This is a genomic window from Azospirillum cavernae, from assembly GCF_003590795.1.
In the GTDB taxonomy this organism is placed as follows: Bacteria; Pseudomonadota; Alphaproteobacteria; order Azospirillales; family Azospirillaceae; genus Azospirillum; species Azospirillum cavernae.
The window spans coordinates 1000335-1057396 of record NZ_QYUL01000001.1; the positions used below are offsets into that span (position 1 = coordinate 1000335).

Below are 57062 nucleotides of genomic sequence, written 5' to 3' on the forward strand. Positions count from 1 at the left end.
CCCGGTCATCTCGCGCTCTTCGTCGGTCTGGGGAACCCAGCCGGAATCTTTGATGGCTTCCTGGGCGGCGGCGATCGCGTAGAGGATGAAATCATCCATCTTCCGCTGGTCCTTGGAGGACACGTAGGCGTCAGGGTTGAAATCCCCCTCGCCGACGCCGCGCGGAACCTGACCAGCCACCTTGGAGGCGAGGTCGGAAGCGTCGAAGCCCGTGATCGCCCGGATTCCCGATTGACCGGCAATCAACCGCTCCCAGTTCAGCGAATGACCAACGCCAAGCGGCGTGGCCAGACCGAGTCCGGTGACGACGACACGTCTCATGAGGCTGTTCCTTGACCTTTCCTCGGAAAATCTCGGCGACGGCCAGGGCGCCGCACGCGGCGCGCCTGGCCCTCGGGAAACGCGATCCCCGCCCTTAGGCGGCGGTGGCGTTCGCCTTGATGAAGTCGATGGCGTCCTTCACCGACAAAATCTTCTCAGCGGCGTCGTCCGGGATTTCCACACCGAACTCTTCCTCGAAGGCCATAACCAGCTCGACGGTGTCGAGGCTGTCGGCGCCCAGATCGTCGATGAAGGAGGCGTTCTCCACCACCTTCGACTCCTCGACACCCAGGTGGTCAACAACGATCTTCTTCACGCGCTCGGCGATGTCGCTCATTTTATTAGACCTTCCAATCCTTGAAACCGCTCGGGATAATCCGGTCGGAGCAACACGCGAAGAACGTGCCGTCCTGCCGCGAAAGCCCCGTCCGATAACATATTTCGGCAGCCTTGACCAGCGCCCAAGAGGCAACCGGGGACTCCGAAGCTTCACAAGAGGCGAAGCCGCCTCAGATCATGGCCATGCCGCCGTTGATGTGCAGCGTCTGACCCGTGACGTAAGCGGCCTCTTCGCTCGCGAGGTACACGACCCCGGCGGCGATTTCCCCCGGCTCGCCCATGCGGCCGGCCGGGATGGCGGGGAGCAGCTTTTGCTTCTGCTCGTCGTTCAGGGCGTCGGTCATCGCCGTGGTGATGAACCCCGGCGCGACGCAATTCACGGTGATGTTGCGCGAGGCCAGTTCAGCGGCCAGCGACTTCGACATGCCGATCAACCCGGCCTTGGAGGCTGCGTAGTTCGCCTGCCCCGGATTGCCGGTGACGCCGACGACCGACGTGATGTTGATGATGCGGCCCCAACGCTGCTTCATCATGCCGCGCATGACGCCGCGCGACAGACGGAAGGCGGCGGTCAGATTGACGTCGAGAACCGACTGCCAATCCTCGTCCTTCATGCGCATGGCGATCTGGTCGCGGGTCAGCCCGGCGTTGTTCACCAGGATGTCGATCTTGCCCAGCGCCGTTTCGGCGTCTTTGAGAAGCTGGGTGATCGCGGCGGCCTCCGACAGATTGCCGGGAACCACAAAGGCGCGCTCGCCCAATTCGGCGGCCAACGCCTCCAGCGGAGCGACGCGGGTGCCCGACAGGGCGACGGACGCCCCTTGAGCGTGCAAGGCCCGGGCGATCGAGGCGCCGATGCCGCCGGACGCGCCCGTGACGAGGGCCGACTTGCCAGTCAGATCGAACATGGATGGCCTCACAAAGTCTTCAGGAACGACTCGACGTCCGCCGGCGTCCCCACCGAGGTCGCGGACAGCTCCTTGTCGATGCGCTTGGTCAAACCGGCCAGCACCTTGCCGGAGCCGACCTCGACCAACGCCTCGACGCCCTGCTCCTTCATGGCCAGGACGCATTCGCGCCAGCGGACCATGCCGGTGACTTGCTCGACCAGCAGGCGGCGAATCGCGTTGGGATCGGACACCGGGGCGGCGGTCACGTTGGCGACCACCGGAACGACCGGCGCAGAAATGGTCACGGCGGCCAGAGCCTCGGCCATCGCGTCGGCGGCGGGCTGCATCAGCGCGCAATGGAAGGGCGCGCTGACCGGCAGACGAACCGAACGCTTCAACCCGCGTTCGGCGGCGAGCGCGATAGCGCGGTCGATGGCGTCGGCGCTGCCGGAAATCACCACCTGACCGGCGGAATTGTCGTTGGCGACGGAGCAGACCTCGCCCTGAGCAGCGTCGGCGGCGATGGCCTGCGCCTGGTCCAGCTCGGCGCCCAGCAGAGCGGCCATGCCGCCCTTGCCGACCGGAACCGCCTTCTGCATGGCCTGCCCGCGCAGCTTCAGCAGGCGCGCGGTGTCGCCCAACGTAAAGGCCCCGGCGGCGCAGAGCGCGGAATATTCGCCCAGGGAATGACCAGCCACGAAACGAGCGTGTTTGGCGAGATCGACCCCGCCCTCGCTGGCCAGCACCCGCAGAACGGCGACGCTGACCGCCATCAGGGCGGGCTGCGCGTTTTCGGTCAGGGTCAGGTCCGCTTCCGGGCCTTCGGCCATCAGTCGTGACAGGCGTTGATTCAGCGCGTCGTCCACCTCTTGGAAGGTGTGGCGCGCGACCTCGAACGCCTCGGCGAGTTCGCGACCCATGCCCACGGCTTGGCTGCCCTGCCCCGGAAAGACGAACGCCCTAATCATGCTGCGTCAAAACCCTGGATGAAAGCGCGCCGCCCCTGTGGCGACGCCGACGATTGGGCGACAGTCATACCCTCCCTTTTGGGCAAGTCAAGCGACGCGCGTTGTCCAAATCCCCAAAAAACCGATAAAACGCGGTCAATCCAGGCGCAGAGCCGAAAAATTCTTTGGCCCGCGACCTGTTGTTTGCTGTCGCCCCTTCGGCTTTACGCCGCGCACACTCCCTATATATAGAGTGTCGAATTTTCTTCTTTTGGCGCGATCAGAGCCGGGCGGTCACGGGATTCGCCATCCGGCAATTCCCGCCCATTTCACCAGAAATCTCATCGTTCGCCACCTCCCATTGGATTTTTCTTGCCGACCAAGCCGCTCTGTGCATACTGCGCCGCTTCTAACTCCTTGCCGACGGCGTGCCGTTGGCTAGGCCCGGGCGGCTGACCGCATCCATTGGGGGTGTTGGCGCAGCGCCGGACCATGAACAGCCATGGGGAGTGCAATGGCACTTTACGAGTGCGTGCTGATCGCGCGCCAAGACATTTCGGCCGCCCAGGCCGAAGCTCTCAGCGAACAATTCGCTCAGATCATCCGCGACAATGGCGGCACGATCGAGAAGACCGAGTATTGGGGTCTGAAGACCCTGACCTACAAGGTCAAGAAGAACCGCAAGGGTCACTACACCCTGTTCAACATTTCCGCCCCGGCCGCCGCCGTCGCGGAGATGGAGCGGAACATGAGCATCAACGAAGACGTCCTGCGCTACATGACCGTGCGCGTGGACGAACTCGACGCCAACCCGTCGGCGATGATGCAGAGCCGGAACGAGCGCAGCGATCGCGGCGACCGTGGTGATCGTGGCCCCCGTCGTTTTGACGACCGTGGCCCGCGTCCGCCGCGCCGCCAGGACAATGTGACCGCTTCGGAAGGGGAGATCGCGCAATGAGCGACAAGCAGACCACGGGCGCTCCCGCCGCCCGCACCGGCGGCGGCGCTCGTCGCCCGTTCTTCCGCCGCCGCAAGACCTGCCCGTTCTCGGGCGCGAACGCCCCGGCGATCGATTACAAGGACATCAAGCTGCTGTCCCGCTTCATCTCGGAGCGTGGCAAGATCGTCCCGAGCCGCATCACGGCGGTCTCGACGAAGAAGCAGCGCGAGCTGGCCCGCGCCATCAAGCGCGCCCGTTTCCTGGCTTTGCTTCCGTACATCGTGAAGTAAGCCCGGACGACAGGGCTGAAGGTTTTAGGCAAAGGTTGTAAGGGGTTCCCATGGCCGCCGGTCTGGCCGCTCCGCTGGTTCTCGCCGTCGGTGGCGGTTTGGTCAGCGCGTTCTTTTATCTGTCGGTTCTGTTCGGCGGGTTCGGAGCGCTGATCCTGGGCTATCTCGCCCCCCTGCCCCTCTTCCTCGTGGGGTTGTGGCTGGGGGCGCCGGCGGCGGTCATCGCCGGATTGACGGGCGGCGCTGCGGTGCTGCTCGGCACATCCGGCAGCGTCCTGGTGTCCGTCGCCTATCTGCTGACCGGAGCGATACCGGCGATGCTGGTGGTGCGACAGTCGCTGTTGGCGCGGGTGGATTCCGCTGGAACTTTGGAATGGTATCCGTCTGGTCGGGTTCTTTTGGGCTTGGTCGGAATGGGGGTCGCGGCGGTTCTCGTCGCTATGATTCTGGCGTTCGACCAGCCCGGCGGGCTGGAAGGCGTTGTGCGTCGGATGCTCGCCCAACTGGCCGAGCCTCTGTTCAGCGCGCAGGGCCTAGCGGCTCCGGGACCAGAAGCGGTGTGGATGGCGGCGGCCTTGCCGGGGTTGGTTGTGATCTCATGGATCGTCATGACGGTCATCAACGCGGCGCTGGCGCAAGGGGCGCTGATGCGGTTTGGCCGCAACCGTCGCCCGCCCATGCGGATGGGGGCGTTGGAAGTGCCGGTCTGGCTGCTTCCCGTCTTCGCCATGGCGCTGTTGGGCGCGTTGGGTTTGCCGGACGCCTTTGGGTTTCTGGCGGTCAATCTGGCGTTGATCCTGGCCGTGCCGTTCACCTTTGCCGGGCTTTCGGTGGTTCATCATGTTGTGGCTCAACGCCGGACGGCCCCTGTGCCGCTCCTCGTCGGGTTCTACATGGTGCTGTTTCTCTTCGGGTGGCCGATCCTGCTGATGGTCGGCCTGGGCATGATCGAGCAATGGATCGGGCTGCGCCGCCGGTTTGACCGCGCTGCCCCCGGTCAGGAGGACGAGTGATGGAAGTTATTCTGCTGGAACGGGTTGAGAAGCTCGGCCAGATGGGTCAGGTCGTGAACGTGCGTCCTGGCTTCGCCCGCAACTATCTGCTGCCGCAGAAGAAGGCCATGCGCGCCACCAAGGCGAACATGAGCGTCTTCGAGAAGCAGAAGGCCCACCTGGAGGCCGTCAACCTGGAGCGCCGCAAGGACGCCCAGGAAGTCGCCACCAAGATGGACGGCGTCGCGGTCATCGTGATCCGTCAGGCCGCCGAGACCGGCGTTCTGTATGGCTCCGTCAACACCCGCGACATCGCTGACGCCCTGGACGCCGCCGGTTACAAGACCGATCGCAAGCAGGTCGCCATCGAGACCCCGATCAAGACGCTCGGCCTGTTCAAGGTTCGTGTCGTCCTGCACCCGGAAGTGTCGATCAGCGTGACGGTCAACGTCGCTCGTTCGCAGGAAGAAGCGGGCCTTCAGGCCCAGCGCGGCGGCATGATCACCGCCGCTGACCTGCGTGACGATGACGAGGAAGAAGAGACCTACGTCAACGACGCCACGACCGAAGACGACGAGGCCTAACAGCCTCTTCCGCCGTTCGCCCCTGGTTCCGATCACGGGCGCGCGGCGACACGTCGCTCGTCCAGACGCCGCCCACCCCATTCGGGGTCGGGCGGCTTTCTGCGTTTTAGGGAGTCTGCGTTTTGGCAGGGCGGCTTCGTCCATAATGCCGACTCTCCTTGGTCCGATGGCCGATGGCGCGACGGGTTGGCGCGCGCCATCTCCTGTGGCGTCACGCGCCCTGTGGCGTCACGCAAGGATGCCGCCATGTTGCTCGACCGCCTGTTCGCCGCCGCCATCGGCGACGCCGCCATAGACCTTGTGACCGCCGACGGGCAACGGCGGCGCGTTGGTTCCGGCCCGCCCCGCCTGACCTTGCGCCTGCATGACGGTTCGGTTGGGCGCGATCTTCTGATGAATCCGCGTCTGCGCTTTGGCGAAGCCTATATGGACGGGCGGCTGACGGTGGAGGGCGGCACGATTTACGACGCGCTGCACCTGCTGATGGCGGGACCGGAGGTTCAGGGCGCGCTCGGTTGGCTGCGCGAGGCGCTGTCGCCGGTCCTGCGCCGGTTGCAACAACGCAACCCGCTTTGGCGGTCGCGGCGCAACGTCGCCCACCACTATGATTTGTCGCGCACTTTCTACGAGCTGATCCTCGACCCGGATCTGCAATATTCCTGCGCCTATTTCAGCGATCCGGCGATGACGTTGGAGCAGGCGCAAGAGGCGAAAAAGCGCCACATCATGGCCAAGCTGCGGCTGGAACCGGGGATGCGCGCGCTCGACATCGGCAGCGGTTGGGGCGGTCTGGCCCTGCACATGGCGCGACATTGCGACGTCCGCGTGCTGGGCGTCACCCTGTCGGCGGAGCAGTTGGCCGTGTCCCGGCAGCGCGCCGCCGAGGCCGGTCTGTCGGATCGCGTGACCTTCGAGCGGCTGGATTACCGCGAGTTGGCGGCCATCGAGGCGGGCGGCTTCGACCGCATCGTCTCGGTCGGCATGTTCGAGCATGTCGGCGCGCCGCATTACCCCGCCTTCTTCAACGCCGTCCATCAACTCTTGACCAAGGACGGCGTCGCCCTGCTGCACGCCATCGGTCGGCTGGACGGTCCCAGCGCGACCAACCCGTGGATACGGACCTACATTTTCCCCGGCGGCTATTCGCCCGCTTTGTCGGAGGTTCTCCCCGCCGTGGAATCCTCCGGCCTGCTGACCACCGACATCGAGATCCTGCGCCTGCATTACGCCGAAACCCTGCGCTGCTGGCGGCGGCGCTTTTCCGCCAACCGTCCGGCGATCCAGGCGCTGTATGACGAGCGTTTTTGCCGGATGTGGGAGTTCTACATGGCGGGCGCCGAACTCAGCTTCCGCGTTCAGGGCCACATGGTCTTTCAAATTCAGATGAGCCGGTCGCTGGAAACCGTGCCGTTGATTCGCGATTACATCACAGACGCCGACCGACAAGCCGCCGCGTCAACCGTCAAAGCGCAAACGGCGCTGGAAACGGAATCAGTGGTCTGACCAGTTGGGCCAAAGTCTTAACTCGTGCGACATCGACGCCCGACCGTCTGCGATACCTTCCTTTTCATGGCGGGGCGGTGCTATACAGCAATGATTAATTCCGCCCGGGGTATCGGGGGGCGCGCTTGCGCGCTCTCCCGGCAACAAGCGCCCGCCTGATGGCGCGCCCGGCGTCAGGAAACGACAACGCCCTTACCCGTTCGGGGAGATCTCGCACCAATGACCAAGATCAAGGTAGCCAATCCGGTCGTCGAACTCGACGGCGACGAGATGACGCGCATCATCTGGCAGTTCATCAAAGAAAAGCTGATTCTGCCCTACCTCGACATCGACCTGAAATACTACGACCTGGGCATCGAGAACCGCGATGCGACCGACGACAAGGTCACGGTCGAGTCGGCCAACGCCATTCAGAAGTACGGCGTGGGCGTGAAGTGCGCGACCATCACCCCGGATGAAGCGCGGGTGACGGAGTTCAACCTCAAGAAGATGTGGAAGTCGCCGAACGGCACCATCCGCAACATCCTGGGCGGCACCGTGTTCCGCGAGCCGATCGTCTGCCAGAACGTGCCGCGCTATGTGCCGGGCTGGACCAAGCCGATCATCATCGGCCGCCACGCCTTCGGCGACCAGTACAAGGCGACCGACTTCGTCGTTCCCGGCCCGGGCAAGATGACGATCAAGTGGGAAGCCGCCGACGGCAGCAGCCAGATCGAGCATGAGGTGTTCGACTATCCCAGCGCCGGCGTGGCGATGGGCATGTACAACCTCGACGACTCCATCGAAGGCTTCGCCCATTCCAGCCTGATGTACGGCTTGGAGCGCGGTTATTCGGTCTATCTGTCGACGAAGAACACCATCTTGAAGGCCTATGACGGGCGCTTCAAGGACATCTTCCAGAAGGTCTTTGACGAGACCTATGCCGAGCAGTTCAAGGCCAAGGGCTTGGTCTATGAACACCGCCTGATCGACGACATGGTCGCCTCGGCCCTTAAGTGGGAGGGCGGTTTCGTCTGGGCCTGCAAGAACTACGACGGCGACGTCGAGTCCGACGTGGTCGCGCAGGGCTTCGGCTCGCTGGGTCTGATGACCTCCGTGCTGGTGACGCCCGATGGCAAGACCGTTGAGGCCGAAGCCGCGCACGGCACGGTGACGCGCCACTATCGCGAGCACCAGAAGGGCAAGGAAACCTCGACGAACCCCATCGCTTCGATCTACGCCTGGACCCAGGGTCTGGCCTATCGCGGCAAGTTCGACGACACCCCCGAGGTCATCAAGTTCGCTCAGACGCTGGAGCGCGTTTGCGTCGAGACCGTTGAATCCGGCTACATGACCAAGGATTTGGCGATCCTCATCGGCCCGCAACAGCCGTGGCTGACGACCAAGCAGTTCCTCGACAAGCTGTCGGACAATCTGCAAAAGAAGATGGCCGCCTGGAGCTAACCCTGGTTGCAAAACCGGGGGTGCGACGCCGCGTCCGGGTCACGCCGGACGCAAGGTCGGCTAGAGTAAAAACGGGGGGCTTCGGCTCCCCGTTTTTTTATGGCCTGCGTTCGCACGCAACGCCGAGGGAGGACCAAAACACATGGCCAACGATCTGTTCCGCGTCGCCGTCATCGGGGCTGGCGAAACCGGCACGCCGCTGCTGCGCCAATTGCTCGACGCCCCGTTCGTTCAGCTTTTGGGCGTGGCCGATCTGGACGCCGACGCGCCCGGTATGGCGCTGGCCCGCGAACGCGGCGTCCCCACCACCACGGATTTTATGGAGTTGACCCGGCTGGGCGCCGATCTGGACATTCTGATCGACGTCACCGGGGTTCCCGCCGTGCGGGAGGCGCTGCGGCACGAGATGCAGGACAGCGGCAACCATCACACGCTGATCGTGCATGAGATGGTGGTTCAGTTGATGCTGTCGCTGCTGGCCGGAAAGCGGGTGCGTCTGAAGCACGGCGCCCAGGATTACTGACCGGCGGATTACTGACCGGCGCGCCAGAAAAAAGAAAGCCCCGGCGCTCGACCGAGCGAAGGGGCTTTCGTCTGAATCCTGCGGTCGGGAGAGTGTGCCGGATCAGGCGGCGCCGACGTTGCGCTCCCGCTCTTCCTCGCGCTTTTTGCTGCTGCCGGTGGGCTGGTAGGCCATCGCGGCGTGCTCGGCGCAATAGGGCAGACCGGCCAGGGACGGCTTGCCGCAGAAATGGAAATCCTGATGCTTGGGATCGCCGACCGGCCATTTGCACATGCGCTCGGTCAAAGCGAGGATGGTCGCCCCACGGGTCGGCTTCTTCTTGATCGGCGAGGGCCGACCGGACAAGCCCAGACGATGCGCCTTGCCAATCACCGCGTTGCGGCTGATGTCACCCAGAGTGTCAGCGATTTCACTCGCGCTCAACCCCTGGGACCACAGATCCTTGAGCTGTTGAATACGCTCATCCGTCCAACTCATCCCCGAGTACTCCCGATCCGGTGCCATTGCCAGCCTTTGGGTCACGGTCTGACGCCGTTTTCCATAAGCCGCAACATTTTGTGCCAGTCGGGGAGGAAGCTACCAGATGGACGGCGGAAACGATAGAGGGTCGCGGCAACATTCCTGTGCATAAGTCGGCACTCTGGTCAGGAGTTCAGCGCGCCATAGACCTCCTCGGCGATTCCGGACAGGGTGGCGCGGTCCAGATCGCCGGTGATCGCCAGGGCCAAACCGTTGTCCTGCCAGTACAAAGCCTGCAAACCGCCATCCTGGGCGAAGCGGAAGGCGGTTCCCGCCGGGCTGGGGGTCGGGCGGATGTACAAGGTGATGCGACGCCCCGCCGCATCTTCGTACATATAGAGCGCCACCGGCCCGTCGGAATCCGCGAGCAGACGCCCGCCGATCAACTCATAGCCGCTTTTGGTCGCCTTGGGGCAACGCATGGTCCGGCCGATCCGTTTGGACAGCCAGGACACCAGATGCGCCTCCTGGTCCACCCCGACCTCGATCGGGTGGCGGACCTCGACGGTGAAGACGCGGTGCGCCGCCACGGCGTCGGCGATGAAGGCGGCGGTCAGCGGGTCGGCCTGCCGCCCGCCGCCCGCCCGGTCCCGCGCCACCCAGCCGGTCGCCCCACCGGCGACGAACAGCAGCAGCGAGGCGGCCAGGGCCAGCCCCCAAACCCGCGCCCTCCCCGCCCAGCCCGCGCGGCCCGTCGCCACGGCGTCGCGCGCGGCAAACGGCGGTGTCAGGCGGTCCGGGAGCGGCTGGTCGATCAGCGGGCCAAAGCTGCGGGCCAGAAGCGCGCGTTGGGCGCGGTAGCGCTCGAAGCGCTGGGCGTCGTCGGGGTGGTCGGCCATGTGGCGTTCGACGGCGGCGCGGCGTTCGTCGGGCAATTCGCCGTCGATCCAGGCGTGCAGGTCGGCCTCGGTCACGGGGTGGGTCTCGCCGGTCGTCATCACTTGATCCTCCTCACCACCGCCTGCTCGGCCCCGCCATCCAGCAGGACCCGCAGACGCTCGCGCGCGCGGGCCAGACGCGACATCACCGTGCCGATGGGCAGTTCCAGCACCTCCGCCGCCTCGCGGTAGGACAGACCTTCCATGCCGGTCAGCAGCAGCACGGCGCGGTGCTCCTCGGTCAATTGGCCAAAGGCGCGGACGAAGTCCCGCACCTCCGCCCGGTCGGTCGGCGGGGCGCTGAGCGCCAGATCGTCGGCCAGCTCCTCCACCGGCACCTCGGCCCCGCGCCGCCGCCGCCCGCGCAGGACGGAGATGTGGAGGTTGTGCAGAATCGACATGAGCCAGCCGCCCAGCCGCGACGGGTCGCGCAGGGCGTGGCGGTTGGCCAGCGCCTTTTCCACGCAATCCTGAACCAGATCGTCGGCGTCGTAGCGGTTGCCGACCAGGGCGGTGGCGTAGCGGCGCAGGCGCGGCACATGGGCGGCGATGTCGTGGTCGGCGATGGCGGGGCCGGGCGTCATGGATGGGGCATCGGGCGCGGATCCAGCGGGAGTTGGTTCGTTGGTCATGACGCCGCAGCCCCCTCCCTTATTCCCTCCGGTCTATCCCGGAGTCGAAAATCCGGCCTTGCCGTCGAAATTGCTGAGATTTTCCGTCTGGGTGAAGTCGATTCCGGCCTCGGCCAAACGGCCCAGCAGCTCGACGATGGCGGCGTGCTTGACCGGCCCGCCCTGGGCCAGGAAGCGGCAGCGCCAGTGATCGGTGCAGAAGACGTCGAGATTGCCGTCCGGCCACACCCGTTGCGAACGGTTGGAGATGCTGACCAGGGTCAGGGCCTCGGTCGAGAGCGGCCCGACCAGCTCGGCCAGATCGTTCGGCACGCCGCCCGACCATTGCAGGAAGACGTCCACCCCGACCAGCTCCTTCACCGCGATGTGGCGCGGCGACAGGCGGTTGGTGCGGTCATAGGCGGGGCGCGCGGTGGTGTAGCCCACCGTCGGCATGGTGACGGGCATTTGCCCCAACCGTTCGACCACCGCGTCGGCGAAGGCGCGGGTGCCGACCCGCACCCGCCCGATGCCGCGCGCGAAGATGTCGGCGGTGTGGATTCCGTCCTCGATGGTTTTGAGCCACGCGTTGTGGATGCGCCCGGCGATGTCGCCCTGCCCGATGTGGACCAGCATCATCACGGCGGCCATCAGCAGGCCCGACGGGTTGGCGGTCCCCTGCCCGGCGATCATCGGGGCCGATCCGTGGATCGCCTCGAACATGGCGCAGGTCTCGCCGATGTTGGCCGACCCGGCCAAGCCGACCGAGCCGGTGATCTGCGCGGCGATGTCCGACACGATGTCGCCGTACAGGTTCAAGGTGACGATGACGTCGAAGCGTTCGGGCTGGTCGGCCAGCCGCGCCGCGCCGATGTCGACGATCAGATGGTCGGCCTTGATCTCCGGGTATTCGGCGGCGAGTTCGTAGAAGATCTTCAGGAACAGCCCGTCCGTCATCTTCATGACGTTGTCCTTGACGAAGGCCGTCACCTTTTGCCGGTGGTTGGAGCGGGCGTAGTCGAAGGCGTAGCGGACGATGCGCTCCGACCCCGGGCGCGAGATCAGCTTGACCGACTGGATCACCTCGTCGGTCTGGCGATGCTCGATCCCGGCGTAGAGGTCTTCCTCATTCTCGCGGATGATGACCACGTCCATGCGCGGGTGGCGCGTGCGGACATAGGGGTGATAGGCCACGCAGGGCCGGACGTTGGCGAACAGCCCCAGCGTGGTCCGCGCCGTGACGTTCAGCGATTTGTTGCCGTAGCCCTGCGGCGTGGTGATCGGCCCCTTCAGAAAGACCCGCGTGCGGCGGATGGACCCCCACCCGGCGTGATCCAGCCCGCCCGCGTGGCCGCGCCGATACACGACCTCGCCCGCCGGAACCTCCTCCACCTTCAGACGAGCGCCCGCCGCGTTCATCACATAGAGCACCGCGTCCATGATCTCGGGGCCGATGCCGTCGCCGGGGGCGACCGTGATGGGTGTGATGTCGCGCATGCACTCACTCCGAAGGAACGCGCGACCGTAGACGCAAAAGGGGGTGATTTTCAATGGTGGCCGGAGTCGCACGGGGGCGCCTTGGACGAAGATCGTCCCTCTTTCGGCTGGAATGACGCCGCTGCCTTCAACGCTCCAGACGCTAGCTGTATGGCCCAAGAAATCTCTGACCATTGAAGTGAATCAGATGGGACGGAGCATCGGCGCACCACACCTCGGTTTCCCAAGCAATGTCGGCCAGATAACGGCTCATTACAGCCCGGCTTGGAAAGGCCGTTACATAGACCAGTCCAGATGTTGAACTGCCGAACAGACGAGTCAGTTCGCCATGCCGCTTGCCATCGACCGGCCCATGGCTGGTGACGCTTTCAACCAGCAACAGCCATCCCCGATCAAGGTAATGCAACACGACGTCCGGCATCTTGCCATGATTGTCGATACGGACACCAAGACGAGCCAAACTCTCTTCGTCGAAATAGCCCATTTTATCGCCGGTATCCCCGGCGTAGATCAACATGCTGCCCGGCGCAAAACGAGGTGCAAAATCTTCAATGATCGCCTTAATCAACAGCGAATGATCGCCGGGAGATAGCGTGATCGCTTGGCCTGGGGCTATCTGCACCGGAACCATCGCCTGCTGACGTTCTTGAGCGTAACGCGCGGCCAAACTGTCGCGCTGCGCTAAATAAACCTGCAAAGCTGCTTGCCAACCCACCGTGCCGAAGGTTTGGACAAGCGCCAGAGCCTCCGAAGCAATCTGATAGACCGCCTTGGGGCTGTTGACAGGTCGATCCAGCTTGTCTGGATTGTATCGTGCGAGGCCGGCATCAACGAATTGGTGTATGGTTTGCCGCCGGAAGGTCTCGCGCGTGTTGGGGGCGTAGTCCTTGCCATAGTGATCGCGGGCAAAATCCATCATCGGCGTAATGCCAATCAGCGGGTTCTCAGCCTCTGGCCATCCCTTGCTCGCCGTCAATCCGATGATCGCCAAGAGGCACAGAGCGGACCGTTCGTTACGTTGCGCGCGTGGAAAGTCCAGCTCCGTCAGAATCTGGAGCGCGTCCTCGATGTTGTGATGCTCAGCCATTTACGTCCTGTTCGCTCCAATGATCAGGCGCGTGATCGCGGCGTCGATCTCAGCCTGCGTGACGACACCCATTTTCATAGACCATGCCCCCAAAGCCAGAAGCGCCTTCTGGTTCGGATAGGGCAACACGCGCAGGTCCGTGGCATTGACCTGGGTATGTCCTGAAAAGCGGCGCAAATGGTCATCAACCGCCGTTGAGTTGAGATAGACGGCCAACCCATGCGCCAGTGCAGGAGACAAGCCCGCCTTATCCTTGCGGGTGCCGCTGTAAAACACATTGAGGTGGTTTTCAAATCCGATCAGCGCGCAATCCTGCAAACGGGTCGCATCGATCACCGTCGCCACGACTCGCCGTTTTTCTTCCTTTGATGAAAAGCGCTTGGTGACGGCGTAGGTCCCCATCGGCAGCAACCATTTTTGGCTGTCGGCATCAACCATGATGGCGTTGGGTTTCTTGCCTCCATCCAAAGGCCAGACGACCGCCCCAGTGGTTAGATGATTGGCGTACAGCAAGGGAACAGCGCCATGCTCTGGCATGGCCCTCAGGCTGGCTTTAAGGCGGAAGTCCACAACCGGGCCAGTGCAAACGCCAACACGAAAATCCTCAAGCGAACACGGAAAGGCTGCGGAATCAGCGTCGAGTTCTGATACTGCGTGAAGCGTCGGAATGTGAACAAAGCGTTGATCGTCGCCAGGCTGCACAACGCGGCTGAACGGATGACAATAAGTCCGAATGTCAGTGAATTGGTCGTCGGACGAGACGCTGATGGCGACGTCCCCCTGTTGACCATTCTTGACCAGCCGAACAATGATCGTTTCTTGCAAAACACCATCATCTTTGAACGCCCTGTTTCGGCTTTCAAACACATGAATATGAGTCAACGCGGCACGGGCGAACAGGAACTCACGAAAAGGTCGATAATAAGGACCATTGCACCAACTGCGCGGAATGATCGCCACCACCTCGCCGCCCGGCTGCACCCTCGTCAAAGCAAGAGCGACAAATCCACTGTAAAGATTGACAGCCTCGATTCCAACCTGACGCAACAACAGCCTTTCCCCGCCGGTCGCACTGATTTTTTTGTATGGCGGATTCAGGATCGCATGAGTGAAATCACAGCCCCGATCATGTTTAAGATCTACGACCGCACGTTCGACAAAGTCACCGCCAATGATGCGATAGCTCAAATCGCAACTCTCATGATAGCCCGCCAACACCTGATTAAGGTGGGTGTGTAGAACCGTGTCCACTTCATACGCGTCAACGATGACGGTCTCAAAGCTCAGGGATCCCTCGGCGCAGCGGTTAAGAAAAGCGCTGGCGAGCGAACCAATGCCTGCACCGGGATCAAGAAGGCGGCAAACTCCGCCACGCTTGGCGTCAAACAGACCAGCCATGAAGCGAGCCGTGCTCAAGGGCGTCATGAACTGTCCAAGCCGTGATTTGTGCGCCCGGCTGGACGTTGCGCTCACCTCTAGTCGCAACTGATCAATAGATTGAATATGATTCATTGAAATCTCCGACCACGCCCAACCCGCACTCTAGAGCAGATCGCGTTAAATCGGGATCGATTCGACGCGTGAATCTGCTCGATAAATCAAAGCTTAGAACGCCGTGCTGTTTCATATTTTAGGCACGGCGCTCTAAACCAAAACACACTCACCGCAGCAGCTCCCGCATCGCGCCGTCCAGCCCCTCCAGCGTCAGGGGGAACATGCGGTTGTTCATCAGGCGTTGCAGGATGCGGGTGCTTTCCGAATAGTCCCAATAGTGGCGCGGGGTCGGGTTCAGCCACACCGCCTTGCTGTAGACCGACAGCAGGCGCTGCATCCACACCTGCCCGGCCTCCTCGTTCCAATGCTCGACGCTGCCGCCGGGATAGACGAGTTCATAGGGGGACATGGCGGCGTCGCCGACGAAGACCAGCTTGTAATCCGCCGGGTAGGTGTGCAGGACGTCGAAGGTCGGGGTGCGTTCCACATGGCGGCGGGCGTTGTCGCGCCAGACGCCTTCATAGACGCAGTTGTGGAAATAGAAATGCTCCAGATGCTTGAACTCGCCGCGCGCGGCGGAGAACAGCTCCTCGACCAAGCGGATGTGGTCGTCCATGGAGCCGCCGATGTCCAGAAACAGCAGGACTTTCACCGAATTGTGCCGCTCCGCCACCATTTTCAGGTCGAGCCAACCGGCGTTGGCGGCGGTGGCGCGGATGGTGCCGGGCAAATCCAACTCGCTGGCCGCGCCGGTGCGGGCGAATTTGCGCAGGCGGCGCAGGGCGACCTTGATGTTGCGGGTGCCGATCTCCACCCCATCGTCGAGGTTTTTGAACGCGCGCTTGTCCCACACCTTGACCGCGCGGCGGTGGCGGCTGTCGCGCTGGCCGATCCGCACGCCCTCCGGGTTGTAGCCATAGGCGCCGAAGGGGGAGGTTCCGGCGGTGCCGATCCATTTGGAGCCGCCCTGGTGCCGCTCCTTCTGCTCGGCCAGCCGTTGGGCCAGCGTTTCCATCAGCGTGTCCCAGCCGCCCAGCGCCTGGACCTGCGCCTTTTCCTCGTCGGTCAGGAAGCGTTCGGCCAGCTTGCGCAGCCAGTCTTCGGGGATGTCGGCGACGGGGACCGCGTCGGCGCCGTCCGCCGCCGCGTCGGCCAGCCCGTGGAAGGTCGCGCCGAACACGCGGTCGAAACGGTCCAGATTGCGCTCGTCCTTCACCAAACAGGCCCGGCTGAGGTAATAGAACTCTTCGACGCGGAAGGACGCGACGCCGCGCTTCATGGCCTCCATGAGCGTCAGGTACTCCGTCAACGACGCCGGCACGCCGGCCTTGCGCAGATCGAAGAAGAAACGGGTGAACATCGGCGGTCCTTCGCGCGGGGCAACGGGCGAAGCGTAGCGCCGAAACGGAAAGAACGCCATGAGCCTGCATCAGCCCCAACAGGGCGCTCCCCTGTTGGATTTCGCCCGCGCCCTGGATTTCGCGGCGCACAAGCACATCGACCAGCGCCGCAAGGGCGTGCGCGCCGAACCCTACGTCAACCATCTGTCCGAAGTGGCCCTGCTGGTCGCCGAGGCGACGGAGGGCAAGGATTCCGTGTCGGTCATCGCCGCCCTGCTGCACGACACGCTGGAGGACACCGACGCCAGCTATGAGGAGATCGAGCGGCTGTTCGGCGAGGAGGTGGTGCGCGTGGTCGCCGAAACCACCGACGACAAGCGCATGTCGAAGGCCGAACGCAAACAGCACCAGATCGACGCCGCGCCCACCGCGTCCAACCGGGCCAAGCTGGTGAAGCTGGCCGACAAGGTGTCGAACCTGCGCTCCATGGCCGCCAGCCCGCCCGCCGATTGGCCGCTGTCGCGCAAGATCGAGTATTTTGAATGGGCCTTCGCCGTGGTGAAGGGGCTGCGCGGCGTCAACCCCCGGCTGGAGACTCTGTTCGACCGCGCCTATCACGACGGTCTGGCCGAGCTGCGCGGCGAAGGGGTGTGAGGGCCGGGGGCTGGGGACGGGAGCGGGGGAATTTCGCAAGCGATTGACATCGCGCAATGCGGCTCCATCACGGAACGCTTATGGAGGAGGGACCACGCTGCTGATGAACGCCGTCATCGCGACGGTCGAGGATGCCCGCCATGTCCCTGTCCCCCGACACGCTCACAAAACACGCCGATCCCCTGCCCCGCTCCGCCTCCGACGTGCCGCACGGCGCGCCGCAGGAGGATCCGGATCGGCATTGGTTCATCGACCGGGCCAAGGTCTACGCCGCCGACGTGCGGGGGACCTTCCGCCGCCTGAAATGGGCGGCGCTGGTCGTTCTGCTGGCGATCTATTACGTCACCCCCTGGATTCGCTGGGAGCGTGGTCCCGGCATTCCCGATCAGGCGGTGCTGCTCGACATGGTCGGGCGGCGGGCGTACTTCCTGTGGATCGAGATTTGGCCGCAGGAAATCTATTACCTGACCGGCCTGCTCATCATCGGCTGTTTCGGCATCTTCTTCGCCACCACCCTGTTTGGCCGGGTCTGGTGCGGCTACGCCTGCCCGCAAACGGTGTGGAGCGACCTGTTCATGTGGGTCGAGCGCAAGATCGAAGGGCCGCGCACCCAGCGCATCCGCCTGGACAAGGCGTCGATGACCGGGGCCAAGCTGGCGAAAAAGGCGCTGAAGCACGCCGTTTGGCTGTTCATCGCGGTGATGACCGGCGGGGCCTGGATCTTCTACTTCAACGACGCGCCGACGCTGGCGCGCGAGATCGCCTCGGGCGAGGTCGGCAGCGGGGTTCTGCTGTTCGCCGGGCTGTTCAGCTTCACCACCTATTTCTTCGCCGGTTGGGCGCGCGAGCAGATTTGCATCTATGTCTGCCCGTGGCGCAGCTATCAATCGGCGATGGTCGATGAGGACACCTTCCTCGTCACCTACGAGGATTGGCGCGGCGAAGGCCGCGCGCCGCTGCGCAAGTCGCAAAGCTGGGAGGAGCGCGCGGCAGCGGGACTGGGCGACTGCATCGACTGCAAACAATGCGTCTTCGTCTGCCCGACCGGCACCGACATCCGCAACGGCCAGCAAATCTCCTGCATCGGCTGCGGCCTGTGCGTGGACGCCTGCAACGACGTGATGGCGCAGATCGGGCGGCCCGGCAATCTCATCCAGTTCGACACCCAATCCAACCAGATCGCCAAGATCGACGGCTCGTCCGAACGGGTGCGGCTGGTCCGCCCGCGCACGATCATCTACTCGCTCATCATGCTGACGGTCGGCTGCGCCATGGCGATCGCCCTGTATCTGCGCCCGACCTTGGACGTCAGCGTCCTGCGCGACCGCGCGCCGCTGTTCGTCGCCCTGTCCGATGGGCAGATACAGAACGCCTACACCATCAAAATCCTGAACAAGACGACGATCCGCCGCGCCTACGCCGTGTCGCTCGACGGTCTGCCCGGCGCGGCCCTGTCGGTCGCCGGAGAGGCGATGACCGACAATGGCGGCGGCTCCACCCTGACCTTGAGCGCCGACGCCGATCAGGTGGCGACCTACCGCATCTTCGTGAAAGCCCCGTCCAGCGCGGTGAAATCCGGCTCCACTGACGTCGTCGTGCTGGCCAAGGACCAGGGCAGCGGCGAAATCGGCAAGCACCCCAGCGTGTTCATCGCGCCGTAAAACGGACGAGAGGACGGCGGCGTCCGTGTTGGGGCGTCGCCGTCTTTTGTGTGGACGGAGCGCGGCGGGTCCGTTTTGGGGTTTGACACCGATGAACACAGATGAACACCGATAAAATAAGACAATGAATTTTTCGTGGCTCAGCTCCCTCCAGAAAGATGACGCTGAACCACGTTCATCTGTGTTTGTTCATCTGTGTTTATCTGTGTTCATCGGTGTCAAAAAAAATCAGCCCGCCCAGGATGACGACGGCGGCGTTTGTGTTGGGGCGTCGCCGTCTTTTGTGTGGACGGAGCGCGGTGGATTCGTTTTGGGATTTGACACCGATGAACACAGATGAACACCGATAAAATAAGACAATAGTTTTGTTCGCGATTCAGATCCCTCCCCTCCTAAAGGCAGGAAACAATCCACGTTCATCTGTGTTTATCTGTGTTCATCGGTGTCAAAAAAAATCGGCCCGCCCAGGATGACATGACCAACAGGTCAACACATCATCCCAGACTGGCCGTTTGTCTTCACCACCAGCGCGTCGTCACGCGCTCAGCATGTCCAGCGCCTTTTGCAGCTTGTCGCGGGCTTGATCGGCGGCGGCGCGGCGGTCGCGTTGCTCCTCGATCACCTCGTCGGGGGCCTTGGCGACGAACTGTTCGTTCGACAGCTTGGCGTCGATCTTCTTGATCTCGCCCGCCAGCTTGTCGATTTCCTTGGTCAGGCGCGCCCGCTCCTTGTCGAGATCGACGATCCCCTCCAGCGGCAGCACCAGGGTGGCCTCGTCCTGCACGGCCTGGACCGCGCTTTTCGGCGTCGGGCCGACCAGCGGTTCGACGCTCGACAGGCGGGCCATGCGCAGGATCAGGTCGCGGTGGGTGGCCAGCCGCGCCAGGCTGCCGGGGCCGGCGTCCTTCAGCTTCAGCTCGATCTGGGCGGCGGGCGGCACGTTCATTTCGGAGCGCATGGAGCGGACCGAGGTGATGAGCCGCACCACCCAGTTCATTTCATCGCGCGCCGCCGCATCGACCAGATCGGCGCCGAATTCCGGCCATTCCGCCGAAATCAGCCGGTTGGCGCGGGACGGCGACAGTTGTTCCCACAGCTCTTCGGTGATGAAGGGCATCATCGGGTGCAGCACATGCAGGATCTGGTCGAGCACCCAGGCGGTGGTCGCGCGGGTTTCCGCCTTCGCCGCCTCGTCCGTTCCGGCCAGGATCGGCTTGGTGAACTCCATGTACCAGTCGCAGAAATTGCCCCAGGTGAACTGGTAGGCCGCGTTCGCCGCCTCGTTGAACTTGTAGGCGTCGATGGCGTCGGCGACCTTCTTGGAGGCGTCGGCCAACTCACCGACGATCCAGCGGTTCACCGTCTGCGTCAGCCCGACCGGGCGGTAGTCCGCCACCGGCTCGCAGCCGTTCATCTGGCAATAGCGCGCGGCGTTCCACAGCTTGGTCGCGAAGTTGCGATAACCCTCGACCCGGTTCACCGCCAGCTTGATGTCGCGGCCTTGCGCCGCCATCGCCGACAGGGTGAAGCGCAGGGCGTCGGTGCCGTATTCGCCGATGATCTCCAGCGGGTCGATGACGTTGCCCTTCGACTTCGACATCTTCTGGCCCTTTTCGTCACGGACGAGGGCGTGGATGTAGACGGTGCGGAAGGGGACGTCCTTCATGAAATGCAGGCCCATCATCATCATCCGGGCGACCCAGAAGAAGATGATGTCGAAGCCCGTCACCAGAACGTCGGTCGGGTAATAGCGATCCAACTCCGGCGTCTGGTCGGGCCAGCCGAGCGTCGAGAAGGGCCACAGCGCCGACGAGAACCAGGTGTCGAGCACGTCGGGGTCGCGCGTCAACTCGACATCCGACCCGTAATGCTTGGCGGCGGCGGCGCGGGCGGCGGCCTCCGTCTCTTCGACGAAGAAGGTTCCGTCCGGCCCGTACCAGGCCGGAATCTGATGGCCCCACCAGATCTGGCGGCTGATGCACCAGGGCTGGATGTTGCGCATCCACTCGTAATAGGTGTTTTCCCACTGTTTGGGCACGAACACCGTCTTGCCGGTCTCCACCGCCTCGATGGCGGGTTTGGCCAGGGTGGCGGCGTCCACATACCACTGGTCGGTCAGCCAGGGTTCGATGGCCACGCCGGAACGGTCGCCGTGCGGCACCATGTGGGTGTGCGGCTCGATCTTCTCCAGAAGCTCCAGGGCTTCCAGCTCGGCGACGATCTTTTTGCGCGCCTCGTAACGGTCGAGGCCCTGGTAAGCCTCCGGGACATTCTCGTTCAGGCGGGCGTCGCGGTCGAGGATGTTGATCGCCTCAAGATTGCAGCGCTTGCCGACCTCGAAATCGTTGAAGTCGTGCGCCGGGGTGATCTTGACCGCGCCCGATCCGGTGGCCGGATCGGCGTATTCGTCGCCGACGATGGGAATCAGGCGACCGACCAGCGGCAGGCGGACATGCTTGCCGATCAGATCCTTGTAACGCTCATCCTCGGGATGCACGGCGACGCCGGTGTCGCCCAGCATGGTTTCCGGGCGGGTGGTCGCCACGACGATGAAGCGGCCCTCTTCCCCGTCGATGGGGTAGCGGAAGTGCCAGAGGTTGCCCTTGATCTCCTTCTGCTCGACCTCAAGGTCGGAGATGGCGGTGTGCAGCTTCGGATCCCAATTGACCAGCCGCTTGTCCTTGTAGATCAGGCCCTGGCGGTGCAGCTCGACGAACACCTTGGCGACGGCGCGCGACAGCCCTTCGTCCATGGTGAAGCGCTCTTTCGCCCAATCCGGCGAGGCGCCCAGGCGGCGAAGCTGGCGGGTGATGGTTCCGCCCGATTCGGCCTTCCATTCCCACACCTTGTCGATGAAGGACTCGCGGCCGAAATCATGGCGGGTCTTGCCGTCCTTGGCGAGGTTGCGCTCCACCACCATCTGGGTGGCGATGCCCGCATGGTCGGTGCCGGGCTGCCACAGCGTGTCACGGCGGCGCATGCGGTTGTAGCGGACCAGCACGTCCTGCACGGTGAAGGTCAGCGCGTGGCCCATGTGCAGGCTGCCGGTGACGTTCGGCGGCGGCATCATGATGGTGTAGGGCTTGGCGTTCGACCGCGTGTCGGCGGCGAAAGCGCCCGATTCTTCCCACAGGCGGTAGTGCTTTTCCTCGACCTCGGCGGGCCGGTACGTCTTTTCCAACATCACCAGAAACTTTCGCTCAACATCTCATGTGAATAACGGCGGCGGCGGAGTCGTCAGAATTTCTGCGACCGGCGAATCATGCGGTCGATTTCCTGCTGCACCAGCCGTTCGACCACCGTCGGCAGATTTTCGTCCAGCCATTCCTTCAACAGCGGCCGCAACAGCTCGCGCACGACGTCCTCCACCGTGCGGATGCCGATGGGCATCGGGCCGATGGACAGATCGTCGCCCAACTCGCGCGCCAGATGGGTCAGATGGTGCGAGGCGTCGTCCGCCGTGCGGCGGGAAATCAGCCCGTCATCCTCCACCATCGTCCGGCGGCGCGGGCGCGGCGGCGGCGGCGGCTCGTCATCCTCGAAATCGTCGAAGGCGGGCGGCGGCGGGCGGCGCGTCGGACGCGGCGGCGGCGGCGGCTCCTCCGGCTCGTCGAACATCGTCGGACGCGACGGCGGTTCCGGGAAGGCCGGTTCGTCCTTCCAGGGGTCGGGATCCGGCGCGCCAAAATCCGGCATGTCGGCGACGGGATCGTCGTCGACCATCTGGGTCAACTCCAGCACGTCGTCGTCGTCGTCCTCCATCATCGGGGGAGGTGGCGGCGGCGGGGGCGGAGGCGGCGGTGGGGGGGGCGGTGGAGGCGGCGGCGGGGGTGGAGGCGGCGACGGGGATTCCGATTTCGCAGGCTCGCCGTCCTCGGAAATGATCCGACGGATGGAGGCGAGGATTTCCTCCATCGATGGTTCTTGCTGGCCCTTATCGCTCATCGTGGCAACCCAAGACGTCAACCTGCCCCGAACCTAGGGCAGACCCGAACAAAAAGCCACAATACAAAAACGGCCCGCTTTCGCGGGCCGCTTTGATCGATCACTCCACCGAGGTGCCGATCCATTTTCCTCGGGTCTTTTCGTAATTCGCCTGAGGATCGTAATACTCGACCGGCAAATTCAGGTGTTGGGCGGTCAATTGCCCCGTCGCCGCGATGACATTGAAGGCCGCGACCATTTCATCACGCTGCGCGCGCACCAGATTGACCCGGCCATTGAGCAGTTCTTGCTCTTGGTTCAACACGTCGAGCACGGTGCGCGACCCGACCTGCGCCTCTTGCCGCACGCCTTCCAAGGCGATTTGCGCCGCCTTGATCTGCGCCGAATAGGATTCGATGCTGGCGCGGGCGGTTTGCAGCGACTGCCAGGAGCTGATGGCGCTTTCCACCACCTGGCGGCGGGATTCTTCGATCTGCAAGCGCGCCTGATTCGCCGTCTGCTTGGCTTCGCGCACCAGCGCTTCGGGCAGGCCCGCCTGATAGATCGGGATCGTCACCTGCGCTGTGATCGACGCGCTGTCCGTCCGCTTCAGCTCAATGCCGGACGAGCGGCCCGGATCCAGCGTGCGGGTGCCGCTGGCCGACAGACCAACCGACGGCAACAGCTTGCCATATTGTTGATCGACCGCCGCCAGTTGGGCCGCTTCCGTGTAGCTTGCCGCCAGAACATTGGGGTTGTTGCTGCGCGCCAACTCCACCAGATCGTCCATCGTCTTGGGCAGTTTGAAGGCGGGCTTCGGCGCCTTCAGTTCGCCCGGAGGCGCGCCGATGATCCGCTCGTAGGTGGCGCGGGCGCCCTTGAGCTGCCCCTCCGCCGAGATCTTGGTGGCGACGGCCAAGGCCAAACGCGACTCGGATTGGCTGACGTCGGTGCGGGTGTATTCGCCAACGCGGAAGCGGTCGCGGGCGGCGTCGAGCTGGCGGCGCAACACCTGCTCGTTGTTGGCCTGAAGCTGGTAGACGGCCTGATACTGGACGATGTCCAGATAGGCCTGGGCGGCGGTCAGCAGCACAGACTGCTCGCTGGAAATCAGCGAGGCCCGCTGCGATTCCACCAGACGCTCCGCCCGGCGAACCGCCGGGGCGACGGTGGGGTCATACAAGGATTGCGAGGCGGTGAGGCTCGCGGCCTTGCTGCTCGCTTCCGATCCGCTCGACCCGCCGCTGTATTTGCTGTCGCTGGTCGAACGGTTGACGCCCAGCGTGGCCTTGGCGGTCGGGCGATAGCCGGACAGCGCCTGCGGCACGCTTTCGTCCACCGCGCGCAACCGGGCGCGCTGCGAGCCGAGCGTCGGGTTGTTGGCGTAGGCCTGCGCCAACGCCTGCTCCAGGGACTGGGACCAGGCGACGCCGGACCCGCCACCCAGAGTGACGGTCAGAGTCAGGGCCGTCGCCAAGCAATGGCGCGCAAAACGGCTTCGCACAGTCATCTTCAATAGACCTTCATGTTCGGGTCGATTCGGCGCGCCCAGGAATCCACGCCACCATCGAGATTGATGGCGCGTCCATATCCCTTGGACCGCAGCCACATGGTGACTTGCGCGCTGCGTCCGCCGTGATGGCAGACGACGACGATGTCACGATCCGTCGGCAAATCCGCCACCCGACCCGGCACGCCGTTCATCGGGATCAGCAGACTGCCGTCAATCGCGCACAGCGCATGCTCCCACGGCTCGCGCACGTCCAGAAGAAGGAGGTCGTCCCCCACCTTGCGGCGACGGTCCAACTCCTCAACCTCGATCTCAAACGGCACAGCCATGGGGATTCACTTTCGCGCAAGCCTACCGACGACGGTAACGCAGAACCGATCAGATGTGAACTGCACGGTTCAGTTCAAGACGCCTTTAGAACACAAACGACGCTTTTTTCTCAAAGCCCGGCAGGGCGTGCGGCTGGGCTTCGAACAAAATACGGCTGGAGAGCACGCCGCCGACGCGCTGGAACAGACGAACTTCGCCGACTCCGCGCGCGTCCTGGACGATGGCGACCAACCGGCCATCCTCGGCGAGCTGGTCGGCCAGAGCCGCCGGAACCTCGGGAATCGTGCCTTCAATGACGATGACGTCATAGGGGCCGCCGTCGGCATGGCCAACGGCCATCGGGCCGGTGACGGTCGTGGCGTTGGTCACGCCCTGGGCCGACAGCGCGGCGGCGGCGGCGGCGGTCAAAGCGGCGTCGCTGTCCAGCCCGACCACCGACGCGGCGAGCTTGGCCAGAATCGCCGTCGAATAGCCGCCAGCCCCGCCGACGTCGAGAACCCGGTCGCTCTCCTGAACGGACACATATTGCAGCATCCGGGCGAACACCATCGGCTCCAGCAGATAACGGCCATGGCCGATGGGCAGATCATCATCCACATAGGCGACGCCGCGCGCGGATTCGGGGACGAAGGCCTCCCGTGGCGTTTCGGACAGAGCATCGACGAGGCGATGGTCCGTGACCTTGTTCGGACGAATCTGTCCTTCGACCATGAAAAAACGGGCGGCGGCGAAATCGGTCATGGCGATCGCTTATGGCTTTGTTGTGACGGCGCCGGCACCAAAAGCCGAACAAGGGACGGCTTCCTGCCAACGCGGTTATATACCCGGAAAACCCACAAAAACACAACGCCGCACCGCAGCCAAGAGCGCGATCAATCCAACGCGCTCGTGTCGCTCAGCCATTGGCGCGCGGTGGCAAGTCGGCTAGAGTGCCGCCCGAAAATTCGTATGGGACCGTTGGAATGAACCGCTGGCGCTGGCTGAGAGGGGGGATCGTGCTGGTCGGCGTGACCACGCTCGCCGCCTGCGTCCAATCCGGCGGGGGCGGCGTCGGCTTGCCGACCAGCGGCGTCTACACGGTTGGAAAGCCCTATCAGATCAGCGGCGTGTGGCATTACCCCGCCGAAGATTACCGCTATGACGAAACCGGGGTGGCCTCCTGGTCCGGGCCGGAAGGCCATGCGAAAACCACGGCGAACGGCGAGATTTTTAACCCGGATGAGCTGACGGCGGCGCACAAGACCTTGCCGATTCCCAGCCTCGCGCGGGTCATCAACCTCGACAATGGCCGTTCCGTGGTGGTGCGGATCAACGACCGTGGCCCCAACGCCAACGGCCGGATCATCGACCTGTCGCGGCGCGGCGCGCAATTGCTGGGGTTCGAGTCCAGCGGTTCCGCCAAGGTCCGCGTGCAGATTCTGGCCGAGGAAAGCCGCGCCATCGCCGCCGCCGCCCGCCAGAGCACGCCGACGACCATCCTGGCGCAAACCGACGGCCCAACGCCAAAACCGGCGCCGCGCGGCATGATCGAGGCGGACAATCCGCTGGCCGGGCCGACCGTTGGCAGAGCACCGTCGCCCAGCCTGCTGGCGACGCCGGTGCCGCCGCCCGCGACGGTGGCGGGCGCGGTGGTCGGCGGGCGTTTCGTCCCCGCCCCCATCGTCGCCGAACTGCCGGTGAAGGGGCGCGAGCGTCTGTTCGTGCAGGTCGGCTCCCCCGGCAACGCCGAAAACGCCAACCGGATCCGCTCCCGCCTCGCGGCGCTCGGCCAGCCGGTCAGCGTGGCCGCCGCGCCCAGCGGCAAGCAAACCCTGCAACGGGTGCGGGTCGGTCCGCTGGACAGCGTGGACCGCGCCGACGCCCTGCTCGACCAAATCATTCAGGCTGGCCTTACGGAAGCCAAAATCGTGGTCGATTGATCGTCCGACTGGACGGATCGATCCTGTTTCCTCGGAGGAATGTTGCTATGCACGCTGTTGCCGTTCGCACCGGCGCCGTCTTCGGCTTGGCGGTCGCGCTGGCCTCGGCGGTTGTTGGGTTGGGGGTTGGCGGCGTTGGTTCGGCGCAGGCCGCCACCATCGACACCATCGCCAAGCAGGCGATCCTGCTCGACCTGACCTCGAACACCGTCCTGTTCGAGAAGAACGCCGACGAGCGCATGGCGCCGTCGTCGATGAGCAAGATCATGACCGCCTATCTGGTGTTCGAGGCGATCAAGGGCGGCCGCCTGACCATGGAGAGCACGCTGCCGGTGACGGAGCGGGCGTGGCGCATGCAAGGCTCCAAGATGTTTGTGGAGCTTCACAACAACATCAAGGTCGATGACCTGCTGAAGGGCGTGATCGTCCAATCCGGCAACGACGCCTGCATCGTGCTGGCCGAGGGGCTGACCGGATCGGAATCGGCCTTCGCCGAACAGGCGACGAAGCGGGCCAAGGAGTTGGGGCTGAAGGGCACCAACCTGACGAACGCCACCGGCTGGCCCGACCCGAACCATTACATGACCGCCCGCGATCTGGCGATTCTGGCCGAGCATCTCATCAAGGATTTCCCGGAATATTACCGTTATTACTCGATCCGGGAGTTCAAATACCACGGCATCACCCAGGGCAACCGCAACCCCCTGCTCTACCGGGGCATGAACGTCGACGGCATGAAGACCGGCCACACCGACGCGGGCGGCTATGGCCTGACCGCGTCGGGCGAGCGCGACGGCCGCCGTCTGCTGCTGGTGGTCAACGGCCTGCCCAGCATGCAGGCCCGCGCCGATGAATCGGCCCGGTTGATCGAGTGGGGTTTCCGCGAATTCGCCACCTACGCCCTGTTCAAAAGCGGCGAAACCATCGAGCAGGTTCCCGTTTGGCTCGGCGATCAAGACACGGTGCCGGTGTCGGTGCCGCGCGACCTGAACGTGACCATGGCGCGGGCCGACCGCGCGGGCATGAAGGTGGCGCTGGTCAGCAACGCCCCGGTCGCCGCCCCGATCAAGAAGGGCGACGTCGTCGGCAAGGTGGTGATCTCCGCCCCCGGCTTCCCCGGCAAGGAGGTTCCGGTCGTCGCCGCGCAGGACGTCGAAAAGCTGGGCTTCGTCGGCCGCGCCTTCGCGGCGGCCAAATACCTCGTCTTTGGCTCCAAGAGCTGACCGGCGATGAGCGCACCGCAAAAGGGCCGCTTCATCACGCTGGAGGGCGGCGAGGGCGCGGGAAAATCCACCCAACTCCGCCGCTTGGCCGAAACGCTGGCCAAGACGCTGGCCGCGCGCGGCATCGACGTCCTGACCACGCGGGAACCCGGCGGCTCCCAGGGGGCGGAGGAGATCCGCGCCCTGCTGGTGTCGGGCGACACCGGGCGCTGGGGGCCGGTGACGGAGGCGTTGTTGCACAGCGCCGCCCGCCGCGACCATCTGGAGCGCACGGTCTGGCCCGCGCTGGAGGCTGGGCGCTGGGTGGTGTGCGACCGTTTCTTTGACAGCACGATGGCCTATCAGGGCTATGGGTTGGGGCTGGGGCGCGAGCGGATCGCCGCCTTGCAGGCGCTGGCGCTGGACGGTTTCCGCCCCGACCTGACGCTGATTCTCGACATCGACGTCCAAACCGGCCTGCGCCGCGCCGTCGCCCGCGCCGGGGGAGAGGCCGGGGGTGAAGATCGTTACGAGCGCATGGATGTCGGCTTTCACGAGCGGCTGCGCCACGGCTTCCTCGACATCGCCGAACGGGAGCCGGAGCGCTGCGCCGTGATCGACGCCGACGCCGATGCGGACCATGTGCAGGCGCGGGTGTGGAACGCCGTGGCGTCGCGGCTGGGCTTGGCTTTGGAATCGGCCTCGTGAGCAAGGCCCGCGCCGCCGCAGACCCCGCCGCCGACGAGGGGCTGACGCCCCGCCGCAACCCCGATTTGACCGGCCAGGACGAGGCCGAACGGCTGTTGCTGGAGGCCTGGAACTCGGGCCGCCTGCCCCACGCCTGGCTGATTGGCGGCGCGCCCGGCATCGGCAAGGCGACTCTGGCCTACCGCTTCGCCCGCTTCGTTCTGGCGCAGGACGCCGATGGGGACGGGCTGTTTGGCGGCAGCGCCCCGGCGACGTCGCTGCATCTGTCCGCCAACCATCCGGCGTTCCGCCGCGTCGCCTCGGGCGGCCACGCCGATTTGCTGACGGTGGAGCGCCAGCGCGACGACAAGCGCAACCGGCTGAAGCGCGACATCGCCGTGGACGACGTCCGCAAGATCGGCCCCTTCCTGCACCGGACATCCGCCGAGGGCGGCTGGCGCGTCGCGGTGATTGACGGCGCAGATCGTATGAATGTCAGTGGCTTAAACGCCATTCTTAAGATTTTGGAAGAGCCGCCGAACAAGGCGTTGCTGCTGCTGGTCAGCGACAATCCCGGCGGCATGCTGCCGACCATCCGCTCGCGCTGCCGCAAGCTCGCTCTTAAAGCGTTGTCTGAAGACACCGTGGTCAAGCTGTTGATGGAACACCGTCCTGACATCCCGGCGGACGACCGTCCGGCGTTGGCCCGCCTGTCGGAGGGCAGCGTCGGCCACGCCATCGGTTTGGCCGACGCCGGGGGGCTGGAACTCTACCGCGCGATGATCGGGTTGCTGTCCGGCCTGCCCCGGCTGGACATCGCCGCCGCCCACGCCTTCGGCGACACGCTGACCCGCAAGACCGACGACGGCGTCTATGAGACGGCGACGGAACTGCTGGTCTGGTGGCTCGCCCGCTTCGCCCGCGCGCTGGCGCGCGGCGCCTGGCCCGCCGAGGTGGTGCCGGGCGAAGCCGCCCTGATGACCCGCATGGCCAACGCCCGCAGCCTTGAACGTTGGGTGGAGGTGTGGGAAAAGGTTCAACGCCTTTTCGCTCGTGCGGAATCCGCCAATCTGGACCGCAAGCAAGTGGTGCTGAACGCCTTGGCGGCGCTGGAAGCCGCCGCATCTTAAAGACTGTGCCGAACCACCCTCGGCAAGACAAACCCTCGGGAGAGCGCCGACAATGGCCGGGCCGAAGACTTTCTACCTGACGACGCCGATTTATTACGTGAACGACGTGCCGCACATCGGCCACGCCTACACCACGCTCGCCTGCGACGTCCTCGCCCGGTTCATGCGCCTCGACGGCTATGATGTGAAGTTTCTGACCGGCACCGACGAGCATGGCCAGAAGGTGGAGAAATCCGCCGAGAAGGCCGGAATCGCGCCGCAGCTCTTCACCGACCGGGTGTCGCAGACTTTCCGCGATCTCCTGTCGCTGATGAATTGCTCCAACGACGACTTCATCCGCACGACCGAGCCGCGCCACGTCGCCTCGGTCCAAGCGCTGTGGAAGGTGCTGGAGGAGCGCGGCGAGATTTATCTGGGCGCCTACGCCGGTTGGTATTCCGTGCGTGACGAGGCGTTTTATGGCGAGGACGAGCTGACCACCAGCCCGACCGGCAAGAAGATCGCCCCGACCGGCGCCGAATGCGAATGGGTGGAGGAACCGTCTTACTTCTTCCGCCTGTCGGCGTGGCAGGACCGCCTGTTGGCCTTCTATGAAGCCAACCCGGATTTCATCGCCCCCGCCGGGAAACGCAACGAGGTGATGGCCTTCGTCAAATCAGGCCTGAAGGATCTGTCGGTCAGCCGCACCACCTTCAAATGGGGCGTCCCGGTTCCCGGCAACGACGAACACATCATGTATGTGTGGCTCGACGCGCTGGCCAATTACATCACCGCCGTCGGCTATCCCAACACCGCCGAGGACGGCGATTACGCCAAATATTGGCCCGCCGACCTGCACATGGTCGGCAAGGACATTCTGCGTTTCCACGCCGTCTATTGGCCCGCCTTCCTGATGGCCGCCGGTCTGCAACCGCCCAAGCGGGTGTTCGCCCATGGCTGGTGGACCATCGAAGGGCAGAAAATGTCCAAGTCGTTGGGCAACGTCATCGCGCCGGACGCGCTGGTGAACACCTATGGCCTGGACCAGACCCGTTATTTCCTGCTGCGCGAGGTGCCGTTCGGCAACGACGGCGATTTCTCGCACAAGCAGATGGTGGCGCGGATCAACGGCAATCTGGCCAATGATTACGGCAACCTCGTTCAGCGCGTGCTGTCGATGATCGGCAAGAATTGCGGCGGCGTCGTGCCGACGCCAGGGCCGTTCACCGAGGCCGACAACGCTCTGTTGGGGGCCGCCTATGGGCTGCTCGACCAAGTGCGGGCGGAGATCAAGGTCCAGGCCTTCCACAAGGTGCTGGACGCCCTTTGGGCGGTGGTCGGCGACGGCAACCGTTACGTCGATGAGCAAGCGCCCTGGACGCTGAAGAAGACCGACCCGCCGCGCATGGCGACCGTGCTCTACGTGCTGGCCGAAACCATCCGCCATCTGGCGATCCTGACCCAGTCGGTCATGCCCGACGCCTCGGCCAAGATTCTCGACCAGTTGGCCTTGGGGCCGGACGCGCGCGGCTTCGCGAGTTTGGGGCCGTCGGGCGCGCTGGTGGCCGGAACGCCGCTGCCGACGCCGCAGGGCGTCTTCCCGCGCTTCGTCGAAGCCCCGCAGGAGTGAGCGACGGCCATGCTGGTTGACAGCCACTGCCACCTTGATTTCCCCGACTTCGCCGAGGAGCTGGACGCGGTGGTTCACCGCGCCCGCGCGGCGGGGGTCGGGCGCATGGTGACGATCTGCACCTATCTGACCCGCTTCGACCGCATCCTGGCGGTGGCCGAACGTTACGACGACATTCTGTGCACCGTCGGCGTTCACCCCCATCAGGCGGCGGAGGAGTTCGACGTCACCACCGTGGAGGCGCTGGTGGAGCGCGCCCGGCACCCGAAGGTCATCGGGCTGGGCGAAACCGGGCTGGATTATTTTTACGACAAAAGCCCGCGCGAGCAGCAGCAGGAGTGTTTCCGCCGCCACATCCGCGCCAGCCTGGACACCGGCCTGCCGCTGATCATCCACACCCGCGACGCCGACGCCGACACGATGCGCATCGTGAAGGAGGAAACCGCCGGGCAGACGGTGAAGGGGCTGCTGCACTGCTTCAGCTCCGGCCGGGCGCTGGCCGACGAGGCGTTGGACTATGGCTTTACCCTGTCGCTGTCGGGAATCGTCACCTTCAAGAAGTCCGAAGAGTTGCGCGACATCGTGAAGGACGTGCCGCTCGACCGCATCCTGGTGGAAACCGACGCGCCTTACCTCGCGCCGATTCCCTTCCGGGGCAAGCGCAACGAACCGGCCTACGTCGCCCACACCGCCGCCTGCGTCGCCGCGATCAAGGGGGTGAGCGCGGACGAGTTGGCGCGGATCACCACCGACAATTTCTTCCGGCTGTTCGACAAGGCCGTGGAACAAAAGGCGGCGGCATGAGCGAAGGCCGATCCCAGGACGTGATGCGCGTGACCGTGCTGGGCAGCGGCGGGTCGCGCGGCGTTCCGGTGATCGGCCCCGACGGCTGGGGGCGCTGCGACCCGGCCAACCCGAAAAACCGGCGGATGCGCCCGTCGATTCTGGTGGAGCAGGCCGGGGTCGCCGTTCTGATCGACACCTCCCCCGATCTGCGCCAGCAGTTTCTGGACAGCGGCTGCCAGCGGCTGGAGGCCGTGCTGTGGACCCACCAGCACGCCGACCACGCCCACGGCATCGACGAGTTGCGGGAAATCTGCCGCCTGATGCACGCGCCGCTCGACGCCTATGGCTGGGACGAGCATCTGCGCGACATTGAAATCCGCTTTCCCTATTGCTTCGAGCCGTTGAAGGCGGGCTATCCCTTTTACCGCCCCGTGCTGAACGCCCACCGCATCACCGGCCCCTTCGCCGTGAACGGCCTGCCGGTGACGCCGTTCGAGCAGGACCACGGCTATATGAAGACGGTCGGCTACCGCTTTGGCCGCTTCGCCTATTCCACCGACGTGGTGCGGCTGGACGAAGACGCCTTCGCGGCGCTCGAAGGCGTCGACACTTGGGTGGTCGATTGCGGACGGCTTGAACCACCCCACCCGGTGCACGCCCATCTGGCGCTGACCCTGTCCTGGATCGACCGGGTGCGACCCCGCCGCGCCTATCTGACCCACATGGACAACAGCATGGATTACGACCACCTCCGCCGCATCCTGCCCGACGGGGTGGAACCGGCCTATGACGGGATGGTGATTGAGGTTTGAAGCGCGCTGTTCGCCCACAGGCGACGGCTATCCTCCGGGCCGGTCAGACCCACCGATCATACTCCGCCTTCAGAAACCCATAGAGAGCGCCGCCCACCTTCAAGCGGTCGCCAACGGCAACCAACTGAGCGGGCGGGCGCGGCCCCAGACCGAGATACCACCGCACCGCCATCAGCAGCGCGGCGTGGGACGCGATGGGGCCGCTCAGCACGGCCACGGCGGCCGTGGACGAGTCCGAGGGGTTGAACTTCCATTTTTTGTCATAGGCCGTCAAAGCCGCCTGAACATGGTGGACAAGCGTTCTTCCGCTCTGGCCGATGCTGGGCGGAAGCGCGCTGTATTGTCCTGCGGCGCTTTCAAAGTGGGTGACGCCGCCCAGCGCTGGCAATGTTGGGCGAAGCGCCTTGTCGGGCCGATACGCCGCCGTGCGCAAGCCCGGCACCAAAGCCAACGCGGTCATCATCTCCGTTCTGGCTTGGTCGACAGCGCCCTTTCTGCTGTCGAAATCAGGCGCTCTTAGATTGTCTTTCAGGTACTGCACATCGCTTCTGATTTGTGCGTCCAATTCACCAGCGCGCCGGTATGTGTCCTGAAGCGCGGCGCGGTCTTGCGCGCCAATCGCCGTCGGCGGGTTCACCCGCGTGTGACCCGTCGTCGCGTCAACCTGGCTGTAACCGCCATTGCCCTTGACGACGCAGCGGACGCCTCTCAGCGCCAGCGCCGCCTGGAAACGGAACGCGTAGGTGTCAACACCGGCTCCCGTGGCGGTGTTGCACCCGTTCAAATAAATTTTTCCGGTGTAGGCGACCGACAACCCTTTGGACAGGACGAGATTCGCGAGCTGTTCCGGGGTAAGCCCGCCAAAACGCACAGCCGCCCCAGGCAACCCAGCGTCTTCAGGCGCCGCGCCATGGGCGTCGAGATAGAGGGTTTCGCCGTTGGCCAGGGCGCTCAACGGCGTTCCCGCCGCCGTCTCCAAACGCGGAGCCGCCGCGCCCGGAGCCAGCGGCGCCCCGACCTTGCTGTTGAGGATCGTCGCCATCGACGCCGCGATGGTGGAATCAACATTGCCGACGGCGAACGCCTGCTTGCGCTGGATCGCCGACGGCAGGACCGAACGCGGCGACAGGACGGGCCGGGGCATCGCCGGGCGGGCGCCTGAACCAACGGAAAAGCGTCGATTTGCGGGAGAAGGCGGCGGCATGGCTCTCCTTATCGGACGCTCAAGACGCGTTCTTCAAAACCGTGGCACAAGCAAAAACCGAGAGTCAACACACCCAAAAGGCGACTATGACTCCCTTCCAACCACCTCAATCACAGCGACCCGGATTCCTCCTCGCCGAATTGCAGGCGCGACAGGCGGGCGTAGGCGCCGTTGGCGGCGATGAGCGCGTCGTGGGTTCCCTGTTCGATGATGCGCCCGCCCTCCATCACCACGATGCGGTCGGCGTTGCGCACGGTGGCGAGGCGATGGGCGATCACCAGCGTGGTCCGGCCCTGGGTCAGACGCTCCAAGGCGCCCTGCACCAATTGTTCGGATTCGCTGTCCAGCGCGCTGGTCGCCTCGTCCAGCAGCAGGATCGGCGCGTCCTTCAGAAAGGCGCGGGCCAGCGCCAGACGTTGGCGCTCGCCGCCCGACAGCTTCACGCCCCGGTCGCCGATGACGGTGTCGTAGCCCTCGGGCAGCTTCATGACGAAATCATGGGCGGCGGCGGCCTTGGCGGCGGCGATCACGTCCTCAAGCGGCGCGTCCAACCGGCCAAAGGCGATGTTGGCGCGCACCGTGTCGTTGAACAGAACCGTGTCCTGGCTGACGATGGACACCGCCGCGCGCAGGCTGCGCAGGGTCGCCCCGCGCACGTCCTGGCCGTCGATGGTGACGCGCCCGCCGACGGTGTCGTACAGGCGTGGAATCAGGTTGAAGACGGTCGATTTTCCGGCGCCGCTGCGCCCGACCAGCGCCACCGTGCTGCCCGCCGGAACGTCCAGATCGACGCCCTTCAGGGTTTCCGCCCCGCTTTCGTAGGCGAAGCGCACGTCCTCCAGCGCCACCGCGCCTTTGGTCAGGGCCAGCGGCTTGGCGTTGGGCTGTTCCAGGATGGTCGGGGCCTGATCGACCAGTTCAAAGATGCGCTGGGCGGCGGCCAGCCCCTCTTGCAGGGCGGCGTTCAGCGTGCCGATGGCGCGCACCGGCTGGGCCGCCATCAGCAGCGCGCCGACGAAGCCGGAAAAGGCCCCGACCGACCCGTCGCCCGTCGCCATGCGGTATCCCGAAAAGGCGATGACGCCCGCCACGGCGATGCCGCCCAACACCTCCATCATCGGGTCGATGCGCGAGCGGGCGCGCGTCGCCTTCATGCTGAGGTCGTAATTGTCGTCAAAGGCGCGCGCGGCGCGGGCGCGCTCGTAATCCTCCAGGCAATAGGTCTTGACCATGCGGGCGCCCGACAGGCTTTCCGTCAACAGCGAGGTCATGTCCCCCATCTGCGCCTGGGTGTCGCGCGAGACGCGGCGCAGCCGCTTGCCGATCTGGACGATGGGAACGGCGGCGATGGGGTAAATCACGAAGACGATCAGCGACAGGAACCAGTCGAGGTAAAACATCGACCCGACCAGCGCGATCACCGTCAGAATGTCGCGCACCAGCCCGGTCAGGGTTCGCGACAGCGCGTTGCGGATCACGTCCACGTCGTTGATGAAACGCGAGGTCAGCGATCCCGTCGGCGCGGCGTGCAGTTGCGCCATGTCGGCGGTCAGCAGATGGCTGAACATCGACAAACGGACGTCGGAGATGATGCGCTGGACAATCTCGCTGGTGACGACGGTTTGGGCGTAGAGCGAGACGCCCTTGATGATCGTCACCAACACGATCAACGCCGGAATCACCAACGCCAGGCCGCGATCCTGCGCCGAGAACATGGCGTAAGACTGGTCGATCAGCAGCGGGTAGCCCCCGGTGGTCGCCGCGACCAGCGCCATCAGCAGGAAGGACAGCGCCAGCTTGGCCCGATAGGGCCGCACCCAGTCCCGCCACACCCGGCCCATCAACCGCTCGGTCGTCGCGTCCAGCCGCAAGGCCCCGCCGCTCGTCTTCGTCACAATCGCGCTCTCTCGTTCATCGTCGGGAGTCGCGCCGACTCCCCGCGCCGATGGCTTAACCGATCCCCTCCGGCTTTGTCCATCCGACGGCGCGGCTGGGATTTGTCGGAGGCCTATGATGGGGCCACTCCGCAGGTCGCCATGGTCTGGCTGGTGGAAGAACCGCTTTTCAGTGAACACCCCCTATCGACCCGTTAATGGTGCGTCAATGTCCGGTCGCCACCTTCTTTGGGAAAGAACCATTCTTACGGAAGAGCAGAGACATGCGCGGCTTTTCTTTGATCGCTTCCACCTTGTGCTTCTGCGCGTCTCCCGCGCTGGCGCAGGAGATTGCCGTCCTCTACAACGCGCGCCCGCCTTACGCGGTTGAGTCCGGCGGCGGCGTGACCGGCCTGATCGGCGACCCGGTGACGGCGGCGTTCAAAAAGGCGGGCGTTCCGTTCAAATGGGAAGCCTCGCCGATCAACCGCCAACTCTCCCAGATCAAGGACAGCGCCGCGCCGGTCTGCGGAGCCGGGTGGTACCGGAACGCCGAGCGCGAAGCCTACGCCCAGTTCACCGAGTCGGTGTATCAGGGCAAGCCGCACCTGATTTTGACCCGCAAGGACAGCGCGGCGGCCGGTCATCGCACCATCGACGCGCTGCTGGCCGATGCGAAAATCATCGTCCTGACAAAGGGTGGCCTGTCTTATGGCCCGTTCATTGATGAAAAGCTGGCCAAGGCCGCATCGGAAAAAAACGTGACGACCCAGGAAAACATCGGCATGGCCTCCATGATCGCGGCGGGGCGGGCCGACCTGATGTTCATGGCCGGGGAAGAGGGCGAAGAGCTGCTGAAAGCCCCGGAACTGGCGGGCAAGGGATTGATCCTGTCTCCGCTGGACGGCATGCCGCCCGCCGGAAAGCGCCACCTGATGTGCAGCCGCAGCGTCCCGGCGGCGGTGATCGAGGCGCTGAACCGGGCGATCACCACCCCGTAAATCCGGCCCATCGGTCGCCTCCCGGCATAGGCTCCCACGCGCATCCAAGTTTCGTTAACCACTGCGCGCCAAACTTGAGGGCAAGCGCGGGACAAAACGCGGTGTGAACGGCGGAGGGGGAAGCGGCCATGGCGATTGGTGGCAATCTGGGAAGCAATCAGGCGGGCGCCAACGGTCACGGCGCCGCCCATCCCCGCAACCGGCCCCGCATCGGCGTCGCGCTGGGCGGCGGCGTGGCGCGGGGGTGGGCGCACATCGGCGTGCTGCGGGCGCTGAAGCGTTATGGGATCGAGGCGGACATCGTGTGCGGCGCCTCGGTCGGCGCGCTGGTCGGCGGCATCCATCTGGCGGGCAAGCTCGACGCGCTGGAGCATTGGGTGCGCAACCTCAACCGCCTGAAGATCGTCGGCTATCTGGATTTGCGGCTGCGCCAGGGCGGCGGTTTGATCGGCGGCGACAAGCTGGTCGCCGAAATGCGCCGCCACATCGGCGACACCCGGATCGAGGAGTTGCCGGTCCCCTACGTCGCCATCACCACCGACCTCGTCACCGGCCATGAGGTGTGGGTGCAGGATGGCGATCTGGTCGAGGCCATGCGCGCGTCCATCTCCCTGCCCGGCGTGTTTCCGCCGGTGATGATCGACGGGCGTTGGATGATCGACGGCGCGCTGGTCAACCCGGTGCCGGTGTCGGCCTGCCGGGCGCTGGGGGCGCAGATGGTCATCGCCGTCAATCTGGCGGGCGACATTCTGGGCAAGGCGCGCAAGCCCGGCGCCACCGTGCCGACCGCCGCCGGATTCGACCTGTTGAAGCTGATCGACGAGGAGATGCCGGAAAGCCGGACCTCCTCCATGGTCGGGGCGCTGACCCGCCGCATCTTCCGCCGCGATTACGAGGGGCCGAGCCTGTTCGGCGTGATGGTGTCGTCGCTGGGCATCGTCACCGACCGCATCACCCGCTCGCGGCTGGCGGGGGAGCCGCCCGACGTCCACATCGCCCCGCGCCTGGGCCACATCGGCCTGACCGAGTTCGACCGCGCCGACGATTGCATCCGCGAGGGGGAGGCGGCGGTGGAACGCGCCCTGCCCGATTTGCACGACGCGCTGGCCGTTTTCGCCACCGGCCCACGGGAAAACGCCCACGATCCGGTTCGGCGCTGACGCCCCTAGCCGAAATGGTTAACCATTATTTTGCCGAAACGACCCACTACAGCTTGCGGATAAGGAGCGTTGCCGTCAAAATCATGTGGTTCCGCCGCATGGCGGCCCAATGACCATGGCGCGGGAGGCATATGGAGGCGGTCAGCTACATCATTCTGATCGGATCGACCCTGCTGATCGTCAGCGTTCTGACCAGCTATTTGGCGTTGCGGATCGGCGCGCCGCTGTTGCTCATCTTTCTGGGCATCGGGCTGCTGGCGGGCGAGGACGGCATCGGCCGGATCGCCTTCAACGATCCGCAGACCGCCTTTTTGATCGGGTCGATGGCGCTCGCCGTCATTCTGTTCGAGAGCGGATTCGACACCAAGCTGTCGAGCTACAAGGCCGCCGCCTGGCCCGCCATGACGCTGGCGACGGTCGGCGTCGGCATCACCACCGGCGTCATCGGCGCCGCCGCCCATTATCTGATGAATCTGCCCTGGGCCGAAGCGCTGCTGGTCGGCGCGGCGGTCAGCTCCACCGACGCGGCGGCGGTGTTCTTCCTGCTGCGGGTCGGCGGCATCACGCTGCGCGACCGCGTGCGCTCCACCCTGGAAATCGAATCGGGAACGAACGACCCGGTCGCCATCATGCTGACCATCATTCTGGTGGAGGCGGCGAGCCATGGTTGGGGGTCGCCCTGGCAGGTGGCCGAGGAGCTGATCCGTTCGGTGTTTTTCGGCGGAGCGTTGGGTTTGATCGGCGGCTGGCTCGTCGTCACCTTCATCAACAAGGCGCGCTTTGAAACCGGCATGAATCCGGTGGTGACGCTGACCTTCGCGCTGTTCCTGTTCGGCGGGGCCAACGTGCTGGGCGGCAGCGGCTATCTGGCGGTCTACGCCGCCGGTCTCTACGCCGGCAACGTCAAGCTGCGCGGCGCGCTGGAGCTGCGGCGCTTCCACGCCGGGCTGACCTGGCTCAGCCAGATCGTCATGTTCGTCATGCTGGGGCTGCTGGCCACCCCGCACGAGTTCGCCGACATCGCCCTGCCCGCTCTGGCCATCGCCTTTCTGCTGATTCTGGTCGCCCGCCCGCTGGCGGTGTGGATCTGCCTGCTGCCCTTCCGTTTCAGCGCCAACGAAACCACCTTCATCGCCTGGGTCGGGCTGCGCGGGGCGGTGTCGCTGCTGCTGGCGCTGGTGCCGGTGCTGGGCGGGCTGGACAACGGTCAGATGGTGTTCAACACCGCCTTCATCGTCGTCGTCGTGTCGCTGCTGGTGCAGGGCTGGACCATCGGCGCGATGGCGCGCTGGCTTGGCTTGATCGTCCCGCCGCGCCGTGGCCCGGTGGAGCGCGTCGAGCTGGAATTGCCCGGCAACGCCGATCAAGAGTTGGTCGCCTACACCGTCCACGCCAAAAGCCCGGCGGCACGCGGGCAACGGATGCCGCGCTGGGCGCGCCCGTCGCTGGTCATCCGCGCCGACATGGTGGTGCCGCTCTACAAGGCCAAGCCGCTGCAACCGGGCGACCATGTTTATCTCTTCGCCCCGCCCCACCAATTGCCGTTGATTGACAAGCTGTTCGGCGGTAGCCGAGCGCTGGACCAGGACGACCGGGAGTTTTACGGCGACCTCGTGCTCAGCCCTGACGCGACGGTGGAGCAGATCGCCGAGATGTACGGCCTGCCCCTGTCGCTGCCCAACGCCAAACTGACGCTGAGCGACCTGCTGCGCCACGAGTTCGGCGGATCCTGCGAGTTGGGCGACCGGGTCCGCATGGGCGACGTCGAGTTGATCGTTCGCGACATGGACGAGCGGGGCGTCACCTCCGTCGGCATGGCGCTGGAGCCGACCATGGCGACGAAGCCGCGCGTCCCCCTGTTCCGCCACCCGACGGAATTGGTCGGAAAATTGCGCAATTGGTGGGGAAAACAGTCGTTCCGCCGCTGGAAGCGTCGGGAACAGATGAAGGAACGGCGCGGCGACGGGGATTGACGCCGCGTCCCGCCATCAATCCCCAGGGCAACCAAGTCAGGGTGACGTGGTCGCAGTGCAAGACCGGAAAATGACATTGAACACGGATAAACACGGATGCCGACTGCGTCGGCCCACGGATAAACACGGATCAGGTGATGGTTTTTATCCGTGGATATCCGTGTTCATCCGTGTCTTAAGTCCGTCTTCCAGGTTGGCGACGTTTCGTTAACCTGATTTGGTTGCCCCGATCAGTCCCCGCCATCACTCAATGGGCGGCTGACGTTGCTCGCGCACCATGTCGGCCAGCAAATCGGGCATCATCGGGCGCCCGAAATGATAGCCCTGCAACAGATCGCAGCCGACCGACACCAGGAAGTCGCGCTGTTCGACCGTCTCCACCCCTTCGGCCACCGTGGTCAGGCCAAGGCCGTGGGCCATGCCGACCGCCGCGCGCACCAGCGCGTTGCTTTTGGGGTTGTCTGGCACGTCGATGACGAAGGCGCGGTCAATCTTCAGCTTGGCCACCGGCAATTGCTGGACGTAGCTGAGCGAGGAATAGCCCGACCCGAAATCGTCGATGGCGGTCTGGATTCCCAGCGCCGACAATTCACCCAGCGTCTTGACCGCCACCTTCAGATCGCGCACCGCCGCCTGTTCGGTGATCTCCAGCCCCAGATGCGGGCGCAATTCCGGGCAGCCGCTCAGCAGCTCTTCCAGCCGCAGGGTCAGGTTGCCGCGCAGAAATTGCTGGCCGGAAATGTTCAGGAACACCCGCTCCGGCAACACGCCCTCGGCGTTCCAGCGCATCATCTGACCGATGGCGGTGGACAGCACCCAATCGGTCAAAGGCACGATCAGGCCGCTTTCCTCGGCCACCGGAATGAACTCGCCGGGCGACACCGCGCCCAAGCTTTCATGGTTCCAGCGCAGCAGCGCTTCCGCCGACACCACCCGTCCGGTCTTGGCGTCCACAATCGGCTGATAGACCAGATACATCTCGTTCCGCTCGATGGCGTGGGTCAGATGCACGGTCAACAGCATGCGCCGGGTCGCCGCCGCCGCCATTTCCGGGGTGTAGAAACAGACGGCGTTGCCGCCGTCATGCTGAACCGCCTGCAAGGCCAGCTTGGCCTTGGCGTTCAGATCCTCCAAGGTTTGCGCCGCGCCGTCCTGCAACGCCGCGCCGATGGACAGCCGCAGCCGCACCCAATGGCGGTCGGCGTAGATCGACGCGGTCAGCCGGTCGTGCAGCACGTCGGCCAAAGTCTGGGCGTGGGCGGCCCCGGTGACGCGGGCCAGCGCCGCGAACTCGTCGGCGGCGATGCGGCACATGTAGGTGTTGGGCGGCAGAACCTCCATCACCCGGCTGACCATCGCCTTCAGCGCGGCGTCGCCGACATGGAAGCCGAACGCCTCGTTGATGTCGCTGAACTGGTCGATGTCCAACGTGAACAGGGCGTAGCCACCCTCCCCGACACCGCTGGTTCCGGCCAGCAGGGCTTCGCACTCCTCCAGAAAAGCGGTGCGGGTCAGAACGCCGGTCAGCGGATCGTGCCGCGCCAGATAGGAGGCGCGCTGCTCCGCCGCCAGACGGTCGGAAATGTCGCGGATGATGCCGACAAAGCTGGTGTTGTCGCCCAACCGCGCCTCGCCGACGCTCAGATGGATGGGGAAAATGCCCCCGTCCTTGCGCTTGCCCAACGTGTCGCGCCCGATGCCGATGATCTTGGGGCGTTCGGTTTTGACATAGGCGCTGATGTATTTGTCGTGGTCGCGGGCGAAGGGCGGCGGCATGAGGATCGTCATCGGTTGCCCGATCAACTCCGCCTCCTCATAGCCGAACAAGGCGCAGCAGGCGCGGTTGATCGAGCGGATAAGCCCGCTGCGGTCGGACACGATGATGCCGTCAACCGCCGCGTCCAGCAGGGTGGCGACAAACGGATCCCGGCGGGTGACGAAATCGGCGATCCGTTCGGGATCCCCGGTTTCAATCAGCATCCCAAGAAAGCCAAGGGTTTCCCCATCGGCGCCCTTGTGAATCACCATGTTGCCGCTGAGAATCGAACGGCGGCCGTCGCACCCCGTCGTTTCGCAATCCACCAGAGCCGACAGGCCGGATCGTTTCAGAGACGCGATGGCCGCGCCAACCGAACGCGCCACGGCGTGATCGACGGTGGCGAAGGCCGTTCCAACCAAAGACTGCGGCGTCCGATCCAGCACGGCGGCAAAACGGCGATCCGCGTGTCGGCAGACGCCATCCCGGTCAATATAGACCAGCGCCAGATCCGCATGATCCAGCAGGCTGGACGCCAGCGACGACAAAAAGGCCAAGTCGCGGGGGAATGCCCCGCTCGCCGCGCTGTCCGTGTCTTGCAAATCTTCCGCCGGGTGTTCGAGCAAGGAGTTTTCCGTTTTCACCAAGGCCGCAGCATCATTGCGGGATAAAAAAGATCGGCGCGGGAAAGCATTATGACCCGCCGCGCCGCATTTTCCAATGTTTCCGCACAATCTCCTGTCACGACGGGGAAACGCGGAAAAACCGGCGACGCTTCGCCAAACCCCTTGGCCCGCAAGCCCGCTTCGGCAATTCACCAAACAGCCCCCATGGTGTGGACGGCCCAAGCATAAGGAGATGGTTCAATCGGTCGCATGTTTTGTCACGGTCAATCAGCACTGAAGCGTTGTGACAAAAGACAGACGGAAGCAATCCCAAGTTGGTCGATCCGCCAAAGCGAGGCATCATCATCCCGAAACCGCACAACCTTGACAAGTCATAGGCTTAACAGCCAGGACGGATCATAGGCGTTCTGTCGAAAGACATACGGAATAGGACGCCGCGCACCGACGTTAACCCGACGATCGGGCGACGGACATCCGCCGCCCCGACATTCGCAGCGCAACGATGGGGAGTATCGCCATGACACCGGCATTCCACCACATTCGCCATGCCGACGGGCGCGCGTATTACGAAGGTCGTCCGTTAAGCCTCGCCGACGCCCATCTGATGCTGAACGACGACATCCTCCGCCGAACCGTCCGCCCCGGCGCCTATCTTCGGGTTGACCGAGCGGAACTGATTCTGGAATCCGGTTCCGCCGCGCAGTGACGCCAAGCGCGCCGTTGGGCGGCACTGTCGAGGATTGGCGCGGGTTGTTTCAATTTGTTACCCTAATATTGCGGCGTCTTCAGCGCGTTGCGTACAGAATGGCGCTCATCTGTTCCAGAAGGGAATGCCGCTGGGCCGACAATGCTGAACGCAACCAACCCGATGCTCGACGCGATGGACATCATCCGGGGAACCGACGTCATTTCGGATGAGAAAAAGCGCGTGCTGTTTCAGGGCCTGAACGATCTGCGTCGCCACAACTGCCCGCCCCCGGAGCATTGCGCGCAGTGCCCAACATCCAAACGTTGTATGGCCGCCATTGCGGATCTGCTCGGCTCCTAGGATTCGCACTTGCAACGCCCTGTCACGCACACCGACGACGACGCGACGCTCTGTTCGATTGAAATTCTCGCCGAAGCGGTTGAGATGGCCTTCGTTCCCGGCGTTCTGGAGTTGCGCACCCTGCGCGACGCCTTGCAGGACGCCCTGACATCCAACTCATCGGACGCGATCCGGCTGGCCTACAGCGCCTTCAGCCGGGTGGACCGCGATTTCCGCCAGCGCATCAGCCATCACGCCCTGTCTCTGGCCAGTCTGCGCCGCCAAAACGCTGGCCCGATCCTGCGGACGGCGCGGCGCTGAACGTCCAGGGCAACGAAGTCAGGTTAACGAGGCCGCATTGCAAGATCGGAAAATGACATTGAACACGGATAAACACGGATGCCGACTGCGTCGGCCCACGGATGAACACGGATCAAGTGAAATTTTTTATCCGTGTTCATCCGTGTTTAAAATTCATCCCTCATATTGGTTACGTTTCGTTAACCTGACTTCGTTGCCCTGGCTGAACGCCCCCTCCCTTGACTGCGGCGAAAGCCCAGCGGCGCCCCGGAACCATTCGCCATCCTCCGCGTTGATTGGGGACAGACCCACCGCACAGGAGCTTTCCAATGAACAAAGACCGCATCGCGGGCGCCGCGCACGTCACCAAGGGCGCCGTGAAGGAAAAAGTTGGCGAGATTCTTGGCGACGCCTCGCTGACGATTGACGGCAAAGCCGAAAAGGCCGCCGGAAAAGTTCAAAACGCCATCGGCGGCGCCAAGGACGCCATCAAGGACGCCTTGCCGTAACACTCTGAGCCGAAACCATCCGGCTCTTTGAACGTGACCGGGCGCGCGCGGCTTCTCCCATCCAGGGGCCGCGCGCGCCTTGTTCGTTTTACGCCGCCGCCTGGATCGCCTGCCGGTCGGCCAGACGCAGGGTCAGCAAGCGGGCCAGCCCCCACAGCGCGCTTTCCGCCTGCCCCAGCGCCGCCAACAGCCGCGTGCGCTCGTCCAGGGGAATGCCGCTGTCCGATTCCAGATAGCTCTGGCGCAGCCGCGCGGCGGCTCCGCCCTGATCGCCGATCATGCCGTGGATCATCCGCAGATCGTCAACGTCGCCGCTCTCCAGCGCCGCCAGCGTTTCCAGCAACACCGCGTCCAGCGCCTCCAACAGAATGTCGGCGAAGCGCCGCCCAGCCTCCGACAGGGGGGCGGCGCCAAGCTCTTGGGTGAAGTCGAACAGGTGGCGTTCCAGCGCGCGGGCGTGATCCTGGCTTTGCAACACCCCCATCAGCACCGGCACCAGCGGCGGCGGCATCGTCCGCTTGCACAGATTGCCGACAAAGCCGTCGATCTCCTTGGACAGCGCCGCCAACGCTGTGTGCAACGCGGCGGCCTTGCCCGTCCGCTTGGCGTCGTTGTCGGTCCCGTCGCCTGACCGCGCCAGCGCCAACAGCGGGGCCAACGCCGCCCGGTAGCGCGTCTGCTCCTTTTCCAGCAGGCGCAACGCCGATTCCGGCTCCTCCACCGCGCGGGCGAAGAGGTATTTCGGCAGGGACAGATCCTCGTCCTCGGTCTTGCCTTGGCCGATGCGCGACAGCAGCCGCGCCATCAGCGGCACGAAGGGCAGCATCACCACCGTGTTGAAGATGTTGAAGCCGGTGGAGTAGGTGGCGATGGCGATGGGCACCAGCGGATAGCTGACCGCCCCGCCCGCCCCCGTCACCGCGACTCCGGGATCGCCGCCCAGCGTCCAGGCGACCAGTGTCAGCGACAGCGGAAACAGCGGCAGCATCAGCAGCACGCCGATGACGTTGAAGGACATGTGGGCGTAGGCGGTGCGCCGCGCGTTCAAGGACAGGTTGAGCGCCGCGACGTAGGAGGTCGCCGTCGTCCCGACATCCGCCCCCAGCGTGAAGGCCAGCGCCGTGTGCCAATCCATCACGCCCGAGGCCCCCAGCCCCATGACGATGCCGACGGTGGCGGACGAGGAATGGATGATCGCCGTCACCAGCGCCGACAAGGCGACGCACAGCAGGATGCCGCCATAGCTGTCGGCGGACAGCAGGGTGAAAACCTCCATCATCGCCGGGGCGGAGCGAATCGGGCGGAAGCCGCTGGTCAGCAGATCCAAGCCGTAAAAGATCATGCCCAACCCCAGAATCGCCAAGGCGGAGTAGCGGATCTTCGGCGTGCCGACGAAGAGATAGACCAGCGCCGCCACGCCGATGACCGGCAAGCCCCATTTGCCGATGGGCAGGGCGACGAAGACCGTGGTCAGCGTCGTGCCGATGTTGGCGCCCATGATGAGGCCGATGGCCTGTTCCAGCGTGACGATGCCGCTGTTGACGAAGCCGACCACCATCACGGTCATCACCGTGCTGGATTGGATGACCCCGGTCACGAAGGTGCCGGTCAGCAGGGCGAAGATGCGGTTGGTGGTGAAACGCTCCAAAATCTGGCGCATCCGCTCGACCGCCAGCGATTGGATGCCGTCGGACAGAAACTCCATCCCCAGCATGAACAGCCCGAGTCCGCCCAGAACCCGAAACACCATGTCTTGAATGACGCCGCCGTCCATCCCGTTTCACCCCTTTGTCACAGAAGCGCAAAGCATAAGCGGCTTTTTGGTTCGTGCGCATGGGGAAGTCGTAAGACGCGCGTGGAAATGCGCTGTTGCCGCCCCATCGCGCCCTATCTATGATGCGCCGCCCCGGCCAGATGGTCGAACGACGCGCTTAGATTCGGATCCCATGCTCCAGTTCATTCGCAATTTCGCCGGTTCATGGGTCGTCAAGATCCTGTTCGTGCTGTTGATCCTCAGCTTCGGCATCTGGGGGATCGGCGACGTGTTCCGCTCCAGCACGCCAACCTCGGTGGCCGAAGTCGGTTCGGTGGAAATCGGGCGCGAGGCGCTCGACCAGGAATTCCGCCGCCAGATCGAACGGCTGCGCCCGATGCTCGGCGGCAATCTGACCGCCGAACAGGCCAAGCAGTTCGGCCTGCTCGAACAATCGCTGCAATCGCTGATCCAGCGCGCGCTGTTCGACCTTGCCGCCAAGGACGCCGGAATCGCCGTCGGGCCGGAGGTGGTCAAGCTCCGCATCGCCGACGAACCGGCCTTCCGCAACCAGCAGGGCCAGTTCGACCCGAACATGTTCCGCACCGTGCTGCGCAACAATCAACTGACCGAAGACGGCTACATCGCCCTGATTCGCCGCGAGACCGCGCGCGAGTTGGTCGCGGGCGCCGTCAACGCCGGGGTCGCCGCGCCCAAGACGCTGACCCAGGCGCTCTACCGCTTCCGTGGCGAAAAGCGCGTGGCCGAGGTGGTGACGCTGACCAACGCGTCCGTCGGCGACGTCGGCAGCCCGGACGAGGCCGAGATCACCCGCGCCTATGAGGACCATCAGGTCCGCTTCACCGCGCCGGAATACCGCGCCCTGACCGTGGCCCAACTGTCGCCCGACGCGCTGGCCGCCGACATCAAGATCGACGACGCCCAGCTCCGCGCCGCGTACGACGAGCGCGCCGCCGAATTCGGCACGCCGGAAAAGCGCAACATCCTGATGACCGTCGTCGATGACGAGGCCAAGGCCAAGGCCATCGCCGAAGCGGCCAAGACCAAGGGTCTGGCCGACGCCGCCAAAGAGGCCGGGGTCGAGCCGCTAACGCTCGACGGCGTCGCGCGGGCCGAACTGCCCGAACTGGGCGACGCCGCCTTCGCGCTGGAGCAAGGCAAGACCAGCGAGCCGATCAAGAGCGGGCTTGGCTGGCACGTCCTGGCCGTCACCGGCGTTCAGGCCGGATCAACCAAGAGCTTTGACGAGGTGCGCGGCCAGCTCGCCGCCGACATCCGCAAGGAAAAGGCGCTCGACGCCGTGTTCGCCATCGCCAACCGGGTCGAAGACCAGCTCGCCAGCGGCGCGCCGCTGGAAGAGGTGGCGAAGGCCCAAGGGCTGGTGTTGAGCAAGGTCGCGGCGGTGGACAGCAGCGGCAAGGCCCCGGACGGCAAGGACGCCGCCCCCACCCTGCCCGCCCTGAAGGCCCTGCTGCCGAACGTCTTCCAATTGAAGGCGGGCGCGGCCACCAACCTGTCCGAGGGGCAAGGCAGCGTCTTCACCGCCGTCCGCGTGGACAGCGTGATCCCGGCGGCCCTGCGTCCGCTGGCCGAGGTGCGCGATCAGGTCGTCGCCGGCTGGCAGAACGACCAGCGCGCCGCCCTGGCCGCCAAGAAGGCCGAAGAGATCGCCACCAAGCTGACCAAGGGTCTGGAGGCCGCCGCCCAGGACGTCGCCAGCCAGTCCGGCGCCAGCGCCGCCATGACGGTTCCCTTCGCCCGCGACGCCAAGTCGGTGAACGGCCTGCCCGGCGATCTGGTGGCCAAGCTGTTCGCCGCCAAGCCGGGCGAGGTGGTCAGCGGAACCAGCGCCGATTCGCAGATCGTCGCCCGCCTGCGCGAAATCATCCCCGCCGATCCCGCCGCCCCGGACGCGACGTTCGGCCCGCTGGAGACCAGCGTCAACCAGGGCGTGGAAAGCGATCTGATGGCCCAGTTCGGCGCCGCCCTGCGCGTCCGCTACCCGGTGCAGATCCACCGCCAGCGCATCGACCAGTTCTTCGCCGCCAACAACTGAGACGCGCGGCCCCGCCGCGTCCGTCCTCTGACAAAGGTTCGATCCCGTGAAGGTCCAGCCCGAACACACCGCCTTCGACGCCGTTTACGCCGCCGGACGGCCCCAGGTGGTGTGGACCACCCTGGTCAGCGATCTGGAAACCCCGGTGTCGGCCTACATGAAGCTGGCGGACGGGCGGCCCTTCGGCTTTCTGTTGGAATCGGCGGAGCGCGGGGCCGGGTCGCGGCGCGACCGCTATTCGGTGATCGGCTTCAAGCCCGACGTGGTGTGGCGGTCGCGCGGGTCGAAGGCGGAGATCAACCGCGACGCCCTGCATGATTCCGCCGCCTACCAGCCGCTCGACGCCGCCCCGTTGGAGGCGTTGCGCGCGCTCATCAACGAAAGCCGCATCGACCTTCCGGCGGAGCTGCCGCCGATGGCCGCCGGTCTGTTCGGCTATCTGACCTACGACATGGTCCGTCTGATGGAGCGTCTGCCCGACGCCAACCCGGACGAGCTGAACATTCCCGACGCCATCCTGACCCGCCCCAGCATCGTGGCGATCTTCGACAGCCACACCGATTCGATCACGCTGGTCACGCCGGTCTGGCCGAAGCCGGGGGTGGATTCCGCCGCCGCCTACGCCGACGCGCGCGAACGGCTGACCGACGCGCTGTCCGATCTGGAACGCCCGCTGCCCTACCGGCGCGAGCCGCGCAGCGAAGCGGGCCTGCCGCTGGCCTGGACGTCCAACACGACCCAGGCCGAGTATCACGCCATGGTCGAGACGGCGAAGGAGTACATCCGGGCGGGCGACATCTTCCAGGTGGTGCCGTCGCAGCGCATCCGCTTCCCCTTCAAGCCGTCGCCGCTGGCCCTGTACCGCACGCTGCGCCGCCTGAACCCGTCGCCCTTCCTGTTCCATTGCGATTTCGGCGAGTTGACCGTCGTCGGCTCCAGCCCGGAGATTCTCGTCCGCGTGCGCGACGGCAAGGTGACGGTGCGTCCCATCGCCGGAACCCGCAAGCGCGGCGCGACGCCGGAGGAAGACCGGGCGCTGGCCGACGATCTGCTGAGCGATCCCAAGGAATTGGCCGAGCATCTGATGCTGCTCGACCTTGGCCGCAACGACGTCGGCCGGGTGGCGAAGATCGGCACCGTCAAGGTGACGTCCAAGATGATCGTCGAGCTGTACAGCCACGTCATGCACATCGTGTCGAACGTCGAGGGCGACCTGGACCCGAAATTCGACGCGCTCGACGCGCTGGTCGCCGGTTTCCCCGCCGGAACCGTCTCGGGCGCGCCCAAGGTCCGCGCCATGCAGATCATCGACGATCTGGAAAAGGCCCGGCGCGGCGTCTATGCGGGCTGCGTGGGCTATTTCGGCGCGTCCGGCGCCATGGACACCTGCATCGCGCTCCGCACCGCCGTGCTGAAGGACGGCATGATGTATGTCCAGGCGGGCGGCGGCGTCGTCGCCGACAGCGACCCAGAATCCGAATATCAGGAAACCGTCAACAAGGCCAAGGCCCTGATCCGCGCGGCGGAAGAAACCGTGCGGGCGACGTCGGAACGGTGAGAGGCCGTTTTCGCCAAGTATCGAACAGATATCAAAAAATACATCTGCACCCACTTTAAACCTAGAATTGATTTTGGAGATCAAAAAAGCTCCGGAGGTTACTCCGGGGCTTTGCGGTCTCTCACATCAACATCAGGCGTTATCTTCTCAACGCACCGTGGCTTGCTCTCAAAAACTGATTTTCTTTCGCCGCAACCGTGCCTGTTAATACCATTTTTGAATCTTCCAACCTGAGATAGACTAACCAAAAGCATTTCGCCTTAAGTACTTCGCAACTTTTTCCACAACATCCACTTGCCCGCCATCCCAAGCGGCCATTTCTAAGTCGCTGTTCATTGCTCTTGACTTAGTTCTCTTGCTCACACACTTGACAGATGCATCCTCATATATTAAAAACGGAATAATATTCGATACTTTCTTCAGTTCAATTTCTTTGGAAAACAGAATTGCCTCCAAAGCTCTTTGCTCACTTAATGCTGGAAATATTGCTGCCGTCTTTCCACTCTTATGTTTTACAATTATATCAACAACGTAATCTGACAGCCGAGGAACAGGTGCCTCGTCCGTCGATATTGTTGCTTCTCCGCCCAACCTTTCCGTTATCGCCGCAAGCAGGTCATCACGAAATGTACCAACCACCCTTTCTCTCGTGGTGAACAGGAGGTCCTGAACGCGAGTCAGGAACGACAGAAACTGAGCCACCTGAGAGCCAGCATCCGCCTCCGGCACCCAGTCCGAATGGAACAAAACATCGGTCTCATCATATGTGATGCTGTGCTCCCTTAGCAGCGTCCCCATGATCTCCAAGCGAGCGTCCGTCGATAAATCGACGCCAGCACCTTCCAGCTCGCTAATGGTTAGACCATCATCTTCAAATCTGATGAGCCCGCCCTTAACACGGCCATAGAAGGTCAACGCATCTCCCGTAAACCATGAGAATGGTGATTTAATCGCAAAACCCATCGGCACGGGGCGAACTACAAAGCCAGCACAGAGCGATAGGCAAATTTGCTCTTTGAGGTTCATAGAAGTCCCCCCTGAGCCTGGAACTGAAAACGCGCCGCCGCAATGGACACTGCATTTCCCTTTGTAACCTTAAACTCAACACTACAGGGAGTATCAGACGAGCGCGGCCAGCCAGACATCCTATCCATATCCCGAAGAACACCAGGAAGAGCAGTCGTTACATTACCACGAATATAATGGCAATGCCAGTTCCGATGCGAAACATGCAACTCGTGATGGCACAAGACGATTGTATCTTGACCTTTTTCGAGACCAAGAACTGCGGCATAGTACTGTCGCTCTAGGTTTAATTTGATTAAAACTCGAAAGCGCTCATTCAACGCCTCAAATGTTACGATGCGCCACTCCCATCCGCGACCGACCACGACACCGGCCTTGGACTTCGAGAGGGGAAATTGCCCCTTGGGAACCTTCCCCTCCTTCCATTCCTGCACCTTCACATTCCGCTTTTCTGCACGGATAACATCAACAAGATCCATTGAACCGGCCTCACCACCACCTTTAGCGAGAAATTTCATCACATATACGAAGCCCTGACAAGACTGCCAATTCTTAAAAGGGTCTCTAATTATATTTTATACAATAATTCGGATACACACTCGGCATTGTCAGAATTTTTTGATTGGCTTTAAAAATCATAATCCATCACGAAACCCCTTTTGGAAAACACTGTTTTGTTTTGTGAATTATAGATATATTCCATCTCGTCAGAGAATAAAGAGAGAAAATTATAACAACTCCCAGTCCTACGACGAACTGAGAGCTTCTATATGGGGAAAGTCGACAGAAAATCTTCCTCACACCTTGATCGACGCGACGAAGCGGTCGGCGTCGGTTTCCAGTTGGTGCAGTTCGGTGGTGAGCTGACCGGCGGAATACATCATTTCGATGGCGGATTTTCCGGTTTCGGCGGCGGTGATCGCCATGGTGCTGACGCTTTCCGACACTTCATGCGAGTTGTGGGTGGCGCGGTCGACCGCCGAGGCGATTTTTTGGGTGTGCTCCAACTGCTGGCTGACGGCGGCGGACACCTCGCTCGACAGGACTTGAACCTCCTCCACCGTGCTGCGGATGGCGCGGATGGCGTCCACCACGTCCGCCGTCGCGCCCTGGATGGCGCCGATCTGGCTGCCGATGTCCTCGGTGGCCTTGGCGGTCTGGTTGGCCAGCACCTTGACCTCTTGCGCCACCACGGCGAAGCCCTTGCCAGCCTCGCCCGCGCGGGCCGCCTCGATGGTGGCGTTGAGGGCCAGCAGGTTGGTTTGCCCGGCGATGTCGGTGATGAGGCGGACGATCTCGCCGATGCGCTGCGAGCTGTCGGCCAGCGCCTGCACCGCCGCGTCGCTCTGGCGCGCCCGGTTGACCGCGCGCTCCACCGCCGTCGAGGTGGTGTTGACCCGCCCGCCGATCTCGCCGATCGAGGTGGTCAGCGTTTGCGACACCGTGTTGACGATGCCGACCACCTCCGACGTCTGATCGGCCTTCTCGGCGGTGTGCAGGGCCTGGTTCTTCATCGTTTCGGCGATGTCGCGCAGCAGATGGGCGCCGTTGCGGATCTGCTCGGTGGCGCTGCCGACGGTGCCCAGCACCCGGCCAAAGGCCACGTCAAAATCATTGGCGACGACGCGCAGCGACGCCTTGCGGTCGGCCTCGGCCCGGCGTTCGGATTCGCGCGCTTCGATTTCCAGATCGTGGGTGCGTTGCAGATTGTCCTTGAACACCGACACCGCGCGGGCCATCGAGCCAATCTCGTCGCCGCGCTTGGTGCCGGGAACGGCGGCCTCGCGGTCGCCCGACGCCAGCTTTTCCATCGCCGCCTCGATCAAACGCAAGGGGGTGGTGATGCTGCGGGCGACGAACAGGCTGGTGACGATGAAGCCGACCAGCAGGACGGAGCCAGCCATCAGGGCGTTGGCGATGACGTCCTCACGAACGGCGTTCTGTTTGTCCACCGCCCCGGTCATGCCCGAGTTCGCGTTGACCAGCAGCGCGTCGAAGCGCGGCACCAGCGCCTGGAAGGTCTCGTTGAAGCTCGCCACCTGGGCGCGGAACGCCTTGCTGCCATCGACGAATTTGCCGAGATCCCCGCGATAGACGCGCGCCAGCTTTTCCAGCTTGACCTGGGTGGCGTCGTCCAGGCCGGAATCGGCCAGGAAGAAGGTGAATTCGTTGAAGGCCTTGCGGTGGCCGGACAGCATCCCCTCGTCCTGATAGATGATGAAGTCCTTCTCCATCTTGCGCATCGATTCCATGCGGCTGGTCAATTTGTCGGCGTTCGGCCACTGCTTCAACTCGTCCTCGATCTGCTTGGCCGAGGTCCGCAGCTTGCCGCGCAACCCCGCCTCGTCGGTCAAGCCCAGCTCCTTGGCCTTGTCCACCACATTGGTGAACTGGCCGTTCAGACCGGCCAGCCCCTGCGTCACCTGGTCGATGTCGTTCGCCTCCATCAGGACGCCGGCGCTGCTCTTGATGTCGGTCAGCAGGCCCACCGCCTCGTTGGCGTTGGCCTCGAAGGAGCGCGCGGCGTCCTCGTCCCGCTCCATCACGAAACGCTGGCCTTGGAACTGCAAACGGGCGACCCGGCGCTCGATGTCGGTGGTGCGCTCGTAAATCTCGCGGAAGCGGTTCATTTCCGCCGTCGCCTCGAACACCTGCCCCGCCCCGACGACGATGGTCCCCCCCAGCAAGCCCAGCGTGACCAGCGAGGCGACGACCAACAACGCGATCCGCGTGCCGATGGAGAGGTTGGACAGCATGGGCCAGGGTTCCTTTGGACAGATCCGAACGCCCGCAAGATCAATCCTGACCAAACGGAGCGGCCAACATGTACGCCGCTGTGACGACGTCCTTGTTAAGCTTTGGTGTCGTTTTTGTGTCATCAGCCACGCGCGTTGCCAGCAACCCCGCGCCGCGCCTATGCTCGCCCCGCCCTTCTCCACCGCGCGGAGTGATCCGGTGTCGTCCTTCGCCCTGTCGAAATTGCTGTGGGGGTTGGTGAATCCCGGAAACGCCCTGGTTGTTCTGCTGGCCATCGGCGTCGTCGCGCTGCGCCTGCCGCGCTGGCGGCGGGCGGGGGAGCGGCTGGTCGCCCTGGTCTGCCTGTCGTTTCTGTTGGTGACGATGACGCCGCTGGCGGCCCTGGTCGCCCTGCCGCTGGAAAACCGCTTTCCCCGTCTGGTGGAGCCGGAACGGGTGGACGGAATCATCATGCTGGGCGGGGCGGTCAACCCGCAACTCACCGCCAATCGCGGCGACCCTTCGGTCAACGACGCCGCCGAGCGCATTTTCGCCTTCGCCGACCTGATCCGCCGCCACCCGGAGGCGCGCGCCGTGTTCACCGGCGGCTCCGGCAACCTGTTCGGGCAGGACGTCAAGGAGGACCAAACCATCCGCGCCGTTCTGGCTCAGGCGGGGATTCCCGACGGACGGGTGATCTACGAGACGGAATCCCGCAACACTTGGGAAAACGCCCTGTTCAGCCAAACTCTGGTCGTTCCCAAGCCAGGGGAACGGTGGGTGTTGGTGACGTCGGCGGCGCACATGCCGCGCTCGGTCGGGATTTTCCGCAAGCTTGGTTGGCCGGTGACGCCCCACCCCGTCGATTACCGCACCCGCCACGACGCCAGTCCCTTCGTTCCGGCGGAACTGGATCGCCCCCTGGTCTTGCTGGGCGACGCGGTGCGGGAATGGCTCGGCCTGTTCTCCTATCATCTGATGGAGCGGACCGACGCCCTGTTCCCGGCGCCGTGAGCGCGCGCAACGACCTGTTGGCCCAAGGATCTCTTTTCGTTGATAAAACCGTCACCATTCGCTTGACCGTGTCGCCGTGGGGCGCTATATCACCGCTCCACACCACGGCGCGGCCCCACAAGGACTGCGTCGGAGCCGGTTGGGATGGCGCGGTGGCAGAGTGGTGATGCAGCGGACTGCAAATCCGTGTACGTGGGTTCGATTCCCGCCCGTGCCTCCATCCCGACCTTGAGCTGTGGCAATAGCCGCCGACAAGCCTCGCTTTCGCGAGGCTTTTTTATTGCCGGGTTGTTGGGGTGGCGGCGCGCCCGACCGCCGTCAGTTCAGCATGCCCAAGACCGTCTGCGTCATCTCATCGCCCGTGCTGATGATTTTGGACGAGGCGGAATAGGCGCGTTGGGCGGTGATGAGCGTGGTGAATTGCCCTTCGATGGACACGTTGGAGCCTTCGATTGAGCCAACCGCCAGAGATTCGCCGCTGGCCTGCCCGGTTCCGAAATCGCGGAAGGTGATGCCGCCGGAGTCGGTCGTGACCTGATAGGCCGTGCCGGATTGGGCCTCCAGATCGGTGGCGTTGACCACCGTCACGTCGGGAACCCGGAAAAAATCACGCGTCTTGCCGCCATCAAAGGTGCCGCGCACAAAGCCGTCCGATGTCAGATCAACGCTTTGCAGGCTGCCCGAGGGGATCCCGTCGTTGGAGACCGCCACGTTGCTGATGGTCGTCCCCACCGCCGCGCTGCCCACCGTGGTGTTCATCGCGTCGCCGGTCGAGCCGTAGCCGCCCAGATCGACCGTCATGGCGGGAAGATCGCCGACCGCGCCCAAGGCCAAGGTCGCGTTGATTCCCTTGGTTCCGCCGCTCAACGTGCCGTCCGCCGCGAAGGACAGCGTGCCCAACGACTGCCAACTGGCCGGGTCGCTGACGCTCGCCCCGCCAGCGGCGGAGCCGTCGCCGTTCGTGGCTCCAGCCCGGTAAGCCGTCCACACGCTGGTGCCGTCGGCGTTGCTGGCGGTCTTCATAAAACGCAAATCGACGCTGCCCGCCGCGCCGGTCTTGTCCACCACCGGGATGGACACGCCGACCGTGTTGTCGGCGCCGGGCGTCTGCCCGACCGCCAGTTCGCCGGGCAAGGTGGCGTTCAGGGAAATTTGCGACGTCGTCGCGTAATAGCTTTGCGCCTTGTCCAGCGACACCAATTGCAGATCGGCGGCGCTGCTGGTGGAGGAACTGGCGGTCGGGTTGGCCGGATCAACGGCGAAGCCCATCAGGGCGCGGCCCGACCCGTTGACCAGATGGCCGAAATTGTCCTGCTGGAAATCGCCCGCGCGGGTCAGTTCGGGAATGTTGCTGGCCGAGCTGTTGACGCTGGTCGCCTTGCTGGTGGTCGAATCCACCGTGGTGACGGCGAAAAAGCCACGCCCGACGATGGCGGCGTTGGTCGTCACGCCGGTTTGGCTGATCGTGCCGCTTTTGTCGGCCAGAAGCCGGGCGTCGGCGCGCACGCCGGACCCGTCGAAGGAGGAGCCTTGCGCCACCAGCGCGCTGAATTCGGTTTCGGAGGCCTTGTAGCCGGTGGTGGTGGAATTGGCGATGTTGTCGGAAATGGTGCTGAGCGCCGCCGACTGCGCGGTCAACCCGGTGACGCCCTTGTTCATGATCGTGGTCAACGACATCGCCGGACACTCCCTTTGCGGCACGCCCAGCCACGGGGCGAACGGATTTCAACCTCACTGCTACGAACCGGCGCAGACCCGTCCTGCGCTCCGTTTCGGCAGAAAAGTCAGCCCAGCGCAAAAAAGATATATTTCGTCCCAAATGCTCCGCATCGCTGAGGCGCCGCCGAACGCCCCCGCCAATTTTTTGGCAAATAGGGCTTGGCAGGCCGTCAATGTTTCGCTATACACCCGCCCACGCCAACACCGGCGCTCGCCAGACGGCGCGGCACCGATCCCGGTTAGCTCAGTTGGTAGAGCAGCGGACTGTTAATCCGCTTGTCGCTGGTTCGAGTCCAGCACCGGGAGCCAGATTGAAAAGGGCCGAACGCCGCGCGCGTTCGGCCCTTTTCCGTATGCCCGCCATCCATCCGTGCTTGGTCGTCCGTGATGTGTGGTCCGAACGACACGCTGCCCAAAAGACGATGCGGATCGGCGCGAATAGTCTGCCGCTTTCCCAGGCAGAGGATTAAGCTGACAGCAGTTCCGAACCACCGCCCACACAGTTGGCCGGTTTGACGCGATTCGCCAAACCCGCTGTCCTCAAAGATAAACGCCAGTCCGGGGGCGCCGGTCCGGGGGCTTCTCCCTTGATGGAGGACCGCCATGTTTTTGCCGCTGCATCTGCACACGCCCAGCGACCCGAGACTTCTGCTCGACCATGACGAGCCGTTGCACAGCCGCGATTGCGTCGCGCCGTTGCTTTTGTCCATCATCGCCGCGCTTCTGGCCCTGGCCGTCCTTGGCGCTGATTGGCGAGGAACCTGGTTCGCCTCGGAACCGTCCTTGCCGCAAAGCACCCGGACGCTGATTATGACGCCGCAGCCGCGCTGAGCGGCAAGGCCCGTCCACTCAGCCGACCAGATCGTCGTAAATGGTGGAGTCCGGTTCGCCCTCGCCAGCTTGCGACACCACGCGCTTCCACTCGCCGCACCAGGCGGTGGAGATGGTGACGGGGAAATCGCCTTCCGGGCTGCGCGGCGTCACCACCGGCGGGTAACGATGACACGCGCCCTTCGGTCCGCGCTGGCGCAGGCCCTGCCCCTCCCAGAAGCGGCAGGTGTAACAGGTGTCGAGACGCTTCATCGCGGACCAGCCCCCTTTGTGATCGTCGGCCATCATGGCGGCCTCGGCGGTCTGGCGCAATACGCCCGCGCGCGCGCGTCCAGCGCGCAATCGCGCTTGAAGGTTTGGCGACGTCTTGATGCGGTCGCGCCGCGCGCAATCTCATAAGAAGCGCCCCCACGCCGGGCGCGCGGGCGGGAGGGCGACAGCATGCGGATCCTCGGCGCAACCCACAGAATTCGGCGGCCATGGCCAGATTGGCGGC

General features: G+C 64.4%; 53 protein-coding genes and 2 tRNA genes (2 of these 55 cut by a window edge). 30 read left to right on the forward strand and 25 right to left on the reverse strand.

Features of this window, described 5'->3' with window-relative positions; all coding sequences use genetic code 11:
- From fabF to fabD, 4 genes are all read right to left on the reverse strand, one after another.
- Positions 1-321: the 5' portion of a beta-ketoacyl-ACP synthase II gene (gene fabF / locus D3877_RS04740; protein ID WP_119829574.1), read on the reverse strand. The gene continues 942 nt to the left of window position 1, outside the view; only the first 321 of its 1263 coding nucleotides appear in the window; it begins with the start codon at positions 319-321; its stop codon lies off the left edge, out of view.
- Positions 322-415: 94 nt separating this feature from the next.
- The gene (locus D3877_RS04745) at positions 416-658 is read right to left on the reverse strand and encodes an acyl carrier protein (protein WP_119829575.1); all 243 of its coding nucleotides are present in this window, start codon (positions 656-658) and stop codon (positions 416-418) included.
- 172 nt (positions 659-830) lie between these two features.
- Positions 831-1568 (reverse strand): 3-oxoacyl-[acyl-carrier-protein] reductase, encoded by a 738-nt coding sequence (gene fabG / locus D3877_RS04750; protein ID WP_119829576.1) that lies wholly within the window; start codon positions 1566-1568, stop codon positions 831-833.
- 8 nt (positions 1569-1576) lie between these two features.
- Complete coding sequence (gene fabD, locus D3877_RS04755; RefSeq protein WP_119829577.1) at positions 1577-2518, reverse strand: ACP S-malonyltransferase; 942 nt, start codon at positions 2516-2518, stop codon at positions 1577-1579.
- A gap of 493 nt (positions 2519-3011) precedes the next feature.
- Between fabD and rpsF the strand changes: the two genes are divergently transcribed.
- The 7 genes from rpsF to D3877_RS04790 all read left to right on the forward strand — a co-directional run bounded on the left by rpsF (position 3012) and on the right by D3877_RS04790 (position 8772).
- On the forward strand, positions 3012-3455 hold the full coding sequence (gene rpsF / locus D3877_RS04760; protein WP_119829578.1) for a 30S ribosomal protein S6: 444 nt from the start codon (positions 3012-3014) through the stop codon (positions 3453-3455).
- A complete protein-coding gene (gene rpsR, locus D3877_RS04765) occupies positions 3452-3727 on the forward strand; it encodes a 30S ribosomal protein S18 (RefSeq protein ID WP_119829579.1) in 276 nt (91 codons plus the stop codon). The genes rpsF and rpsR overlap by 4 nt, the downstream gene beginning before the upstream one ends.
- 50 nt (positions 3728-3777) lie before the next feature.
- Complete coding sequence (locus tag D3877_RS04770) at positions 3778-4740, forward strand: YybS family protein (RefSeq protein WP_119829580.1); 963 nt, start codon at positions 3778-3780, stop codon at positions 4738-4740.
- On the forward strand, positions 4740-5303 hold the full coding sequence (rplI, locus tag D3877_RS04775; RefSeq protein WP_119829581.1) for a 50S ribosomal protein L9: 564 nt from the start codon (positions 4740-4742) through the stop codon (positions 5301-5303). Before D3877_RS04770 ends, rplI begins: the two co-directional genes overlap by 1 nt.
- A gap of 246 nt (positions 5304-5549) precedes the next feature.
- Entirely contained in the window at positions 5550-6806 is a 1257-nt protein-coding gene (locus D3877_RS04780) for an SAM-dependent methyltransferase (protein ID WP_119829582.1), read from the forward strand.
- Positions 6807-7025: 219 nt separating this feature from the next.
- A complete protein-coding gene (locus tag D3877_RS04785; protein ID WP_119829583.1) occupies positions 7026-8249 on the forward strand; it encodes an NADP-dependent isocitrate dehydrogenase in 1224 nt (407 codons plus the stop codon).
- Positions 8250-8391: 142 nt separating this feature from the next.
- Positions 8392-8772, forward strand: a complete 381-nt coding sequence (locus tag D3877_RS04790; protein ID WP_119829584.1) for an oxidoreductase — start codon at positions 8392-8394, stop codon at positions 8770-8772.
- 102 nt (positions 8773-8874) lie between these two features.
- Here the strand turns inward: D3877_RS04790 and D3877_RS04795 are convergent, their stop codons facing one another.
- From D3877_RS04795 to D3877_RS04825, 7 genes are all read right to left on the reverse strand, one after another.
- Positions 8875-9249, reverse strand: a complete 375-nt coding sequence (locus D3877_RS04795; protein WP_119829585.1) for a GcrA family cell cycle regulator — start codon at positions 9247-9249, stop codon at positions 8875-8877.
- 167 nt (positions 9250-9416) lie between these two features.
- On the reverse strand, positions 9417-10229 hold the full coding sequence (locus D3877_RS04800) for an anti-sigma factor family protein (protein WP_119829586.1): 813 nt from the start codon (positions 10227-10229) through the stop codon (positions 9417-9419).
- Positions 10229-10801, reverse strand: coding sequence for an RNA polymerase sigma factor (locus tag D3877_RS04805; RefSeq protein ID WP_238474733.1), 573 nt, complete (start codon positions 10799-10801; stop codon positions 10229-10231). Before D3877_RS04805 ends, D3877_RS04800 begins: the two co-directional genes overlap by 1 nt.
- 33 nt (positions 10802-10834) lie before the next feature.
- A complete protein-coding gene (locus D3877_RS04810; RefSeq protein WP_199720698.1) occupies positions 10835-12277 on the reverse strand; it encodes an NADP-dependent isocitrate dehydrogenase in 1443 nt (480 codons plus the stop codon).
- Between the two features lie 142 nt (positions 12278-12419).
- On the reverse strand, positions 12420-13364 hold the full coding sequence (locus D3877_RS04815; protein ID WP_119829588.1) for a BsuBI/PstI family type II restriction endonuclease: 945 nt from the start codon (positions 13362-13364) through the stop codon (positions 12420-12422).
- Positions 13365-14876: an Eco57I restriction-modification methylase domain-containing protein gene (locus tag D3877_RS04820; protein ID WP_119829589.1), complete on the reverse strand. Its 1512-nt coding sequence runs from the start codon at positions 14874-14876 to the stop codon at positions 13365-13367.
- 148 nt (positions 14877-15024) lie between these two features.
- Entirely contained in the window at positions 15025-16218 is a 1194-nt protein-coding gene (locus D3877_RS04825) for a vWA domain-containing protein (RefSeq protein ID WP_119830788.1), read from the reverse strand.
- Between the two features lie 58 nt (positions 16219-16276).
- On the opposite strand from D3877_RS04825, the gene D3877_RS04830 reads away from it, so the two are divergent.
- Together D3877_RS04830 and ccoG are read left to right on the forward strand one after the other, a co-directional pair.
- Positions 16277-16852 (forward strand): HD domain-containing protein, encoded by a 576-nt coding sequence (locus D3877_RS04830; protein ID WP_119829590.1) that lies wholly within the window; start codon positions 16277-16279, stop codon positions 16850-16852.
- 140 nt (positions 16853-16992) lie between these two features.
- On the forward strand, positions 16993-18513 hold the full coding sequence (gene ccoG, locus D3877_RS04835) for a cytochrome c oxidase accessory protein CcoG (protein WP_119830789.1): 1521 nt from the start codon (positions 16993-16995) through the stop codon (positions 18511-18513).
- 535 nt (positions 18514-19048) lie between these two features.
- On the opposite strand, the gene D3877_RS04840 is transcribed toward ccoG, so the two are convergent.
- From D3877_RS04840 to D3877_RS04860, 5 genes are all read right to left on the reverse strand, one after another.
- Positions 19049-21697, reverse strand: coding sequence for a valine--tRNA ligase (locus tag D3877_RS04840; RefSeq protein ID WP_199720699.1), 2649 nt, complete (start codon positions 21695-21697; stop codon positions 19049-19051).
- A gap of 53 nt (positions 21698-21750) precedes the next feature.
- Positions 21751-22458: a DUF2497 domain-containing protein gene (locus D3877_RS04845; protein WP_119829592.1), complete on the reverse strand. Its 708-nt coding sequence runs from the start codon at positions 22456-22458 to the stop codon at positions 21751-21753.
- Between the two features lie 100 nt (positions 22459-22558).
- Positions 22559-23947, reverse strand: a complete 1389-nt coding sequence (locus D3877_RS04850; RefSeq protein ID WP_119829593.1) for a TolC family outer membrane protein — start codon at positions 23945-23947, stop codon at positions 22559-22561.
- A gap of 2 nt (positions 23948-23949) precedes the next feature.
- A complete protein-coding gene (locus D3877_RS04855) occupies positions 23950-24276 on the reverse strand; it encodes a rhodanese-like domain-containing protein (RefSeq protein ID WP_119829594.1) in 327 nt (108 codons plus the stop codon).
- Between the two features lie 85 nt (positions 24277-24361).
- Positions 24362-25018, reverse strand: a complete 657-nt coding sequence (locus D3877_RS04860; RefSeq protein WP_119829595.1) for a protein-L-isoaspartate O-methyltransferase family protein — start codon at positions 25016-25018, stop codon at positions 24362-24364.
- Between the two features lie 221 nt (positions 25019-25239).
- On the opposite strand from D3877_RS04860, the gene D3877_RS04865 reads away from it, so the two are divergent.
- The 7 genes from D3877_RS04865 to D3877_RS04895 are packed head-to-tail and all read left to right on the forward strand — an operon-like array spanning position 25240 to position 32422.
- Complete coding sequence (locus tag D3877_RS04865) at positions 25240-26196, forward strand: septal ring lytic transglycosylase RlpA family protein (protein WP_119829596.1); 957 nt, start codon at positions 25240-25242, stop codon at positions 26194-26196.
- 47 nt (positions 26197-26243) lie between these two features.
- Positions 26244-27419, forward strand: a complete 1176-nt coding sequence (locus D3877_RS04870; RefSeq protein ID WP_119829597.1) for a D-alanyl-D-alanine carboxypeptidase family protein — start codon at positions 26244-26246, stop codon at positions 27417-27419.
- 6 nt (positions 27420-27425) lie between these two features.
- Positions 27426-28106 carry a dTMP kinase gene (tmk, locus tag D3877_RS04875; RefSeq protein ID WP_119829598.1) on the forward strand — a complete coding sequence of 227 codons (681 nt, stop codon included), beginning with the start codon at positions 27426-27428 and terminating at the stop codon, positions 28104-28106.
- On the forward strand, positions 28103-29215 hold the full coding sequence (locus D3877_RS04880) for a DNA polymerase III subunit delta' (RefSeq protein WP_119830790.1): 1113 nt from the start codon (positions 28103-28105) through the stop codon (positions 29213-29215). The genes tmk and D3877_RS04880 overlap by 4 nt, the downstream gene beginning before the upstream one ends.
- A 52-nt stretch (positions 29216-29267) precedes the next feature.
- A complete protein-coding gene (metG, locus tag D3877_RS04885) occupies positions 29268-30824 on the forward strand; it encodes a methionine--tRNA ligase (protein ID WP_119829599.1) in 1557 nt (518 codons plus the stop codon).
- Positions 30825-30833: 9 nt separating this feature from the next.
- The gene (locus D3877_RS04890) at positions 30834-31628 is read left to right on the forward strand and encodes a TatD family hydrolase (protein ID WP_119829600.1); all 795 of its coding nucleotides are present in this window, start codon (positions 30834-30836) and stop codon (positions 31626-31628) included.
- The gene (locus D3877_RS04895; protein WP_119829601.1) at positions 31625-32422 is read left to right on the forward strand and encodes an MBL fold metallo-hydrolase; all 798 of its coding nucleotides are present in this window, start codon (positions 31625-31627) and stop codon (positions 32420-32422) included. The genes D3877_RS04890 and D3877_RS04895 overlap by 4 nt, the downstream gene beginning before the upstream one ends.
- Positions 32423-32465: 43 nt before the next feature.
- Here the strand turns inward: D3877_RS04895 and D3877_RS04900 are convergent, their stop codons facing one another.
- Positions 32466-33566: a hypothetical protein gene (locus D3877_RS04900; protein ID WP_119829602.1), complete on the reverse strand. Its 1101-nt coding sequence runs from the start codon at positions 33564-33566 to the stop codon at positions 32466-32468.
- Between the two features lie 170 nt (positions 33567-33736).
- Positions 33737-35521, reverse strand: coding sequence for an ABC transporter ATP-binding protein (locus D3877_RS04905; RefSeq protein ID WP_119829603.1), 1785 nt, complete (start codon positions 35519-35521; stop codon positions 33737-33739).
- 263 nt (positions 35522-35784) lie between these two features.
- Between D3877_RS04905 and D3877_RS04910 the strand changes: the two genes are divergently transcribed.
- The 3 genes from D3877_RS04910 (at position 35785) to D3877_RS04920 (ending at position 39634) form a co-directional block, all read left to right on the forward strand.
- Entirely contained in the window at positions 35785-36501 is a 717-nt protein-coding gene (locus D3877_RS04910) for a substrate-binding periplasmic protein (protein ID WP_158599782.1), read from the forward strand.
- Between the two features lie 128 nt (positions 36502-36629).
- On the forward strand, positions 36630-37661 hold the full coding sequence (locus D3877_RS04915) for a patatin-like phospholipase family protein (RefSeq protein ID WP_119829605.1): 1032 nt from the start codon (positions 36630-36632) through the stop codon (positions 37659-37661).
- 131 nt (positions 37662-37792) lie between these two features.
- Positions 37793-39634 carry a potassium/proton antiporter gene (locus D3877_RS04920; RefSeq protein ID WP_119829606.1) on the forward strand — a complete coding sequence of 614 codons (1842 nt, stop codon included), beginning with the start codon at positions 37793-37795 and terminating at the stop codon, positions 39632-39634.
- Between the two features lie 243 nt (positions 39635-39877).
- Here D3877_RS04920 and D3877_RS04925 read toward each other — a convergent pair whose 3' ends face one another.
- Positions 39878-42016 (reverse strand): putative bifunctional diguanylate cyclase/phosphodiesterase, encoded by a 2139-nt coding sequence (locus tag D3877_RS04925; protein WP_119830791.1) that lies wholly within the window; start codon positions 42014-42016, stop codon positions 39878-39880.
- Positions 42017-42533: 517 nt separating this feature from the next.
- Here D3877_RS04925 and D3877_RS04930 point away from each other — a divergent pair.
- From D3877_RS04930 to D3877_RS04945, 4 genes are all read left to right on the forward strand, one after another.
- A complete protein-coding gene (locus tag D3877_RS04930; RefSeq protein WP_119829607.1) occupies positions 42534-42722 on the forward strand; it encodes a hypothetical protein in 189 nt (62 codons plus the stop codon).
- 162 nt (positions 42723-42884) lie between these two features.
- Positions 42885-43064, forward strand: coding sequence for a hypothetical protein (locus D3877_RS04935; protein ID WP_147395083.1), 180 nt, complete (start codon positions 42885-42887; stop codon positions 43062-43064).
- 9 nt (positions 43065-43073) lie between these two features.
- Positions 43074-43364 carry a hypothetical protein gene (locus D3877_RS04940; protein WP_119829609.1) on the forward strand — a complete coding sequence of 97 codons (291 nt, stop codon included), beginning with the start codon at positions 43074-43076 and terminating at the stop codon, positions 43362-43364.
- Between the two features lie 308 nt (positions 43365-43672).
- Positions 43673-43852, forward strand: a complete 180-nt coding sequence (locus tag D3877_RS04945; protein WP_119829610.1) for a CsbD family protein — start codon at positions 43673-43675, stop codon at positions 43850-43852.
- 88 nt (positions 43853-43940) lie between these two features.
- Here D3877_RS04945 and D3877_RS04950 read toward each other — a convergent pair whose 3' ends face one another.
- The gene (locus D3877_RS04950) at positions 43941-45626 is read right to left on the reverse strand and encodes a Na/Pi cotransporter family protein (protein WP_119829611.1); all 1686 of its coding nucleotides are present in this window, start codon (positions 45624-45626) and stop codon (positions 43941-43943) included.
- Positions 45627-45798: 172 nt separating this feature from the next.
- Here D3877_RS04950 and D3877_RS04955 point away from each other — a divergent pair, with 172 nt between their 5' ends.
- Positions 45799-47682: a peptidylprolyl isomerase gene (locus D3877_RS04955; protein WP_119829612.1), complete on the forward strand. Its 1884-nt coding sequence runs from the start codon at positions 45799-45801 to the stop codon at positions 47680-47682.
- 46 nt (positions 47683-47728) lie between these two features.
- Entirely contained in the window at positions 47729-49240 is a 1512-nt protein-coding gene (gene trpE, locus D3877_RS04960; protein ID WP_119829613.1) for an anthranilate synthase component I, read from the forward strand.
- Positions 49241-49480: 240 nt separating this feature from the next.
- On the opposite strand, the gene D3877_RS04965 is transcribed toward trpE, so the two are convergent.
- From D3877_RS04965 to D3877_RS29730, 3 genes are all read right to left on the reverse strand, one after another.
- Complete coding sequence (locus D3877_RS04965) at positions 49481-50266, reverse strand: DUF1828 domain-containing protein (RefSeq protein ID WP_119829614.1); 786 nt, start codon at positions 50264-50266, stop codon at positions 49481-49483.
- Positions 50263-50784, reverse strand: a complete 522-nt coding sequence (locus D3877_RS29285) for a hypothetical protein (protein ID WP_147395084.1) — start codon at positions 50782-50784, stop codon at positions 50263-50265. The genes D3877_RS04965 and D3877_RS29285 overlap by 4 nt, the downstream gene beginning before the upstream one ends.
- A 279-nt stretch (positions 50785-51063) precedes the next feature.
- The gene (locus D3877_RS29730; RefSeq protein WP_158599783.1) at positions 51064-53022 is read right to left on the reverse strand and encodes a methyl-accepting chemotaxis protein; all 1959 of its coding nucleotides are present in this window, start codon (positions 53020-53022) and stop codon (positions 51064-51066) included.
- A 160-nt stretch (positions 53023-53182) separates the two neighbouring features.
- On the opposite strand from D3877_RS29730, the gene D3877_RS04975 reads away from it, so the two are divergent.
- A complete protein-coding gene (locus tag D3877_RS04975; RefSeq protein WP_119830792.1) occupies positions 53183-54016 on the forward strand; it encodes a YdcF family protein in 834 nt (277 codons plus the stop codon).
- A 146-nt stretch (positions 54017-54162) separates the two neighbouring features.
- Positions 54163-54236, forward strand: a tRNA-Cys gene (locus D3877_RS04980).
- A 98-nt stretch (positions 54237-54334) separates the two neighbouring features.
- Here the strand turns inward: D3877_RS04980 and D3877_RS04985 are convergent.
- Entirely contained in the window at positions 54335-55693 is a 1359-nt protein-coding gene (locus D3877_RS04985) for a flagellar hook-basal body complex protein (protein ID WP_119829616.1), read from the reverse strand.
- 275 nt (positions 55694-55968) lie between these two features.
- On the opposite strand from D3877_RS04985, the gene D3877_RS04990 reads away from it, so the two are divergent.
- Together D3877_RS04990 and D3877_RS04995 are read left to right on the forward strand one after the other, a co-directional pair.
- Positions 55969-56044 (forward strand) — tRNA-Asn (locus D3877_RS04990).
- Between the two features lie 294 nt (positions 56045-56338).
- Positions 56339-56566: a hypothetical protein gene (locus D3877_RS04995; RefSeq protein WP_119829617.1), complete on the forward strand. Its 228-nt coding sequence runs from the start codon at positions 56339-56341 to the stop codon at positions 56564-56566.
- A gap of 18 nt (positions 56567-56584) precedes the next feature.
- On the opposite strand, the gene D3877_RS05000 is transcribed toward D3877_RS04995, so the two are convergent.
- A complete protein-coding gene (locus tag D3877_RS05000) occupies positions 56585-56818 on the reverse strand; it encodes a hypothetical protein (protein ID WP_119830793.1) in 234 nt (77 codons plus the stop codon).
- A 189-nt stretch (positions 56819-57007) separates the two neighbouring features.
- Here D3877_RS05000 and D3877_RS05005 point away from each other — a divergent pair, with 189 nt between their 5' ends.
- Positions 57008-57062, forward strand: partial view of a S1C family serine protease gene (locus D3877_RS05005; protein ID WP_119829618.1) — the beginning only. It continues 989 nt past the right edge of the window; only the first 55 of its 1044 coding nucleotides appear in the window; its start codon is at positions 57008-57010; its stop codon lies beyond the right edge, outside the window.

Coding starts and splice junctions, on each gene's coding strand:
- D3877_RS04930 (WP_119829607.1), top strand. CDS start 42,534: ATGACACCGGCATTCCACCACATTCGCCATGCCGACGGGCGCGCGTAT.
- fabD (WP_119829577.1), bottom strand. CDS start 2,518: ATGATTAGGGCGTTCGTCTTTCCGGGGCAGGGCAGCCAAGCCGTGGGC.
- D3877_RS04785 (WP_119829583.1), top strand. CDS start 7,026: ATGACCAAGATCAAGGTAGCCAATCCGGTCGTCGAACTCGACGGCGAC.
- D3877_RS04830 (WP_119829590.1), top strand. CDS start 16,277: ATGAGCCTGCATCAGCCCCAACAGGGCGCTCCCCTGTTGGATTTCGCC.
- tmk (WP_119829598.1), top strand. CDS start 27,426: ATGAGCGCACCGCAAAAGGGCCGCTTCATCACGCTGGAGGGCGGCGAG.
- rplI (WP_119829581.1), top strand. CDS start 4,740: ATGGAAGTTATTCTGCTGGAACGGGTTGAGAAGCTCGGCCAGATGGGT.
- metG (WP_119829599.1), top strand. CDS start 29,268: ATGGCCGGGCCGAAGACTTTCTACCTGACGACGCCGATTTATTACGTG.
- D3877_RS04975 (WP_119830792.1), top strand. CDS start 53,183: ATGCTCGCCCCGCCCTTCTCCACCGCGCGGAGTGATCCGGTGTCGTCC.
- D3877_RS04910 (WP_158599782.1), top strand. CDS start 35,785: ATGCGCGGCTTTTCTTTGATCGCTTCCACCTTGTGCTTCTGCGCGTCT.
- D3877_RS04945 (WP_119829610.1), top strand. CDS start 43,673: ATGAACAAAGACCGCATCGCGGGCGCCGCGCACGTCACCAAGGGCGCC.
- D3877_RS04900 (WP_119829602.1), bottom strand. CDS start 33,566: ATGCCCCGGCCCGTCCTGTCGCCGCGTTCGGTCCTGCCGTCGGCGATC.
- D3877_RS29285 (WP_147395084.1), bottom strand. CDS start 50,784: ATGAAATTTCTCGCTAAAGGTGGTGGTGAGGCCGGTTCAATGGATCTT.
- D3877_RS04845 (WP_119829592.1), bottom strand. CDS start 22,458: ATGAGCGATAAGGGCCAGCAAGAACCATCGATGGAGGAAATCCTCGCC.
- D3877_RS04815 (WP_119829588.1), bottom strand. CDS start 13,364: ATGGCTGAGCATCACAACATCGAGGACGCGCTCCAGATTCTGACGGAG.
- D3877_RS04800 (WP_119829586.1), bottom strand. CDS start 10,229: ATGACGACCGGCGAGACCCACCCCGTGACCGAGGCCGACCTGCACGCC.
- D3877_RS04995 (WP_119829617.1), top strand. CDS start 56,339: ATGTTTTTGCCGCTGCATCTGCACACGCCCAGCGACCCGAGACTTCTG.
- D3877_RS04920 (WP_119829606.1), top strand. CDS start 37,793: ATGGAGGCGGTCAGCTACATCATTCTGATCGGATCGACCCTGCTGATC.
- D3877_RS04770 (WP_119829580.1), top strand. CDS start 3,778: ATGGCCGCCGGTCTGGCCGCTCCGCTGGTTCTCGCCGTCGGTGGCGGT.
- D3877_RS04890 (WP_119829600.1), top strand. CDS start 30,834: ATGCTGGTTGACAGCCACTGCCACCTTGATTTCCCCGACTTCGCCGAG.
- D3877_RS04795 (WP_119829585.1), bottom strand. CDS start 9,249: ATGAGTTGGACGGATGAGCGTATTCAACAGCTCAAGGATCTGTGGTCC.
- ccoG (WP_119830789.1), top strand. CDS start 16,993: ATGTCCCTGTCCCCCGACACGCTCACAAAACACGCCGATCCCCTGCCC.
- D3877_RS04805 (WP_238474733.1), bottom strand. CDS start 10,801: ATGACCAACGAACCAACTCCCGCTGGATCCGCGCCCGATGCCCCATCC.
- rpsF (WP_119829578.1), top strand. CDS start 3,012: ATGGCACTTTACGAGTGCGTGCTGATCGCGCGCCAAGACATTTCGGCC.
- D3877_RS04950 (WP_119829611.1), bottom strand. CDS start 45,626: ATGGACGGCGGCGTCATTCAAGACATGGTGTTTCGGGTTCTGGGCGGA.
- D3877_RS04870 (WP_119829597.1), top strand. CDS start 26,244: ATGCACGCTGTTGCCGTTCGCACCGGCGCCGTCTTCGGCTTGGCGGTC.
- D3877_RS04840 (WP_199720699.1), bottom strand. CDS start 21,697: ATGTTGGAAAAGACGTACCGGCCCGCCGAGGTCGAGGAAAAGCACTAC.
- D3877_RS04855 (WP_119829594.1), bottom strand. CDS start 24,276: ATGGCTGTGCCGTTTGAGATCGAGGTTGAGGAGTTGGACCGTCGCCGC.
- rpsR (WP_119829579.1), top strand. CDS start 3,452: ATGAGCGACAAGCAGACCACGGGCGCTCCCGCCGCCCGCACCGGCGGC.
- D3877_RS04825 (WP_119830788.1), bottom strand. CDS start 16,218: ATGTTCACCCGTTTCTTCTTCGATCTGCGCAAGGCCGGCGTGCCGGCG.
- D3877_RS04985 (WP_119829616.1), bottom strand. CDS start 55,693: ATGTCGTTGACCACGATCATGAACAAGGGCGTCACCGGGTTGACCGCG.
- D3877_RS05000 (WP_119830793.1), bottom strand. CDS start 56,818: ATGAAGCGTCTCGACACCTGTTACACCTGCCGCTTCTGGGAGGGGCAG.
- D3877_RS04810 (WP_199720698.1), bottom strand. CDS start 12,277: ATGCGCGACATCACACCCATCACGGTCGCCCCCGGCGACGGCATCGGC.
- D3877_RS04745 (WP_119829575.1), bottom strand. CDS start 658: ATGAGCGACATCGCCGAGCGCGTGAAGAAGATCGTTGTTGACCACCTG.
- D3877_RS04955 (WP_119829612.1), top strand. CDS start 45,799: ATGCTCCAGTTCATTCGCAATTTCGCCGGTTCATGGGTCGTCAAGATC.
- D3877_RS04895 (WP_119829601.1), top strand. CDS start 31,625: ATGAGCGAAGGCCGATCCCAGGACGTGATGCGCGTGACCGTGCTGGGC.
- D3877_RS04850 (WP_119829593.1), bottom strand. CDS start 23,947: ATGACTGTGCGAAGCCGTTTTGCGCGCCATTGCTTGGCGACGGCCCTG.
- D3877_RS04865 (WP_119829596.1), top strand. CDS start 25,240: ATGAACCGCTGGCGCTGGCTGAGAGGGGGGATCGTGCTGGTCGGCGTG.
- D3877_RS04790 (WP_119829584.1), top strand. CDS start 8,392: ATGGCCAACGATCTGTTCCGCGTCGCCGTCATCGGGGCTGGCGAAACC.
- D3877_RS04860 (WP_119829595.1), bottom strand. CDS start 25,018: ATGACCGATTTCGCCGCCGCCCGTTTTTTCATGGTCGAAGGACAGATT.
- D3877_RS04780 (WP_119829582.1), top strand. CDS start 5,550: ATGTTGCTCGACCGCCTGTTCGCCGCCGCCATCGGCGACGCCGCCATA.
- D3877_RS04820 (WP_119829589.1), bottom strand. CDS start 14,876: ATGAATCATATTCAATCTATTGATCAGTTGCGACTAGAGGTGAGCGCA.
- D3877_RS04915 (WP_119829605.1), top strand. CDS start 36,630: ATGGCGATTGGTGGCAATCTGGGAAGCAATCAGGCGGGCGCCAACGGT.
- D3877_RS04935 (WP_147395083.1), top strand. CDS start 42,885: ATGCTCGACGCGATGGACATCATCCGGGGAACCGACGTCATTTCGGAT.
- fabG (WP_119829576.1), bottom strand. CDS start 1,568: ATGTTCGATCTGACTGGCAAGTCGGCCCTCGTCACGGGCGCGTCCGGC.
- D3877_RS04965 (WP_119829614.1), bottom strand. CDS start 50,266: ATGAACCTCAAAGAGCAAATTTGCCTATCGCTCTGTGCTGGCTTTGTA.
- D3877_RS29730 (WP_158599783.1), bottom strand. CDS start 53,022: ATGCTGTCCAACCTCTCCATCGGCACGCGGATCGCGTTGTTGGTCGTC.